This is a genomic window from Bradyrhizobium sp., from assembly GCF_035652035.1.
Classification (GTDB): domain Bacteria; phylum Pseudomonadota; class Alphaproteobacteria; order Rhizobiales; family Xanthobacteraceae; genus Bradyrhizobium.
This window is the reverse complement of record NZ_DASREO010000093.1, coordinates 1-55,802: the sequence shown is the minus strand read 5'-3', so window position 1 is coordinate 55,802 and position 55,802 is coordinate 1. Positions and strand designations below refer to the sequence as shown.

Genomic DNA, 55,802 nt, shown 5'->3' with positions numbered 1-55,802 from the left:
CGCTCCTTTCAGCTGCGATCTCTTCGAAACCCTATGGACATAGCCAAAGCTGTGAGAGAGAACGCAGTCCTCATGCCAATTCGGGAAGTACAAAAGATGAAGTTCGATGACGTCATTCTCGGCCGGCGAAGCATTCGCGGTTACAAGCCCGATCCGGTCCCGCAGGAATTGATCCGGGAAATCCTGGCGCTGGCGATGCGCGCGCCGTCTTCGATGAATACCCAGCCCTGGAATTTCTATGTCATCACCGGCGCCCCGCTGGATCGCATTCGCCGGGGTAACACCGAGCGCAATCTGGCAGGCGTGCCGCACTCGCGCGAGTTTCGAATTGGCCAGCCATTCGAGGGGGTGCATCGCGAACGCCAGATCGGCGTCGCAAAGCAATTGTTCAGCGCCATGGAAATCGCGCGCGATGACAAGGAGCGTCGGCAGGACTGGGTCATGCGCGGCTTTCGTCAGTTTGATGCGCCCGTGTGTGTGATCGTCACCTATGATCGCGTGCTCGCGTCCAGCGACGATACCGCGTTCGACTGCGGCGCGGTGGCGACCGCGCTCGTTAACGCAGCATGGTCGCGGGGGCTTGGCGCCGTCATCAACAGCCAGGGGATCATGCAATCCCCCGTGGTGCGCGAGCATGCCGGGATCGCGGACGATCAGGTGATCATGAAAAGCATCGCGCTGGGCTGGCCGGACGAGAGCTTCCCGGCAAATGCCGTCATATCCGAGCGCAAGTCCGTCGACGACGCGACGACCTTTGTGGGATTCGACCGGTGAAGCCCGGCAGCAAAACCACGCAGCATTCGCCTCATCGCTTTGTGTTTCGACGCTCCGCTTCCTGTTCGATCAGTGACTGACCGGCTGCGATGCGCTCAGGGTCATCGAGGGCTCTGTCCAGTTTGAACACGCGCCGCAGAATCAGGATTGAAAATAGTCCGCCGCACACCAGCACGGCCGCGAGTTCGTAAGCACTCAGCCTGTCCGCCAAAAAGAGTAAACTGGAGGGGACACCCAAAGCGGCCGCGACAAGGCAATCGACCACCCGCGCACTGACGGCTTTCGAGGACACTTCTGGCTCCGCTTCCTGCATGATCCGCCACTCCCTCTTCTCAGATGCAGGCTACCACGGACGCGGCAAACGAATTCAACCTCTGCAAAAAGTGAACCGGGCGCGGCGGAGCGGTCGGCCGGTGCTTCCGCTCCATCACGCCCGCGGAAAAGCGCGAAGCCCGTCCTCGCGCTAGACCGACCGGCATTTGCCAATGCAGCGAGATGGTATGAAGTTTTGATGCCTGTTCGCCTGGCTGATTTTCCGCGTCGTTTGGCCCAATGGTTGTATTCGGTAAGCTGCACCTGCTAGGATTGAGAGCGGTTGCGGGAGGCACAATGACGATGAAGCGTACCATTCTTCTGGCGGTCTGGCTCGCGGTAGTCGTTTCAATGACTTCTGCTCGGGCACAAAGCGGGGACGTTCTAAGACCGGAGGATGGTTTGCCGGTCGACGAACACATCGCTCGAGAGCTGCAAGACCATCGAGGTGTGGTGATCGTTGACGCGATCCTCAGCACACCAAAGATCGGTGGGGGTGTCACGCGTTGTGTCTTTCCTGTAGTCACTCTCGGCCAAACTCTCGACAAGGACGCGCCGACAAAAACGATCAGGGCCAGCGTGATCGGAGGAGGAAAGCTAGCGGCGTTTGGCGGGATTACCTCACTTCCTCCAGGCGAGTACCTTTTGCTGAGCATAAGGTGCAACAATACAAATGAAGGGTATGGTGGCCCTCATGCCAAATTCCAGGTTCGCGCTGGGGAGATCGTCGACATCGGCGCGCTTCGGCTTGATCACGAAGGCGGCGGGCTCTTTTCGAACGCCGGAAAGATGCGCCGGTCGGTGGCAGACATAAGTCCCGAGGTCGTGGCTTTTCTGAAGGAACGTGCGCCCCGGGCCATGACCCACATGGTTAGACGTCCCATGACTATGCTGGGTCCGCCTGATTCCGTGACCCGCACTAGCGTTCGGCGGTGTAGTATCATCGGATGCCTTTGATAAGATCGCGATCCCCGGATCGGGTTTCGGCCGTGGGTCAGCGGCGCCGAGATTGCAACCAATCACGCATTTGGCCGCGCTCAATGTCTCGGCTGTCGCCCGCGGATACGGTCGAAGCCCTGCTTTATGGCGGCGAAGCGCTCATCGACCAAGGGCTCGAACTCGGTGTCGGTGAAAATGTACGGCCAGTCATTTTCAATGCCTTCTCGAACCAATTCGCCGACATAGAGCGGATCGATGCCGTTGGATACCCGCTCCTGAAATAGTTTGATGAGATCGGCGACCGGTCCTTCTGTCGGGAGTGGTCCAAGAGTGCTGACGAACCCCGGAGGGGCATTTCGGAGCGAGTTCGTGATTTGGGTGCGAACAAAACCCGGACACAGAACGGATACTCCGATCGCGCGCGGCGCGAGAGTGACGCGCAGTGCCTCGGAGAGCGCGACGACGCCATATTTGCTCACATTGTACGACGGAGCCACTCCCCCTGAAATCAGTCCGGCGATGGACGCGGTGGAGACGATCTGTCCTCCCTCGCCGTGCGCTTCGATGAGCGGGCCAAAAATCTCGATGCCCCAGATCACCGACATCAGATTGACGCCCAGAGCCCAATTCCAACCCGCGTCGGACCAGCGGCCGTAATAGCCGGCACCGCCAACCCCCGCATTGTTGACCAGAATATGCATCTTGCCGTATCGCGCGATGGTGGCGTCAGCAGCAAGCTGAAGCTCCGCCTTGACCGAGACGTCTGCTCTTACACCGTCAACATCGGCGTTCGTGAGTTTCAGGGTCGCCACCGCCTTGGCCAGCGTCTCATCCTCAATGTCGCATAACATGACCTTCACCCCGGCCTGCGACAGCGCAGTGGCGATGCCCAGTCCGATACCCGATGCGGCGCCTGTGACGAACGCGGTCTTTCCAGACAGGTCTTTCATAAACGTGTCCTTGCGCTTCTATTTGGCCGGAGCCGCTATTGTTTCATTCGGTCGGTTGCCTGGCAATGATGCTCTCCTTCTCAGTTGAACCACTGTTGGGGCAGAGGTCTCCCCAGCGGCAAACATAGGTCGCTTATGGGCCATTTTCAGACTTCGAGACGGCCGCCGGTGAAGTCCGTTGATCGCGCAACGCCTGAGATGCGATTGCTGCCATGATTGGAGCGAGGTGTTGCGCAGGATCAGATATTCTCGGAGCCAAAGCAGAGTTCGCGTCAGGAGAACTCGGCAGCTCCAACGGTCATTTCTGATTTTCCGAAATTGTGCTTGACCGCGGGGTAGAAGCAGCAATAGAAGCGAATCATCCCGCCTTGCTCAGAGGGGCGTTGGCCATCGTCACGAACGTTGGGCGGGATGCGATGGACGCGGAAGCGTCGCGAGACGAGCGACTCTGATGCGGACGGCAAAGTCGTGTGGTCCTGACATCTCGACGCTGATGTCAAGTTGGCGACAATGCTTGCGCATTGCGCTGGTGACGGCGGCAACAAAGCCCGATCGCCGGGGAGAGCGCGAAGGACACCGTTAAAACCATCGCGCAGGGAAGGCCGGATCGTTCCGGTGAACCTGTGGTGACTACGCTTGTGTGCTTTTTTATTTTGCACACAAGGCTGCGGGTGCATTGGGCATCCGGCTTTCCCTGCGCCCTCCATCTGGAGTGGCTCAATTCTGTGCAGAGCTCGGGCGAATTCGCGTCGCGAGAATAAGGTCGCGTGTTCACAACACGGTCGTCCCTGCGAAAGCAGGGACCCCCGCGTGAGCGTAGCTCATCGCGACGCCGTGTCGTGTGTATTGAAAGATGCGGTCCAACAGCTTCGGGCCACAATGAAGGCCTGCGGTTATGGGTCCCTGCGTGCGCAGGGACGACGATGAGGTGGCGGAGTGGCTGATCTTTGTGAACAACTCGGACGCGTTGTGTCGCGAGAAGGGTGAGTTTGCGGCTGACGCTGTTAACCATTCATGCATCACTGGGAACCTCTCCGACGTCGCCTGTTTGTCGCAAGCGCCTGTTATCGCGAGTCTTAATGAGCGGCGTTCGATTCGTGCCGTGTGCGCGGGGTGCGTCCATTCATCGAAGTGTCATCTGAATCTGTTAGGCGCGCGCATGGCAAGTGACCAGATGAGTGAAGAACAGCCGGAGCGGCGTTTTCGCACCCTGTTTATCTCCGACGTGCATCTCGGCGCACGGGGTTCACAGGCCGATAAACTCTTGGATTTTCTCCGTGTCCACGATGCCGATACGATCTATCTCGTCGGCGATATCGTCGACGGCTGGGCGCTGAAGTCGAGCTGGCACTGGCCGCAATCGCACAACGACTTCGTGCAGAAGATGCTGCGCAAGGCGCGCAAGGGCGCCAAGGTCATCTACGTTCCCGGCAATCACGACGAGTTTCTGCGCCGATATTACGGCACGCATTTCGGCGGCATCGATGTGGTCGAGAACGCGGTGCATGTCGGGGCCGATGGCAAGCGCTATCTCGTCATCCACGGCGATATCTTCGACCTCGTGGTGCAGAACGCGCGCTGGCTCGCCCATCTCGGCGACCGCGCCTACGATTTCGCGATCCAGATGAACCGGCTCGTGAACTTCTTCCGCCGCATGTTCGGCGTCGGCTATTGGTCGCTGTCGCAATGGGCCAAGCAGAAGGTCAAGAAAGCGGTGAACTATATCGGCGCGTTCGAGGATGCGCTGGTCGCCGAGGCGCGCCGCCACAACGCCGACGGCGTGATCTGCGGCCACATTCATTATGCGGTGATCCGTGACGAGCAGGGGATCCGCTACATGAACTGCGGCGACTGGGTCGAGAGCTGCACGGCGCTGGTCGAGCACGAAGACGGCCGCTTTGAAATCATCGCCTGGACCGATCTCGCGCCCCGGCAGCTTCCCGTTCCGTCCGTGGCGGCCCGCGCCGCGGCCTAGCCCGGCCCACCGGTCGAGACGCGCGCGCCTCTTTTTCTTGCATGACCGAACGCCGGCTGCACCCTTGCCGTCGCGGCGCGACAGGCGTTTAATCGCCCCATGAACGAACCGTTGTCCCACATGCCCGTCAGTTCCGCCGATGTCGACGCCGCGGCCAGCGTGATTGCGCCATTTGCCGTGCGCACGCCGCTGTTGTCGCCGGCTGTGCTCTGCGAAATTGTCGGCGCCAAGGTTTTTCTCAAGCCCGAGGTCCTGCAACGGACCGGCTCGTTCAAGTTCCGCGGCGCTTTCAACAAGTTGTCGTCGATTCCGCAAGACGCGCGCCAGGGCGGTGTGGTGGCGTTTTCCTCCGGCAATCACGCGCAGGGCGTGGCCGCGGCGGCAAAGATCCTCAACATGCCCGCCACCATCGTGATGCCGGTGGATTCCCCTCTGTCCAAGCGCGAGCGGACCAAATCCTACGGCGCCGAGGTGGTGCTTTACGATCGCGACCGCGAGGACCGCGAAGCGATCGCGCGCGAGATCGCAGGCAAGCGCGGCGCGACGCTGGTGCCTCCGTACGACGATCCCAAGGTGATCGCGGGGCAAGGCACCGTGGGACGGGAAATCTGCGAGGACCTCGCGAACCTCGGCATTGCGCCCGACATTGTGGTGGCGCCGGTTTCCGGCGGCGGCCTGATTGCGGGTGTTGCGACCGCCGTGAAGGCGCGCTTCCCGCAAGCGATGGTGATATCGGCCGAGCCCGAGAATTTCGACGATCACGCCCGCTCGCTTCGCGCGGGAAAACGCGAGCGGCACAAGGCCGCAGGCCGCAGCATTTGCGATTCGCTGATGGCGGCGATTCCCGGCGAACTCACCTTTGCCATCAACGGCAAATTGCTCGCCAAAGGCGTCACCGCGTCGGAAGCGGAAGTCGGCGCAGCGGTCGCCTTTGCCTACCGCGAACTCAAGCTCGTGGTCGAGCCCGGCGGCGCGGTTGGCCTTGCTGCACTTCTCGCCGGCCATATCGAGGCGCGCGGCAAGACTGTCGTGATCGTGTTGTCCGGCGGCAATGTGGATGCGGATTTGTACGCGCGGCTGATCGCCTAACGTTTTCCTTAATCGTCCTCAAAAGAGGATGGATCAGAAACAAAAACCGGGAGGAATTTCATGCATCGGCTGCTCGTGCTCTACAACGAACCCAAGGACCCCGCGCATTTCAAGAAGTACTATGTCGAGACGCATGTGCCGCTCGCGCACAAGCTGCCCGGCGCCAAGAACCCCCGTTATTCGTTCGACGTCAAACCGCTCGGGCCCGGCAAGGGGTATTTCTGCATCTTCGAGGCCGACTTCGACAGCGAAGCTGCGTTGATGAGCGCGCTGGGCTCGAACGAAGGCAAGGCGGTCGCGGGCGACGTGCCGAACTACGCCTCCGGCGGCGTCACCATGGTGCATTTCCCGGTGAAGTGAGCGAGCATAGCGTTTTCAAGCGAAGTGGGTACCGTTTCGCGTGAAGAAAACGCGTCAAAAATAAAGGGCCTTACGAAAAGAACGCGATCTTCTCGTTCTGGCTCATGCGGCGGATCGGGGCCAGCGGATCGGGCGCTGTGCTGCGCGGCCGCGGCACGATTCCGTTTGCAAGCAGGCTCGAACCGAGCGATGGCGCGGGCGCAGGTGGCGGCTCCGGTTCACTTTGAAGAGGCTCGGGTTCGGGCTGAAGCGGCGTGACGGCCGGCAATGCCGTAGCGACGACTGGCGCTTCAGCCGCATGGCCCGTGTCCGAAGCAAAGGTGACGTCGATCTCCCAGGACGGCACACTCACCGGCATCTTGTCGGCTTGTGGCGTGTCGGCCTGGTGCTCGCGGACTTGATCGCCGCGGACTTGGCTCGCTTGAACATGGCCCGCGCTGATTTGGTTCTCTCGAGTCTGGCTCTCCTGGATCTGCCGCTCGTAGACTTCGGCATCTTCGAGCTTCGGTTCGTAGGCCTCGTCCGTGTCGAACGCAGCCATTTCCATCGCCACCATGTCGAGCACGGCGTCGTCATTGGCGTCGAAGCCATCGTGCGATGTGCTCACCGCCTCGGCCACCGCCATCGCAGTCTCAACGGCGACAGCTGGATCGACGGCAGCTTTGCTCTCTACCTTGGCTTCGGTCTCGGCATCCGAGGCGACCGGCGACGCCTGCATCGCCGGCACGTTCGCGGCGGGCTCATCAACCCTGATCTCGACTTCAGCCTCAGCCGGTCGCGCTTCCGCCGCCGGTGCTCCGTTCATCGCTTCCGGCGGCTTCGCTTCCGGCGGCGGCGCTGCCACCGTGTCATCCGCATCAAAAGCTGCGATTTTCCCTTCGATCCGATCGAAAGCACCGCTCAAGGTGCTGGCGAGATCGGACGGGCTCAGCTTTCCGGCAGCTCCCTCGATGGCGGCGACTTGCTGGTCGATCAGGTCGCAAATCCGGCCGTCAGCGCCGATTTCGCGCAAGCGCCAGGCAATCTCCCGGATGACGCGCGCGCCCTTGCGCACCGGCGCCAGGTTTTGCTCGAGCGCCAGATCGCCGACGGCTGCCTGTGCGGCGCCTCGCGCCTCAGCCAACGCCGTGCGAAACGACGTCAAGGCTTCATCGAGCAGGGGATCGCGCACCGGCTTTTTTTGCGCCGCTGCCAGCGTGTCCTCGATCCGCGCCACGGCATCCAGCACCATTTTGGTGTCGGCGTTGCGGTTGCGCTTGGCATATTCGCCGAGGAACCAGCGCCCGCGCGAGGTCTCCATGAACGCCTCTTTGATGGCGTCATAGTCCTGCTCGCTCGGCTGGACCGGGCGCGCGGCGATCGGGGACAGGGCGAATATTTCGTCGGCCATGGCTAATTCATCCGCGCCAACGTTTGCGCGCGTATGACCCCGGAAAATGGGAACCGGCTTTCCGAAAAAATCATGTTCAGACAATAGTCCCGGGCACGATAGTGATTCGACTTAAACCATCGCTTTAACTCTAACGATCACCACGATATCGCGCGAATCGCAATTGAATTGATGCCGGCCGAATCACAAATCCCCATCGCATCGCAGAGCCTGTCGCGGCGCTTCGCGGTCCGCCTGGCGCTGTTCTATGCCGCGATCTTCGGACTGACCGGCTGCCAGCTGCCGTTCTTTCCGGTCTGGCTTAAGGCCGTCGGGATCGACGCGGCCTGGATCGGCATCATCTCGGCGGTCCCCGCGCTGACGCGGTTTACCGTCCTGCCTGTCGTGACGGGTCTTGCGGAGCGCCATGCCGCCGTGCGGGGCGCCATGATCGCGACCGCCTTCGCCACAACGCTCGGCTTTGCCGTGATCGGCACCCAGCACTTGCCGGTCGCGGTATTCGTCGCCTATGTGCTGACTTCCGCGGTCTGGACGCCGACCATTCCACTGACGGACGCCTATGCCTTGCGCGGCGTGGTGCAATTGGGTCTCGACTATGGACCGGTGCGATTATGGGGCTCGGCCGCCTTCATCATCGGCGCGCTTGGCTGCGGATGGCTTGCCGGCCTGATCGCGGCGGAGCATCTGATCTGGATCATCGTGGCGGCCGCCGCGCTCGGCGCCTTGATCGGTCTCGGCTTGCAGCCATTGGACGCGCGCAAGACGAAAACGCCGACGGAACACGGTACAGCCGCGTCACTGCGTGGTCCCGCTTTTCTGGCGATCATCGTCACTGCTGCGCTGATTCAAGGCAGTCACTCCGTCTACTACGTGTTTGGCTCCATCACGTGGCAGCTCGCAGGGCTCGATAGCCTGACGATTGCGGTCCTCTGGGCGATCGGGGTTGTGGCCGAGATCGTGGTCTTTGCGTTGTCGCCGCGATTTGCGCTGCAACCATCGACGCTGGTGATGCTCGGTGGGTTGGGGGCGGTGGCGCGCTGGCTGATCACGGCGCAGGAGCCACCGGTCGCAATCCTTGCCGTTGTCCAGCTTGCGCATGGTCTGAGTTTCGGGCTGACGCAGGTCGGCACCATGGGGCTGATGGTGCGGCACGTGCCGCTGCCGGTCGTCACGCGCGCGCAAGGTTATCTGGCGGCGTCGAGCGGCATTGTTTCTTCAGGCGCCTCGATCGTCTCGGGTCTGATCTACACCCGTTACGGCCTCGGCGCCTATTATGCGATGGCCGCGATGGCGCTCGCAGGCGCGCTCATCATGTGGGCCGCGCGTCGCTCGCTTCAGGCTCACCCCCAGAGCGCAGGCTCGGGTGGATAAATCAGACTGCCGTCGTAGCGCAGGCCGCCGTCGCGGTCTCGCGCCAGCAAAAGCGGGCCGTCGAGATCGACAAAGCGGGCCTGCTGCGCAATCAGCATCGCGGGCGCCATCGCAAGTGACGTCGCCACCATGCAGCCGATCATGATGTCAAACCCTTGCACGGTTGCCGCATCCGCCATCGCGAGCGCCTCCGTCAGTCCGCCGGTCTTGTCGAGCTTGATATTGACGGCGTCGTAGCGTCCGCGAAGGCCGGACAAGGAAGCACGATCGTGCACGCTTTCGTCGGCGCAGACCGCAATCGGCCGCTTGATCCGCGACAACGCCGCATCCTTGCCCGCCGGCAAGGGTTGTTCGACCAGCGTGACGCCGGCTGCCGCGCAAGCCGCGAGATTTTGCTCGAGATTGGCTTCGGTCCAGGCCTCGTTGGCGTCGACGATCAGTTCGGAGTCGGGCGCGGCCTTGCGAACGGCTGCAATCCTCATATCATCGCCGTCGCCGCCGAGCTTGATCTTGAGCAGCGGTCGGTGCGCGGCTTTCGCGGTCGCCGCGGCCATCGCCTCCGGCGTTCCCAGTGAAATCGTAAAGGCGGTGACGCGAGGAAGGGGAACAGCACGACCCATCAGGTCCCAGATACGCTGGCCATGTTGTTTGGCCTCGAAGTCGAGCAGGGCGCAATCGAGCGCATTGCGGGCGGCCGATGCCGGCATCGCGGATTGCAAGGCCTGCCGATCAAGGCCGCGGGCGATGGCATTCGTCATGCCAAGAATGGCCGCAAGCGTCGCTTCCGGCGTCTCGCCGTAGCGAGGATAGGGTACGCATTCGCCGCGGCCAGTGACTTCGCCGTGGCGGATTTCTGCGACCACCACCACCGCTTCGGTCTTGGCGCCGCGGCTGATCGTGAAGTTGCCTTCGATCGGCCAACGCTCGATTCTCGCCTCAAGCGTTGGCACTTTCTCGGAAGTCATTTTAATATCTAGCCGTTTTTCTGAACCGCCGGGCCGCATTGTGTTACACAAGTTTACCAAATCGCGCCCGAATTTCCCTCTTCAAGTGATATCTGAACACCAGCGCCGCCTATTTGAAGTTCCTGCAGACAAGCGGCTAAATCGGTTCAGGAACTTCAAATAGATAAGCGGCACTGGCATCAACAAGTTTGCTAGTGCCCATGCCTTTCCGAAGTTCGTGAAAGGTGGATGCTGAGACGGGGCACGAACTTCGGAAAGTGGGCACTAGGAGGAGCTGGAACCGTGAACGGCGACCCGACATTGGAGCGTATCGCAAAGGGAGGCGGGCTCGCGCTGTGCGCGGCCGGTCCCTGGACCGCGCGCTTTGCCTCCGAGCTCGAGCAGATGGTTGCCGATGCCGAACGGCTGAAGGGAAAGGCGGCGAACGTCTTCATCGATGTCTCGCAGATCTCCAAGCTCGACACCTTCGGCGCCTGGTTGATCGAGCGGCTGCGCCGCAGTCTGACCCAGGGCGGCATCGAGGCCAAGATCGCGGGCCTGTCCGCGGACTATTCCACGCTCGTCGAGGAGGTCCGCCGCGTAAAAGCCTTTCCGGCGGCCGACGTCACCAACGTGACCATCACCGGGATGCTGGATCAGGTCGGTCGCACCATGGCCGGCGCCGGCGGCACGCTTCTCAGCCTCATTGACATGCTGGGCGCGGTGCTGGCCGCAAGCTGGCACGTCTTCACCCATCCTAGATCCTTCCGCCTGACCTCGACCATCCATCACATGGAGCAGGTGTGCTGGCGCGCGGTGCCGATCGTCGTTCTCATCACCTTCCTGATCGGCTGCATCATCTCCCAGCAAGGTATCTTCCACTTCCGCAGGTTCGGCGCCGACATCTTCGTGGTCGACATGCTGGGCGTCTTGGTATTGCGCGAGATCGGCGTGCTCTTGGTCGCGATCATGGTCGCGGGACGCTCGGGCAGCGCCTACACCGCCGAACTCGGCTCGATGAAGATGCGTGAGGAAATCGACGCGCTGCGCACCATGGGTTTCGACCCGATCGAGGTTCTGATCCTGCCGCGGATGCTGGCGCTGGTGCTGGCGCTGCCGATCCTGGCGTTTCTTGGCGCGATTGCCGCCCTTTACGGCGGCGGGCTCGTCGCCTGGCTCTATGGCGGGGTTGATCCGGAAGCGTTTTTGCTCAGGCTGCGCGACGCGATCTCGATCGATCACTTCACGGTCGGCCTGATCAAGGCGCCGGTCATGGCGGCGGTGATCGGCATCGTCGCCTGTGTCGAGGGATTGGCCGTGCAGGGCAGCGCAGAGTCTCTTGGACAGCACACGACGTCGTCGGTCGTGAAAGGCATCTTCTTTGTGATCGTGATGGACGGCGTGTTCGCGATCTTCTTTGCCTCGATCGGGATGTGACGATGACGATCGAGGTGCAGAGCAAGGTTCAGAGCCAGGGTCCCGCGCAGGGTTCGAGCCAGGTGACGATCGCGAAACAGGACGCGATCATCCGCGTGCGCGATATCTCCGTGCAGTTCGGCAAGACCAAGGTGCTCGACGGGCTCGACCTCGACGTCAAGCGCGGCGAGATCCTGGGCTTTGTCGGGCCTTCCGGCGCCGGCAAATCCGTGCTGACGCGCACCATCATTGGCCTCGTGCCGAAAGTCTCCGGACGCATCGAGGTGTTCGGGGTCGATCTCGATGCCGCCAGCAATTCGGAGCGCCGCGCGGTCGAGCGGCGCTGGGGCATCCTGTTTCAGCAGGGCGCGCTGTTTTCCTCGCTGACCGTGCGTCAGAATATCCAGTTCCCGGTGCGCGAATATCTCGACGTCACCCAGCGCCTGCTCGACGAGATCACCATCGCCAAGCTCGGCATGGTCGGATTGCGCCCCGAGGTTGCCGATCGTTTCCCGTCGGAGCTGTCCGGCGGCATGATCAAGCGTGTGGCGCTGGCCCGCGCGCTGGCGCTCGATCCGGAGCTGGTCTTTCTGGACGAGCCGACCTCGGGCCTCGATCCGATCGGCGCCGGCGACTTCGACGAGCTGGTCAGAACCCTCCAGCGGACTTTGGGCCTGACCGTTTTCATGGTAACTCACGATCTCGACAGCCTTTATACGGCGTGCGACCGGATTGCCGTTTTAGGGAACGGTAAGATCATTGCCGCAGGATCGATGGCCGACATGCAGGCCTCGCAGCACCCCTGGCTCCGGGCCTACTTCCACGGCAAACGCGCCCGCGCGGTCATGGGTTAGTTCTTCGGGATAGTTCGCGAACGCATTTTTGCCTCTTCTTGTGGTTTTCAAGCTCGTTTGGTCGGTTTCGGAGTTTAGGTAATGGAGACGCGGGCGAATTACGTGCTGATCGGATCGTTCACGCTTGCCGTGATCGCCGCCGCATTCGGATTCGTGCTGTGGTTCCAGAGCCTGCACACCACCAAGCTGCGCAGCCCGATGAACGTGATTTTCGAGGGGCCCGCCGCGGGCTTGCGCAACGGCGGCAGCGTCAATTTCAACGGTATCAGGGTAGGCGAGGTCATCTCGGTGAAGCTCGACAATCCGCGCCGGGTGGTTGCGCGCGTCATGATCGAAAACAACGCGCCGATCCGCAAGGACACCATCGTCGGGCTTGAGTTTCAGGGACTGACCGGCGTCGCCGCCATTTCGCTGAAGGGCGGCGACGAGAATGCCCCGCCCGTTCCGCTTGGCGATGACGGCATACCCGTCCTGACCGCCGACCCCAACGCGCTCCAGGATGTGACGGAAGCGATCCGCGGCACGCTTCAGAACATCAACCGGGTGGTCGCTGACAATCAGCTGGCGGTGAAGAATTCGCTGCATAACCTCGAGACCTTCACCGCGTCGCTGTCGCGCAACGCCCAAAAGATCGACGACGTCATGGCCAAGGTCGACGGCGTCATGGGCAAGGCCGACAGTCTGATGCTTGGGCTCAATCACCTGGCCGGCGGCAAGGATGGCGGCGAACTGTTCCTGACTGTGCAATCGATCCGTGAACTGGCTGAGGATTTCGACAAACGATCCGGCGCCCTGATGGCGGATGGCCGCCGCACGCTCGCCGATATCAGTCGCGCCGTGAACAATCTCGACCGCAATCCGACGCGGCTGTTGTTCGGCGCGAGCAGTTCGACCTCGCCCGCCGCCGCCTCGGCCTCGACGCCCACGCCGCCACCGCCGCGCAGAGCCCAATAGCGATCCAGTTGGCATGTCGAGCCCCGATACTCGACCGCCTATGTCCCATGAAGCCGTCCACGAACTTAAGTCGCGCGATGGTGCCGAGGCGCTGAAGGCTCTCGCCATCGCCGCCAAATCCAGCGATCAATTCTTGCGGCGCACGGCGGTGGAAGTTATTGGGCACCACCCGCGAGGGCGCGAATTGCAAGCCATCATCCTCGTTGCTTTGGCTGATACATCAGGGTATGTGGTGCGTACGGCTTGCGATGTTGTCGCGCGATGGAAGTTGGTCGAGGCACATGACCGCGTTCAGGCCCTTTTGGGAGATCCTTCTGCAACCACTCGAGAGAGTGCGCTTCGCGCGTTGAGCTCTATTTGGGTCAACCAAGATTTCCCGCTCGTATTTGGCATCTACAATGACGACCCCGAAATCGTTGTTCGACGAGAGGCGGCTAGCGTCTTGCGATACCGAGCCACTGCAGCGAACTGGCAGCTGCTTTTTGATACTTTTCGTTTAGATGAACTTGCTCGACATCGGTCGCGGGCCTGTGAGCTGGCCGAGGCCTTTTCAGGCGCCGAAATCCTACCGGTGTTATCCGACCTTGCTGAGGACGTTGACGGTCACGTTCGAAAGGCAGCCTCACGCGCGGTTCAAACGATTTCAAAAAAGGCATGACATAGCGATGTGCCAAAGCGAAAACGGAGGCCGATAGGCCTCCGTTTTTTCATTCGCTATTCGCTACTCGCCGCTCACCCCAGCCGTCCCGCGGCATGCGCGAGCAGGGTGTAGACGAGGCCCGTCTCCGAGGTGAGGTGGTTGCGCAGGGCCTGCGGCCCGCGATCCTCGCGTGCGACCTCGTCGAGCAGCCGTTCGAACTCGGCGATATAACGATCGACCGTCTGCTTGAAGTTGCGGTCGCTGCGATATTTGCGCGCGACTTCATCAAAGGCTTTCTGGCCGGCGGGCGTATAAAGCCGCTTCGAAAACGCCTTGCTCTCGCCGCGCTGATAGCGATCCCACATTTCGGCGGCGAGGTTGCGGTCCATCAGTCGGCCGATGTCGAGCGACAGCGATTCCAGCGGATTGCCGCCAGTCCCGCTTTGGTTCGCGCCACGGCCGCGCGGAGGAGCGGGCGGCGGTGCGCCGGCGCTGCCGTCGGTACGGCTGAGCAGATCGGAAAGCCATCCGTCGCGTCCCTGATCCGAGCCCGCAGGCGCGACCGGCGGCGCCTCGGTGCGGCGCGCGGGAGGCCCGCCGAGATCGGGCGGCGGCAGGTTCGATGCGCTGCCGCGCGGGGCCTGGCGCGGTGGCGGCGGCGGTTCGGCACGACCGCCTACGGCGGCGGCCAGCGCCGGCTCTTCTTCGCGGTAGGTGCTGGCGCGGTTGTTCGACACGACGTCGAGACCGCGGCCGTGATGGGCCACGATGCGGTTGAGTTCCGCCAGCGCCTCGATCTGGTCGACGATCACCTTGCGCATCTGCGCGGTGGAGTCGGCGGCCTCCTGCGGCATTTCCAGCACGCCGCGGCGAAGCTCGTTGCGGGTCGCTTCCAGCTCGCGCTGCATTTCGCCGGCCATCTGCTTCATGCTGGCGACCATGTTGGCGAACTTCTCGGCGGACTGCTTGAACATCGCATCCGCTTCTTCAGTGCTCTGGTGATAGATCTCGGCCATTGCATTCGCGGTCTGGCGGCGTTCTTCCTCGGCCGCGACGCGGACGGCTTCGAACTGCCGGCTGATCGCGGCAGAGCCCTGGCCTGCGGTTTCCGCCACCACGCGCGCAATGTCGCGGGCGCGCTCTTCGGCCGCGGCCAGCGATTCGTCGAGCAGGCCTGTGAAACGCGACAGCCGCTGATCGAGATCGGTGGTGCGCAGGTCGACGGTGGTGACGAGCGACTCGAGCGCGGATTTGCGCTCGGAGAGCGAGGCCGAGGTCGAGCGGTTGCTCTGTTCGACGACGGCCGCCGCCTCGAGTAGCGACTTGCCGTGGCTCTCGAACTGGCCGGAGAGCGAGTTCAGATCCTCGAGCGCCTTCGCGGTCTTGGAATTGAACACGCTGAGCTGGTCTTCCAGCGTCTGCGTGGCCGCGCCGTTGCGCGTCGTGACGTCGTTCATGGCCGAGACGAAATCGGCCACGCGGGTGACGAGCGCGCGCTCCAGCGAGTTGAGGTTGTCGTGGGCGCCGGTCAAGACTTCCTGGAGCAGGATGTTGCCTTCGCGCAGCCGCTCGAACAAGGCGACGGTGTCGGTGCGCAGGATCTTGCTGGTCTCCTGCATTTCGGTGACGGCGGCAATCGACACCTGGCGCGACTGGTCGATCGCGTTGCGCGAGGACATTTCCAGGTCCTTGAGCGACTTGTTGACCGAAGAGGTGGCGAGTTCGCCGGCCGAGGTGATGTTGCGCGATACCTCGCTGCTGTTGCTGAGCATGGCTTGCGAGAAGCCTTGCGCGCGGGTCTCGATCGATCGCAAGGCTTCGCCCGTGACGCGGTCGACTTCCGCGGTGAGCTGGCTGGTCTTGGCGCCGATGGCTTCGACCAGCGAGCCGCGCTTGGCGTCGATGGCCTGCGACAGGCGCTCGGTCTGCTGCTGCACATAGGTGACGATTTCGTCGGTCTTGCCGGTCATGGCCGAGCCGAACGAGCCGCTGGCGGCAAGCACTGAACGCTCGACGTCTGCCGAGGTCGACTTGACCTTTGCGCTGGCCTCGTTGGCGGCCGCCATCAGGGCTTGCTGCGAGGTTTGCGCCGTCGCCGTGATCCGGTCGGTGGTGTTGGTCGTGACCGTCGAGAGCGCGCGTTCGAGATCGTTCGAGATCGCGCGAATCTGGCTTGCGGCATCCGCAGAGGTCGCGGTGAGAGAGCTTTGCGCCTCGCGCGCGCTGCCCAGGATGGAGGCGGCCGTGTCGGCGCCGACCGCGGTCAGCGAGCGCTGGACGTCGGTGGCGAGCGTCTTGACGTGATCGGCGGCTTCGGTCGAAGCGCCGACGAGGGTCGTCTGCGCTTCGCGTGCGCCGGCGAGAATGGAGGCGGCGGTCGCGTTGCCGGCGGCCGAGAGTGAACGTTCGATGTCGGCGGCGAGCGACTTGACGTGGTCGGCGGCCTCGGAGGAGGCGCTGACCAGCGAGGTCTGGACTTCGCGCGCGCCGGCGAGAATGGAGGCGGCCGTGGCGCTGCCGGCGGCCGCCAGCGTGCGCTCGACGTCGACGGACAGCGACTTGACCTGGTTGGCTGCGTCAGCCGATGCGGCCACCAGCGTGGTCTGGGCCTCGCGGGCGCCGGTGACGATCGCGTTCGCGGTCGACGAGCTTGCGGCCGACAGCGAGCGCTCGATATCGGATGCCAGCGACTTGACCTGATTGGCGGCGTCGGAGGAGGCCGACACCAGCGTGGTCTGCGCGTCGCGGGCGCTGGTCACGATCGAATTGGCGGCGCTGCCGCCGACCGCGGTCAGCGCGCGTTCGACTTCCGAGGAAGTCAGCTTCAGTTGCGCGCCGACCTCCGAGGAGACGCCGAGCAGCGACTGCTGCGCGGCGCGGGCGCCGGTCTGGATGGTCTCGCTGGTGTTGACGACGAGGTTGGTGAGCGAGCGTTCCGCATCCTCGACATGGGACTTGATGCCGCTCGACAACTCTTCGGCGCGCGTCATCAGCGCTTCAGAGGCCTGGCGTCCGCTGCTTTCGATGCGGCCGGCGACCGCCTCGATACGGGAGTCGAGCAGCTCCTCGAACTGCGACACGCGCGTGTCGATGTCGGTCGCGACCGCGCCGATCCTGGTCTCGATTCCCTGGTGAATATCCTGGAAGCGCGCCGCGATGGTTTCGGTCAGCTGCGTCGCCCGTCCGTCGATGGCATCCGTTGCGCTGGCAATGCGCTGGTCGACCGCAGCCACCGCCTGCGCGGTGCCGTCGGAGAGCTGTGCGGTGAGGGTGCCAAGCCGTGCGTCGATGGTCGAGGTGACCGACTGGGCGCGGCTGTCGAAGGTCTGCTCGAGCGATTGCAGGCGGGTGTCGAGCGAGGTATCGAGATGGGAGACGCGATCCTTGAACGTCGTCTCGAACTGCTGCAGGCGCTGATCGAGGGAAGCGGTGATTTCGCCGCCGTTCGAGGTCAGGCGGGTGTCGAAGTTTTCGACATAGCCCTTGAGCGTGTCCGAAATGTCCTGGGTGCGCTGGCCCATCTTCTCGACGATCTCGCCGCCGAAGGTCTTCACGGTGCGGTCGAATTCGGAGATGTGGCGGGTGATCAGCGCGCCGAGCGTCCCAGAGTCGCGGGCGAATTTCTCCGCCAGCTCGCCGCCCTGGTTCTTCACCAGTTCGTCGAAGGCGCTCATCTGCAGAGCGAGCGCGTCGTGCGCGCTTTCGGTCTGTCCGATCACCTTGGCGACCAGTGCATTTGCGGTGACGTCGAGCGCGTCGCTGGCCTTTTCGCCGGAGGTGAGAATCTTCGAGGCGAGGCGATTGCCGGATTCGTCGATCTTGTTGACGAGGTCGCCCGAGCGCAGCTCGAGTTCGAGCAGCAGCGAGTCGGATGAGTTCTTCAGGGAGTCGTGCACCTGCTCGGTGCGGTCGGAAATGCCGTCGACGATGGTGGCGGAGCGCTGCTCGAACTCGCCCGTGATGCGGTCGAGCCGCTCGTTGAGCATGTCGTGGACGCGGTCGGCGAGTTCGACGAACTCGTCATGGACGTGACCGGTCTTGAAATTGAGACTGGTGGTCAGGCGCTCCGAGGCGTCGAGCACTGCGCGCGTGGTCTCCGCGCTCGCTTCCTCGAGCCGGTCGAGCAGGTCGCCGCCGCGCTCGCCGAGCGCCAGGATCATGTTGTCGCCGGCATTGGCCAGCGCGCTCGTGATGTGCGCGCCGCGCTCTTCAAGGGCGCCGGTGATGCTCTTGGCAACCTCGTCAACGCGGGAGGCGATCGCGTCGGAAATCAGCGCGATGTCGTGACGGAGATCGATCTGCACGCCGGAAATGGCGCTGCGCACCTGCTCGGCCTGGCCGACCAGGTTGTCGCGCTGATGGGCGATGTCCTGGAGCAAAGCGCGAATTCGCACCTCGTTGTCGCTATAGGCGCGCTCGAGAGCTGCGACTTCGTTGGCGACCAGCGTTTCGAGTTCGCCTGCACGCGCGATTGCGCGCTCAACGCCATCGCCCATCGCCGCGACTTCGCGGCGGATTGCCTGTCCAACCGTCACCATGGAATCGCTGGCCGCGGTTTCGGGATCGGAGAAGCGGACTGCGACCTGCGCCATCGATTGCGCGATCATCTGCAGTTCCTTGCCGCGCGAAGACAACAGCGCCATGTAGAAAAACATCAGAATTGGCGCGACAAAAAGCGCCAGCAACCCGGCAAGCGTCAGCGTCGCGCCCGAGCCCTGTATCGACGGCCAGAATCCGATGGTCAGAATGGCGGCGCCAATGAACCAGACGGCACTGGCAAGGATCGCAAGCGTGAAGGCGCTGCGTGCAGGACGGCCTTTCTGGATCGCCTGCAAAAGCTGGCCAATGGTCTCGCGATCGTCATTGGCGGCGCGCCGCGTCACGCGCGTTTCTTCAACGGCGTTGAAAGTGGTAGTCCGGTCATTGATCGGGCGCGCGTCGAACGAAGGCTCGTCAAACGAAGGCGGCGTGGCGCTCATCTCCGGCGCCGCATCGCTGCGCGCCGAGCCCCGGATGTCACTGGCCGAACCGTCGATGTTGAGGGCTTCCTGAATGGCAGAAAGCGCGACTTCTGTCGGGTCTTTGACCTTTTTGGGGGTGTTCGCCATGTTGAGTCCGAGCCCTCATCTTACTTTTTACGCAATCCGGGAGAGTGCTGCGAAAGCCCCCGCAAGCCCCACCGGGTGTCATGTTCGAATGCCACGCCAAAGCCGGCCTAGAATGAGGCCAGTCCGCTCGCCCATGTCCGAGCGACCATCCTATTGGCTGGCCGTCACGAAAGAAATGGTGCGATTAATACAATCTTAATCATCGTTAATAGCGTTGCGCCGTAAGGCCTTACAAACCTTCGAAATTCCCTGGCCGAAGGTTAATTGCGGCGGGACTTCGCTGAAAACAAGGCGAAGGTGCGGCGCAAATGGGGAGGCTCAACCGCTGTCCACAGCCTCCGAACCTTCCGTTAACCAGTTCCATGATTGGCTCGCCGTGAGTCGCACTTCTCCGAATGCAGGAGCGCGCGAAAGTCGGACTTGCTCATGTCGCTTCATCTGGATCGGATTGAATGGATGCCATCGCCACCGCTCGTTCCCGATGACGGTCCGATCGATATCGCTCACCTCAGACGGATGACGCTTGGCGACGCCAAGCTCGAGCGGGAAGTGCTGAGCATGTTTTCGGCGCAGGCCTCAAAGCTTGCCGAAGCCTTGGCGGCGATGCCGCCCGATGCGCCACAACTGGCGCATACGCTCAAGGGATCGGCGCGGGCGATCGGTGCCTTCGCGGTTGCCGATGCGGCTAGCCATCTCGAGACACTGATCGGGCGGGGCAGCCCTACGGCCGATGCCTTGAACGAGCTTGATGAGGCCATCGCAGACGCCTGCGACGCGATCGACGCCTTTTTGAGTTAGGCGCGACGAAACGGCAGTTTATTGCCGCAAAATGCTGAATTCGCTCCACTAGCGCTCACCGGATCGACCCGTTATAGGTCTGCCGGACACATTTTTCCGGCAGTACGAGCGAACATGGCCAAGATCCACTTTGTCGACCATTCCGGCGAAACCCGCACCATCGAGGTCGAAAACGGCGCCACCGTCATGGAAGCGGCGATCCGCAATGCGATCCCGGGCATCGAGGCGGAATGCGGCGGCGCCTGCGCCTGCGCAACCTGCCACGTCTATGTCGACGAAGCCTGGCGCGAGAAAGTGGGACCTCCTTCGCCGATGGAAGAGGACATGCTCGACTTCGGCTTCGACGTGCGGCCGAACTCGCGCCTGTCCTGCCAGATCAAGGTCTCCGATGAACTCGATGGCCTCGTCGTGTCGACGCCCGAGCGGCAGGCCTGAGGTCTCCCGAAATTGGCCGTGTCCTAATATGGCCGTTGCCCTGTTTCAGAAGCTTCCGTTGCGGTTGCTGTTATCAGCCCTCATCGCAGCTGTGCTCCTCGGCGAAGCTGGTCTTGCCCGGGCCGACGACACTCAACCCAAGTCTGACGTCAAGTCTGACCGGCCGAAATATTCGGATTCCGGTAGGGTCGAGGGCTTGTTTGTCGGCGATAAAGCGAAGTGCGAAGCATTATGCAGGCGCGCATACCGGCCCGGCTACGAGCTTTCCAACGACATTTGTATCGCAACCTGCGTGCACTACCCGAACTAGCGATAAGGCGGCCAGATCGCTCAGTGTGAAGGCAAAACGCCGCGGCGCAGCCACGGCTGAAATTTCGCGATGATCTCTTGGGTCAGCGGCGTCGGCTTGCGCGTGGTCTGATCGATCAACACCGTCACCGCTTGCGCCGATGCGATGCAGCGGCCATTCGAAAACACCACCTGATCGAAAGTAACGGAGGTGCGACCGAATTTCGCAACCCCAAGTCCCATCTCGATCGTGTTCGGCCAGTGCAGCTCGGCGCGGAAATGGGTGTCGAGCCGCACCATGATCCAGGTCAGCCCCTCCGGCAGCCGCCAGTAGCTCTGATCCTTCATCAGCGTGACGCGGCCGGTCTCGAAATAGGTCGCATAGACCGCGTTGTTGACGTGGCCATTGGGATCGAGATCGGCAAAGCGGACGTTGTCCGTCAGGCGGTAGGGAAAATCTTCCAGTTGCGGCGTCGTATCGGATCGGGCAGGGGCGTTCACGGGCAAAAGTCTCCGAAATCGGCGCCCCTTACAGCGTAGTTATCGAACGTCGGCAAGGGGTTGTCGCGCCTTCCGCAACCCGTATTATGGCTTTCCTCTCCTCACGGTGTTGGCTAGACAGGCGTTAGCCTGCACACCCGTTCAACGGAAAAGAAGCGACATGAGCGAAGCGATCAAGACCGACGTGCTGATCATTGGCGCAGGCCCTTGCGGGCTGTTTTCCGTTTTCGAGCTCGGCCTCTTGGACATGAAGGCCCATCTCGTCGACATCCTCGACAAGGTCGGCGGCCAATGCGCCGAGCTCTATCCTGAGAAGCCGATCTACGACATTCCCGGTATTCCCTTCGTTACCGGTCAGGGCCTCACCGACGCGCTGATGGAACAGATCAAGCCGTTCAACCCGACGTTTCATCTGGGCGAGATGGTCGAGAAGATCGAGAAGATCGGCGATCCCGCGTTTCGTGTCACGACCGACGCCGGCAAGGTGTTCGAATGCAAGGTGGTGGCGATTTCGGCCGGCGGCGGCTCGTTCCAGCCGAAGCGCCCGCCGGTGCCCGGCATCGAGGCCTATGAGGGCACCTCGGTCCACTACGCCGTGCGCAAGATGGAGCAGTTCCGCGACAAGGACATCCTGATCGTCGGCGGCGGCGATTCCGCGCTCGACTGGACGCTCAACCTGCACCCCATTGCGAAGAGCGTCACGCTTTTGCATCGTCGCGACGACTTCCGCGCCGCGCCCCACAGTGTCGAGCAGATGCGTGCGCTGGTTTCGGCCGGCAAGCTCGCCCTGAAGATCGGTCAGGTGACTGCGCTGGAGGGAGAGGGCGGCAAGCTCACCGGTGCGCACGTCAAGGGCAACGATAACGCGATGTCGAAGGTCGCGTGCAATACCATGCTGCCGTTCTTCGGCCTCACGATGAAGCTCGGACCGGTGGCGAACTGGGGCATTGAGCTCGAAAACAATCTTGTTCCGGTCGAGACATCGGCGTTCGAGACCAGTGTTCCCGGAATCTTTGCCATCGGCGACATCAATACCTATCCCGGCAAGCTCAAGCTCATCCTCTGCGGCTTCCACGAGGGGGCGCTGATGGCCCAGAAGGCCCACCGTTACGTCTATCCGGACAAGCGCCTCGTGTTCCAGTACACGACTTCGTCCTCGAGCCTGCAAAAGAAACTCGGCGTCAGCTGAAGCGGGACGCCGGTTCGAAAAATTGCGGACACATTGCAGCGCTTTATTGTCGCAGACGTAGCGTTCAGTATTTGTTGCCTCACTGGTTGCCACCGGCAATTGGTCGTAATCTTGCCCCATCATTCGAATTGAAGCGAAAGCGGTGATGACGATGTGGAACAGGAAAGCAAAAATGCAGCGGCGGCTTGCGATGATCGCGGGCGGGCTTGCGATCGCGTTCGCGGCCTCTGTTCCGGGATATGCCGCTGAGCCGACCGCGGCCGGCCTCTGGCAAAAGGTCGAGGACGGCAAGCCGGTGGTCTGGGTTCTGATGGTCGATCACCATGACGGCACCTTCGAAGGCGCGATCGCCAAGACGTTTCCAAAACCCGGCACGCCTGCGCATTTGACCTGCTCGCAATGCACGGACGATCGCAAGGACGCGCCGGTGCTTGGCATTTCCTTCATCCGCGACATGAAGCGCAACGGCCTTGAATATGAAGGCGGCAACATCCTGGATCCCCGCGACGGGCAGGTCTGGCACGCCAAGATGACGCTGAGCGCGGACGGACAGCAGCTCACGCTGCGCGGCTACGTGCTCACGCCGCTACTCGGCAAGGACGAGTACTGGGAGCGTTTGCCGGATTCCGAGATGGCTTCGCTGGACCCTTCGGTGATCGCCAAATATCTGCCTGGTCAGACAGCCGCGGCCAAGAAGCCGACGGGCAAGAAAGCCGCTTCACCGAAACAGTAGATTGAGGAGCTCCTACCGGCGGGAGCCGGCGCGGGAGCGCTGCGGGAAGGGCAGAGTCGTCGCCTTGACCTCGACGACCTCGGCCGTGTCGGTGTCGATCGCGTTACAGGCCTCGGTCTGCTTGCGGCGAAGTTGCCACGGCTGCACCACGTTGAGCCAAAGCTCGCGCGTTCCCATGATCGAGATCGCAATCCCGAAGGGGATCATGAAGTAGAGGATGCGGAACACCACCAGCGTCGCCAGCAGCTGCTCCTTGCCGAACTGCGGCAGCGCCACCAGCATGGCGGCATCGAACACGCCGATCGAGCCGGGCGCGTGGCTGGCAAAGCCGAGCAGCGTGGCCAGGATGAACACGACGGCCAACGACATGAAATCGATGTGCGGCTGCGCCGGCATCAACAGATACATCGCCATCGCGCAGAAACCGAGGTCGACCACGCCGATCAGGATTTGCACCAGTGTCAGCGGCGCCGAAGGCAGCCGCACCATCCAGCCGTTCTGCCCGAGCTCGCGGCGTTCCTCGCCGAGGATGAGCCAGACAAGGTAGGATACGATCGCCCCGATCACGCCGAAGGCGATCAGGCGGTTGATCACCGCCGGCAACTGATCCATGGCGGAGGCCGCCGACGGATGCCAGGCCATGCCGATGCCGAGCACGAAGGTGTTACCGAGCCAGAAGGTCAGGCCGGACAGAAAGCAGATTTTTGCGACGTCGATGGCGGAAAGGCCATAATCCGAATAGATGCGGAAACGGATCGCACCACCGGTGAAAACCGTGGCGCCGATATTGTGGCCGATCGAATAGCTGGTGAAGCTCGACAGCGCTGCAATGCGGTAAGGCACATGCTTCTTGCCGATCGTGCGCAAGGCGAAGAAATCATAGAAAGTCAGGGTGCAGAAGGCGCACATCACGCACAGCGCGGCCAGGGCGATGTGGTGCGGCGGGATGTCGGTCAACGCCACCAGCATGACGCCGGTGTCGATGCCCTTCAGAGTGCGGATCAGCGTCGTGATCGCAAAGGCGATGATGACGAGGCTGGCGGCAATCCCGACCCGTTTCCAGCCAATCCGCTCCTTAAAGCCATGCCGCAGCACGGCCAACAACCGAACCATTCGTCCTCCCGGCAGGGCCGCAACGGCGTTGCCAGCCTGTTCAAGCAATCGCAGACATTTAGGCCCGACCGCCCTGGATAGGAGTCCCATAAGGCAAAAACCGTCGTTTGTGCAGTACTTGACAAGCGACCGACTGTCGCGCATCCGGCCGCCCCGCCAGACCCTTAGGTAGGCTGCGGTATTCCCGGAATCGAGCCGCAGTCGGCTTTTTCAATGTCCGCAATGTGCCGTTGTTCCCCCGATGTCCGCATTTCGCCGGGAGGAACATCGGCTGGATGCTCCGGTTAGCGCGATATCGTCAATCGAACATATCGGCGGAGCCAGCGGGCGCGACGCGCGATGGTGTTCCACCACAAAAACAAGGGAATGTAGCGATGGGACTCTTCACCCGTGACATCAAGACCATGAACGATCTGTTCGTGCATCAATTGCAGGACATCTATTATGCCGAGAAACAACTCGTGAAGGCGCTGCCGAAAATGGCGGACAAAGCGACGGACAAGCAGCTCAAGGAAGGTTTTTTGACCCACCTCGATGAAACCAAGACCCATGTGCAGCGCCTCGAGGAAGTGTTCCGGATGCATGGCGCCGAGGTCGAAGCGGTCGATTGCCCGGCGATCGACGGCATCATCGAGGAAGCCGAGGAGACCGCAGGTGAGGTCGCCGACAAATCGGTTCTTGATGCGGCCCTGATCAACGCAGGTCAGGCGGCCGAGCACTATGAGATTGCGCGCTATGGCAGCCTGATCGCCTGGGCGAGACAGCTCGGTCGCAACGATTGTGCGAGCATCCTCCAGAAAACCCTGGATGAAGAAAAGGCCACCGACAAGAAGCTGACTTCGCTTGCCGAGAGCAAGATCAACTTGCGCGCAGCAAGCTGATCGAACCACTCGCCACGCTAGAACGACGAAACGGAACAGGCGCCGCGCCGGTCGTCGCGGCGTTTGTCGTTTCGCAGTGCGAATAAAAGGGAACCGGCAAAATCAGCCTAAAGAGCCGTTCATTGCTGCGGATTTTCAGCAAACTCCATCTCGCGATCGACCGCGGATCGTGTAGATATGATAACAAACATCGGGGGCGGTTCGAATTTGAACAAGGAAATTGATAGCGTCGCCGTGGGCCTGATGGTGGAACAGGCGGCGGCACTGCCGCTTCCGATCGGGGCCAGCGGACGCCGGATCAATTGGCGATATGTCGCGGCCATCGTCACCTATCACCTGCTTGCGCTTCTTGCATTCGTGCCATGGTTCTACAGCAAGGCCGGCGTCGTGCTCGCGGTTGTTTGCGTTTATGTCTACGGCGCCTGCGGCATGAACCTTTGCTACCACCGTCTGCTCACGCATCGCAGCTTCAAATGCCCGCTCTGGCTCGAGCACGCCTTCGCGCTGCTCGCAGTCTGGTGCGTGGAGGACACGCCGGCGCGTTGGGTCGCGACCCATCGCATGCATCACCATCGCTCCGACGAGCAGTCCGATCCGCACAGCCCACTGGTCAATTTTTTCTGGTCACACATGGGGTGGCTGTTTCTGGAGAACACCGATCTTTGCCGCCAGGTCGCCTATGAGCGCTACGCGCGTGACATCCTGCGCGATCCCTTCTATCGTTTCATCGAGCGCTACGTGGTGTGGGTCACCATTGCGCAGCCGGTGCTGTTCTTCACCGCCGGCTTTCTGGTCGCACTCGCGCTTGGCGATGCTCCGATGGAGGCCATGCAGTTCGCGGCCAGCGTCCTGGTATGGGGCGTCGTGGTGCGCACCGTCATCGTCTGGCACATCACATGGAGCGTGAATTCGCTGGCCCATGTGTCCGGCTACCAGAACTACGATACCGGCGACCACAGCCGGAACTGCTTGCTGGTGGCGATCCTGGCGAGCGGTGAGGGGTGGCACAACAACCATCATTCGGAGCCGGGTTGTGCCTGCAATCAGCGGCATTGGTGGGAGATCGATCTGACCTACCTGTTGCTGCGCCTGTTCGTAGTGGTGGGGCTGGCCTGGGACGTGCAGATGCCGACGCGCCGTCCCGAGATGTGATGCGAACAGTTCCCAGCGGGGACCTGTCGCCTGCGGACGATCACACTTCGGCATTGATCGAAATTTAGAGGCGAAACGAGCGGCTATCTATGGCGTTGGGGCAGACAGCACCGACGGAGATAGTTCATGCGAGCAACAGCGATCAAACGACAGCCGTTTCCGGTGAGCCCCGAAAAGCCGGATGGCAAAAATTCCGCAGCCGCGCGCGTTCCGGAACAACAACCTGAACGCGGCTGGTCGGCGTCGCTGACGCTGTTTGCGATGAGTCTCGGCTACGGCGTCGTTCAACTCGACATCACCATCGTCAACACGGCGCTCGATCGCATCGGAACGTCGCTCGGCGGCGGGGTGTCGGAACTGCAGTGGGTCGTCAACGCCTACACCATAGCCTTCGCGGCCTTCATTCTGACCGCCGGCGCGCTCGGCGATCGCATCGGCGCCAAGCGTGTCTTCATAGCGGGCTTTGCCATCTTCACCACGGCCTCGCTTGCCTGTGCGCTCGCGCCGAATTCCGTCGCGCTGGTCGTGGCACGCGCGGTGCAAGGATTGGGCGCAGCCGTGCTCGTTCCCAACTCGCTGGCGCTGCTCAATCATGCCTACCAGGACCAGCGGGCGCGCGGACGCGCGGTCGGAATCTGGGCAGCCGGCGCCAGCGTTGCGCTCACCGCAGGTCCCCTTGCAGGCGGCGCTCTGATCGCGTTGGTCGGCTGGCGGTCGATCTTTCTGGTCAATCTGCCGATCGGGCTCGCCGGGCTTTGGCTGACTTGGCGTTACGCCACGGAGACCACGCGCAACCGGAATCGCGAGGTCGACTTGCCGGGACAGATTCTCGCGATCGCGGCGCTCGGCTGTCTCGCCGGCACCATTATCGAGGGCGGCGCGGTCGGCGTGCGCAACGCCTGGGTGATTGCAGGCTTTGCAAGCTCCGTGCTGCTGGCCGCAGCCTTCATCGCGCAGGAAAGCCGCTCGTCGCATCCGATGCTGCCGTTACAGCTGTTTGCGCACCGCCTGTTCGCGCTGACGTCCTTCTTCGGTCTGTTGGTCAACATTGCCTTCTACGGACTGATCTTCGTGCTCAGCCTGTACTTCCAGCGCATCAACGGCCTGTCGCCGCTGCAAACGGGTCTCGCCTTCGTGCCGATGATGGGCGTAGTGCTGCCGGCCAATCTCGTCGCCGCGCGCATCTCCGAGCGCATCGGCGAGCCTGCGGCGATCGCCAGCGGCGCGGTCCTCGCCGCGCTCGGATGTGGGATGCTGCTCGGAATCGAACCTGGTACGGCCTACGTCAAGATGCTGGCGCAGCTTCTCGCCATTGGCGGCGGGCTCGGCCTGCTGGTGCCGCCGCTCACCGCGACACTGCTCGGTAGCGTCGAGAAATCACGCTCGGGGATCGCGGCCGGCGTTCTCAACGCGACGCGGCAGACCGGAAGCGTGCTCGGAGTCGCGCTGTTCGGCGCGCTGATCGGCCAGGTGGATGCCTTCATGCGCGGTGCGCATCAGGCGCTGGCCATCTCCGTGGTGCTGCTCGTGATCGCGGGCGCGGTGATCTGGCTCGGCGCGTCAAGGCGTGACTGACGTCAAGCCGTCTTCACGCCTTGCGCAGCGCGAAGTGCGCGCCGCAGAACGCCATCACGGCGCCAAGGCCGAGTGCGGCGAGACCGCCGAGAACACCGGCCGCCGTGGACTTGGGCGCCGACGCAGCCTGGCCGGCGCCCACCAGCACGAGCACGCCAACGGCAATCAGGAAATGCTGCATACGCTGCGGCAATTGTCCTGATGCCGCGCTATGCATCAGCGAAGCCGTGAAATAGCCGCCGGAAAACCCGACGGTTGCAATCAGCCACCATGCAAGCGCCGCACCCGCCGACATGAAATTACTGGCGTCGGATCGCCACAATCCGCCGAGGTCGAGCCCGAACCGCGCGCCAAGCATGTGCACGGCGAGCGCGAGCAGCACGCCGGAAATCGCGGCGGCTGCGAGGATCAGGCGGCTGGGAAAGGGAGTCGTCTCGGGCATGTCCTGATGGTCCGGTTCTCACATTTGCGGCCAGGCGAGTCGCGAATGTCAAATCCACTCCACGAGTTGTAGGATAGGGTGAGCGATCGGCGCAAGCGGCGGCCGGAAACTCTTTCGAAGGAACCCGTCATGGCGTTCGGACTTCTCGCGATGATTTCAGCGGCGGTCTTCACCGGGGCGGCGTTTTACGTGAACTTCGCCGAGCAGCACGCGCGGCTGACGCTCGACGATCGCGCGCTGCTCGCCGAATGGAAGCCGGCCTATCAGCGCGGCGCGACGATGCAGGCGCCGCTCGCGGTGATCGGTTTCGTGCTCGGCATGCTGGCGTGGTGGCAGACCGGGCTTGCCGGCTTTCTGATCGGCGCGCTCGCAATCATTGCGCCATGGCCGTGGACGCTTGTTATCATCAAGCCGGTCAACGACGCCCTTTTGGCGACCGACCTCGACAAGGCCGGTCCCCAGTCCCGCGCCCTCATTGTCAGATGGGGCGCCATCCATGCGGCACGAACGGCGATGGGCGCGCTTGCAACAGCGGCATTTTTCTGGGCATGCGTCTCGTATTAAGTATTGGCGTCAACCAGAGAGTCGCAGCCTATCGCCCATGCCGACGGATTTGCCTGAACAACCCGGTCAAGGCTACGCCTACAAGGCCTCGCTGATAGGCTCGGCCCATCAGTTCGAACTGACGGAGCGGGGGTTGTCGTGGCGCATCGGCCGTCGCAGCGGCCTTTGGGACTATGCCGACATCGCGAGCGTCCGCCTGTCGTATCGTCCGGTATCAATGCAGGCACGGCGATTCCGCGCCGATCTCAGAAAGAATGACGGCGGATGGCTCGCCATCCTCTCGACCAGCTGGCAGACGGCGGCGCTGATGGCGCCGCAGGACAAGGATTATCGTGCTTTCATCATCGAACTGCATCGGCGGATGGCGAAGGCGGGAAGCCGTGCCGTTCTGAGCGGCGGTCTTCACCCGCGCGTCTATATGGCGGCGATTGCTTGCGTGGCGCTGCTCGCGATTGCGATGGCAGGGCTGCTGTTGCAGTCGATCGCGACGGGGCAATGGGCGGGCGCGCTCTTCCTGATCGGCTTTGCCGCTCTGTTCGCGTGGCAGGTCGGCGGCTTCATCGCGCGCAACCGGCCTCTGAATTACACCTTCGACGATTTGCCGAAAGCGCTGTTGCCTTAAGTTCCGCAATCTATTCCGTCGACTCGAAATCCTCTTCCTTGCCTTTGAGGATTTCTGTCAACGTCTGCAACGCCGCATCGAGCTGTTCGATCGGCGGCGCCGCCAGTGCCAGTCGTATGGCATTGGGCGCATGGCCGGGCGCGGCCGCGAATGTAGTCGAAGGTGTCAGCGCGATGTCGCGCCGCGCGGCGGCTGCGACGAATGTCTGCGATCGCCAATGCGGCGGCAGCGTCAGCCACAGATGATAAGCCTTGCTGTTGGCCTGAATCTGGAAGCCGGCGAGATGCGCGGTTGCCACCTTCTGGCGCTGCTGCGCATCGATCCGCTTCAGCCTCGTCAGCTCAGTGACGGTGCCATCGCGCATCAGCTGCTGGGTGGCCGCAAATGCAAAGCCCAACGCGGGCCATCCGCCCGCGCGCACCGACGCCATGATCGGTTCGCGCAAAGCGCGCGGCGCCACGATCATCCCGAGCGACAGTCCGGGGGACACGATCTTCGACAAGCTCTCGAATACGACGCAGCGATCCGGTGCGAGGCTTGCGAGCGGCGGCTCGTCGTCCAGGAATCCGTAGACCATATCTTCAATGATGAGGAGGTCGAGCTTCTCGACGACGCGCAACACGTCGGTGCGCCGCGCCGGCGGCATCGTCATGCCCAGCGGATTCTGGGCGACGGGCTGCAGATAGACCGCCGACAAATGCGCATCGCGATGCGCCTTTTGTATAGCGTCGGGACGCACGCCGTTCTCGTCCATCGCCAACGGCACCAGTGTGATGCCGAGTCGCGCGGCGATGCCCTTGATGAACGGATAGGTGAAGGCTTCGACGCCGCATCGCCCGCCCGGCGGAACGATAGCTGCAAGCACGGCCGCAACGCACTGCCTGCCATTGGCTGTGAAGATCAACTGATCCGCAGCTGGCGCCCAATGTCGGCTGCGCTGCGAGAGATAGTCCGCCGCGATGCTCCGCGCCGTCGGCGTTCCGCCGCTGGTGACTTGCCTCAGCGCCGTCTCAAGCGCCTCCGGCCGGTTCAGCGACTGCAGGCTCTTTGCAATGAGCGCGGACTGCACTGGCAGCACAGGATAACTGATCTCGAGGTCAATCCGCGCGCGTACCGGTTCGCTGGACACCGTGGGGCGAGGCTCTCCCGATATGAACGTGCCGCGTCCGACTTCGCCGACCGCAAGGCCGCGGCGTAACAGCTCGGCGTAGACGCGGCTCGCTGTCGAGACGGCGATCTTGCGCTCGTAGGCGAAAGTCCGCTGCGGCGGCAGACGGCTTCCGGGCTTGAGCGCGCCTGAGGCGATTTCGGCGGCGACAGCGTCGGCGAGCTTCAGATACTCGAACTTTGACATTATTGCTCCGAGAGCAATGTTTCACTTGCTCCGAGACATTTACGAGATCATTTAAGGGCCATCAAGCCCCGTGATGCACCGAGGACGGCGATAGCAGTCCGAGGTGGCGAAGGGTGAGAAGCGCTGATGTCGCCGCTTCGCGCCACGGCACTGCTTTGCCGCGCAGGCCAATGACGAGGAGAACCGCCGTGACACTTTCCTGCACCCGCTCCAGCCCGACAGGTGAATGGGGCAGGCGGCTCTCCGCTTGCATGAGCCGCGTGCTGACCTTTTGGGCGCGGCGCGAAACCATCAAGGTGCTGCGCGAACTCGACGATCATCAGCTTCGCGACATCGGATTGCCGCGCCATCAGATCGAATCCGTGATCAAGCACCACCGGGACTCGGGCGCTTCATCGTTCGGTTAGATCGCGCACGAGGCGGCTGCGCTTCGCGCGAGCGGCATCGATTCGGAGAGAGAAAATGAGCGTCATGTCTTCCGAAAGGAGCGTTCCTGCCTCAGTTCCATGGAGGCGGGGCCTCGTCAATTGGGCGATGCGCACCATCATGCAATGGAGGAGCGGGCAAATGATCCAGATGCTTCGCTCACTCGACGACCGTCAGCTCCACGATATGGGACTTTCGCGCGATCAAATCGAAGCTGCCGTGCACGCTCGCTACGAATCGGATGTCGCGCGGTTTCGCTGAGCAAGCGCGATTATGATCAAAGTCGACTCAGTGCCGCACCACCAGCACCGAGCATTTGGCGTAGCGCACGACGTGACCGGCGTTGGAGCCGAGAAAATAGGTGCGCATCGCGGGGCGGTGCGAGGTCATCACGATCAGGTCGGCTTTGACGGCGGCAGCTTCTTCGAGGATCTCGTGATAGATGCCGCCCTGGCGCACGGTGGTTGAAATGCGGTTGGCGTCGATGCCGGATTCCTGCGCGACGATGGCGAGCGCCTCTTCCGAGGTCTGCCGCTGCTGAACGTCGAAATCGGCCGGCACGTATTCGGCGAGCATCACTGGGGTCATCGGCAGGACATTGAGCAGCCGCACCTTTCCGTTCCAGGTCTGCGAGAGCGTTGCTGCGGTCGCAAGCGCGGGCCGTGCCAGATCGGTGTCGGCGAGATCAAGCGGCACGAGAATGGAACTGAACATCTGCGCCTCCCCTGTGACCTCGAACCTGCCCCCGGACGAGACACCGAGGGCATGCTCGGTTCGGAACCAGCCTAGTGTGCCGTTCAGAAGTCCGCATCATTGTTGCCGCGGGTACCTTCATGCGGACTTCTGAACCAAAGCCACACTAGATCAATAAATTAGCTAGTGTCCTTTCGATTCCGAAGTTCGAAACGTGACTCCGAAAATTGCTACGAACTTCGGAATCGGGACACTAGCATAATTCGAATCGGGCCTTCAGACGAAGCGAGACTTCCGGATGAGTGACCGCATCGCACAAGCGAACGGAGCCGGATCTCACTCGCCCTAGTGTGGCGGTTCAGAAGTCCGCGCCATTGTTGCCGCAGGTACGTCATGCGGATTTCTGAACCAAAGCCACACTAGATCAATAGGTTTGCTCGTGTCCTTTCGATTCCGAAGTTCGAAACGTGGCTTCCGAAAATGCTACGAACTTCGGAATCGGGATACTAGGTCTGCTTGATCAGCTTGGGGCTGATGAAAACTTCGAGGCGGCCGCGCCGCAGGCCGATATTCGTCCAGTCGTCGACGTCGAAATCGATGATGGCAAGTCCCGCCGTCGGCAGATTATCGGCCAAGGCGTCGCGCCCGGCGGGATCGCCGCTTCCCGCAAGCGCGAACGCCAGCTCATGCATTCCCGGATTGTGACCGACGAGCATCAGGCGCTTCGGATCGCTGACGGAAGCGTTGCGGATGGTCTCGAGCAGTTTGGCAACGTCGGCGCCGTAAAGTTCCGGCGTCAGCTCGACCTCGGGCGCCGGCGCCAACTCTTTCATGGCTTCCCAGGCGATTTCCCAGGTCTGAAGCGCTCGGATCGCATGTGAGACCATAACGTGGCTGGGAAAAGGCGGATGGCGACCGATCCAGGCGCCGATCTCTGCGGCATCGCGATGGCCGCGCTGGTCGAGCCGGCGGTCCTCGTCGCGGCCGCTGGGCGCATCGGTTTCGGTCTTGGCGTGCCGAAGCAGCATTAGGCGGCGCATCACGGTTTCCGATTCGACTGGGACAATCCGGATTAAATACAGAGTAGAACTTGGGAGAAGACAAGGTGACAACACCCTTGTCGATCCCGTAAAAAACGGCATGAACGATATTTTGTCCGGGGACGGTGACGGGATCGATGGCAGCCGCGCGCGGCTGACTTTCGATGTCGATGCAGACATTTGCGTGGTTGGCGGAGGGCTCGCCGGCCTGACGGTCGCGCTGGAGGCGGCGCGGCTCGGCGCCAGCGTCGTCGTGCTGGAAGGCCGCCACATCGGCTGGGGCGCCTCGGGCGGGCTGCTCGGCACTGTGATGCCGGGCTACAATCTTGCGCTGAAGGATTTGGTTGCACGCATTGGCCTTGAGGATGCCAGGGAGCTCTGGGACCTGTCGAAAGAAGGCGCCGAATATGTTCGCGCGCAGGCAACCGAAGAGCTGATGCCGGGGATCTCGGCGAGCGATGGCGTGCTCGAAGTTTCCAATGTCGACGTCGGCGATCGTCTGATCAGCGAATTGCAAATGTTGAACGAAGATTTCGCGACCGAAGTCGAGGGATGGCAGGTCGATCAGGTTCGCGCGCAGCTGAAGACCGGCCGCTACTTTCACGGCGTCTATTTCCCGAAAGCGTTTCAGATCGACGGCCGCAAGTACATCCATGGCCTCGCGGCGCTCGCCAAGCGCGCCGGCGCCCGCATTTTCGAGGACACGCCGGTGGTCGGCATCGATGCATCCGGCATCCGCAAGCGCATCGTCACGCCGTCGGCGAGATTGCGCGCCTCGCACATCGTTCTTGCCGGCAATGTTCATCTCGGTGCGCCATCGCGGCGTCTGTCGGAGACGTTGCTGCCGGTCTGGCGCTATGCCGGAATCACCGAGCCGCTTGGCGAGCGCGTAAAGGAGGCGATCGCGTTCAAGGGATCGGTGATCGATACCGATGGCGTCGATCAGTTTCGCCTCGTCGATGGCGATCGCTTGATGTGGGCGAGCCCCGAAACCACCTGGGACGCGCGCCCTCAGCGATTTGCGTCGGCCATATCGCGCCGCATCCAGACGATTTTCCCGCAGCTTGGCCGCGTCCATGTCTCCGACGTGTGGGGCGGCGCCATCGGGCAGACCGTGCACGGCATGCCGCAGATCGGCCAATTGCGCAAAGGCCTTTGGGTCGCGAGCGGTTTTGGCCGGCAGGGAATGAGTGCGTCCGCAATGGCGGGACAGTTGATCACCCGCAGCATTCTCTGGGGCGACGAACGCTGGCGACTGTTTTCGCCGTTCGAACTGGTATGGGCCGGCGGCGCAACGGGACGGGTCGCAGGGCATCTGATCGGCCTGTGGTCGCGCGGCAGTTCGGCGGCCGCCGGCGCGCTCGCCCGCTACCGCGAACGATTGCGCGAACAGGAACGCATTCGCGAGGCGAAGCTGGCAGAAGCCAACCGTTTGGCGGGCACAAGGCCGCCGCGGCCGCGCAAGCCCCCGGGTCAATCCACTCCGAGCCAGTCCAATCCGGGCCAGGCCAGCCCAAGGCCGCGCAACCGTCCGCCTGCCGAACGGCCGGAATCAGTCGGTGCCGGCCCGGGCGAGGAGGGCTCGTGAGGGCGCATCTCGCGGGAACGTGAGAAATTCTCGGCTGAGCCGGTGTAACTTTCTCCTGGTCGGGCCGTATCTTGGGCAAACCAGCTGCCACGGAGATTTCAAATGATCGATCGCCGTATCCTGCTTGCGACCACCGCCGGTCTGTTCGGCTTTGCTGCGCTCCGCTGGCTGCGCGGTGAACCCGCACACGCCGCGGAAAAGTTCGAGATCGAAAAGTCCGACGCGGAATGGCGCGCCCAGCTCACGCCGCAGCAATATGAAATCCTGCGCAAGGAAGGCACCGAGCGGCCCTGGACCAGCCCGCTGCTCAACGAGCACCGCAAGGGCACCTTCGCATGCGCCGGTTGCGACCTGCCGCTGTTTGCCTCCGAAACGAAATTCGAGAGCGGCACCGGTTGGCCGAGCTTCTATCAGCCGCTGGAAAATGCCGTCGGCAAGCGGGAAGACCGCACTTTCGGTATCAGGCGCACCGAAGTCCATTGCCGCCGCTGCGGCGGCCATCTCGGCCACGTCTTCGACGACGGTCCAAAGCCGACCGGTCTGCGCTACTGCATGGACGGTTACGCGCTCACCTTCCACCCGGCAACGCCCACTCCGAGCTAGTGTCCCGATTCCGAAGTTCGTAGCCTTTTGCGGCCCCACTTTAACGAAGTTCGGAATCGAAAGGACACTAGCCAACTATAAATTCAGTGTGGCTTTGGTTCAGAAGCCCGCATAGAGAAGTTGCCCAGAGAGCGATGCGGACTTCTGAACCGCCACACTGCGCTCGTTCGCATTTTACGGAACTTTGCTCCCGGCAATTGTTGCCCGCCCGGCAAATCCGCCCCGGTCTTTCTGGCCGGGGCTTTTTGTTTAAGTGACTGAAATTGCTCGAATGTCGCCTTTGGCACGGCGCTTGCGATGTCTCCTTCGACGATGGCTCTGCGTGGGCAAACCGCCCGCGTGGCCCAAGGGATCGAATGTGGAGACAAAGTTATGGGTATCTTCGACGCGCTTAACACGTCAGTGGGCGGCCTTCAGGCTCAGTCCTTCGCGTTGCAGAATATATCGGGCAACATCGCGAACGCCTCCACCGTCGGTTACAAGGGCATCAATACCTCTTTCGAGGACCTGATCCCGGAATCGCTGACGGTCGACAAGCAGGTCGCTGGCGGCGTCACGGCGCACGCGCAACAGACCATCACCACCCAAGGCACCGTCTCGAATTCGACGGTCGCGACCAACATCGCCATCAACGGCGACGGCTTCTTCAATGTGCAGAAGCCGACGGGCGTCACCGACAACGTTCCCACATTCAACGGCATCACCGACTACACGCGGGCCGGCGATTTTCAGGTCAACGCCAACGGCTTCCTCGTCAATAGCGCCGGCTATTACCTGATGGGCGTGTCGGTCGATCCGAAAACAGGCAACCCGCTGGGCAACGTGCCGACCGTTCTGCAATTCAACAACAACTTCGTTCCGGCGCAGGCGACGACCACCATTCAATATGCCGCCAACTTGCCGACCGTCCCGGTGACGACCGCGAGTCCGAACGCGACGCCCAAGACAATTACGGCGGCTGGCGGTCTCAACCAGGTCGACTTCGGCGCCAACAATCCGGTTGTGGCGGGGACGCCGGCGCAGCCCTTTACCAACGCGTCCGTGACAGGAAACGCAGCGGTCAACAACAGCTCGCCCGCGACAGCGATCACGTCAGGCACGCTGTTGAGTAATCTCAGCACTCCGGTGACCAGTGGCGACACCATCACCGTCGACGGCGCGGTCATCAATTTTACGAACGGCTCGGTAGTGACCCCTCCGACGGAGACGGGCGGAACTCTGACGGGCGGGGTCGACATCGCGACCGCTGCCATTTCTGATGCCTCGGCGCTCAACTTCAATGTTAACGGCACGGCGGTCACCCTGGCCGCCGGCACCGGTACTGGCCCGGGGGCAACGTTCTCGGCCACCGATATCAAGAATGCGATCAACGGTACCGCCGGCATTAATGTCACCGCAAGTGTCAACGCGGGTGGCGACATCGTTCTGACTCAAAACACTCCCTCGACCACCGCGATCACCGTCGGGGGCGCCAACGCGACGACGGTTTTTGGTAGCAGTCCCGCCACCGCAGCGCCATCGATCTCGCTCAATCCCGGCAACACGATTGGAGACCTTCTCAAGGCCGTCGACTTGGCCACCGCCAACACTGGCGCCGGCTCGACTCCGAGCAGCGTCTCGAGTGGTCAAGTGACCCTGAATTCGGGCATCAATAATGACCTCAAAGTCACCGGCGACACTGGCGGCACCTTCGCAGCGCTCGGCTTCACCACCGGAGGTCTTCCAGCTGCGACGCGGACCGGCGGCGGCCAGGCGGGCACCGGCTTTGTGATCGGTTCCGACGTCACCACCTTCGATAATGAAAGCATCAGCGGCGGTGCCATCACGGTCTACAACTCCGCCGGCACGCCGGTAAACGTTCAGCTCCGTTGGGCCATGACCGATAGCTCGACTCTCGGTGTCGGGCATTCGAACACCTGGAACCTGTTCTATCAGAGCGACCCCAGCGCCACTGGCAGCGCGGTGGCCTGGACCAACGTCGGCCAGAACTTCACCTTCAACGCCAACGGCAATCTGGTCAGTCCGGCAGGCGGCTCGGTCACGATCCCGAACCTCACCGTTGCGGGTCAAAACGTCGGCAACATCAACTTCAACTTCGCCTCGGGCGCGCTGACGCAATTTGCTTCCTCGGGCGGCAATGCGACCGTTGGCCAGATCACGCAGAACGGTTTTGCCGCCGGTCAGCTCCAGTCGGTTGCGATCAACAACTCTGGCCTCGTCGTCGGCACGTTCTCCAACGGGCAGAATATCGACCTCGCCGAGATCACGCTGTCGCACTTCAACGGCACGAACTATCTGCAAGCGCTCGACGGCGAAGCCTATGCGGCGACCGAACAGTCGGGGCCTGCGATTCTGGGGGCGTCGGGATCGATCTCGGGTTCGTCGCTGGAAGGCTCCAATACCGATATCGCCGACGAGTTCACGAAGCTGATCGTGACCCAGCAGGCCTATTCGGCCAACACAAAGGTGATCACCACGGCCAACGACATGGTTCAGAGTTTGCTGAACGTGCTGCGTTGATCGGCGCTGACCAGAAAGTCTGGCGTAATCTAATTCGAGGCGGGTAAAGATGGGTTTGAGTTCTGCCCTTGCCACTGCGATGAGCGGCCTGCGTGCCAACCAGGCCGCGCTCGCGATCACGTCGGGTAACATCGCCAACGCGCAGACGCCGGGCTATGTCACCGAGACGGCCAATCAGAGCGAACTGGCGACCGGCACCGGCGGCTCGACCGTCCAGGTCAACGGCGTCACCCGCGAACTCGACACGTTTATCCAGAGCCAGCTGCGTACCGAGACCGGCGGATCGGGCTTTGCCGATCAGATGTCGAACATCCTCGGGCAACTGCAAACCGTCTACGGCACACCGGGAGGCACCGGCACGCTGGAAACGGCGTTCAACAGTTTCACGACCGCATTACAGGGATTGTCGACCAATCCCGGCGGCCTGTCGGCGCAGACCACGGCGCTGGGCGCCGCCCAGACGCTGGCGCAGCAGCTCAACGCGACTTCGCAGGGTATTCAGACGCTGCGCTCGAATGTCGAGCAGGATATCGGAACGTCAGTCAGCCAGGCCAACGCGGACCTGAGCCACATCGCTTTGCTCAACAGCAAGTTGCAGGGACTGCAGCCGAACGATCCTTCGGCCGCGACATTGGAAGATCAGCGCGATAGCGCCATCAACGATCTGGCGAGTCTGGTCGACGTCAAGGTGACCACCGACAATGCCAACCAGGTCAGCGTCCTCACCACCACCGGCGTACAGCTCATCAGCGGCAGCCAGGCCTCGCAATTCGCGTTCTCATCGGCTGGGACGCTGAGCCCGAGCTCGCTCTACAACGCCGATCCGACCAAGAATGGCGTCGGCTCGCTGACGGTCAGGCTGCCGAACGGCGCCAGTATCGATGCGATCGCCAACAATGTGATCAGCTCGGGGCGGATCGCGGCCGACATCCAGTTACGCGACACGACCCTGGTGCAGGCGCAGAATCAGGTCGACCAGCTCGCCGCGTCGATGTCGAGTTCGCTGTCCGATCTGACGACGCAGGGCACCGCGGTTTCTTCGGGCCCGCTGTCCGGGTTTACCCTCGACCTGTCTAGTCTGCAGGCCGGCAACTCGATCAACCTGACCTACACGAACGCTCTCGGCCAGCAGCAGCAGGTAAAAGTCGTCGCGGTGACCGATCCGAGCGCGCTGCCGCTGGCGAGCCCGACGGGCACCAGCCCCCAGGTGATTGGCGTCAATATCACCGGTGGCGCCAGCTCGGTGGCATCGCAGTTGAACGGGGCGCTCGGCGCGAACCATCTGCAATTCTCCAATCCGTCGGGCAACACTCTGCAAATCGTGGCAAGTTCCGCCGACAACGTGACCGTCAACTCAGCCTCCACGACGACCACCGTGACGTCGCTGACCAGCGGCAACCCCCAGCTGGCTGTGTTTACCGACGCCGGTTCGGCTTATACCGGCGCCATCACCGGCAGCGGTTCGGAATTGACGGGATATGCGGGCCGTATCCAGGTCAATCCGGCCTTGCTCGCCAATCCGTCAGCCTTGACCGTCTACAACACCAATCCGCAAACGCCGGCCGGCGACAACACCCGCTCCAATTTCCTGTTTTCGCAACTGACTTCGGCCACATCGACCTTCTTGCCGCAATCGGGTCTTGGCTCGAAGACGGCGCCGTTCAACGGCACGATCGGAAATTACCTGCAGCAGTTCCTGAGTCTGCAGGCCAATGCGGCTTCCTCGGCGACGAACTTGCAGCAGGGCCAGGCCGTCGTCGTCAGTACGTTACAGCAAAAATTCAATTCGACGTCCCAGGTCAGCATCGACAACGAGATGTCGAATTTGATTGCGCTACAAAATTCCTACTCGGCCAATGCGCATTGCATGTCGGTTGTTCAGTCGATGATGGCTACCCTGATGCAGATCCAGCTGTAAGGCGGTCAAAATGAGTATCAACAGTATCGGTTTTAGCGGCTCGCTGTTCGGCCAGGCGGTGCTGAACCTCAACAATCAGCTCACCAACCTGTCGACAGAGCTTGCGACTGGAAAGAAATCGACGACCTATTCCGGCATGGGCCTCAATGAGGGCTTCGCGGTCGCAGCGCGCTCGCAGCTTTCGAACATCGCCGCCTTTGGTACGACCATCACCAACGTGAACACGATCATCGACGCCGCCAACACCGCGCTGCAGTCGCTGACCGCCACTGCCAAAACGGTGCAGAGCGATGCGGCCACCACCGAGGGCACCGTCAACGCTGACGGACAGACCGTCGCCCAGGAAAATGCGCTAAGCCAGCTGACCTCCATGGTGGGCATCCTCAACACCCAGGTCGGCAACCGCTACATCTTTTCCGGCAGCGCGATCAACACGCCGGCGGCTGCTTCCACCGACGACATCCTTAACGGCAACGGCACCCAGGCCGGCCTCAAGCAGGTCATCGCCGAGCGCGCGCAAGCCGACGGCACGACGGGACTTGGTCGCCTTTCGATCTCCTCGACGACTGTGACGGGAACGGCACCCACCAGCACGGGCTCGTTCTCGGTCTCCGAGGGGGCCGCCGGCTCGCCGTTCGGCCTGAAGCTCGGCTCGGTGTCGTCGAAACTGACCGGCGCCACGGTGACGGGTCCGTCCGGTTCGCCCGCCAGCGTGTCATTCAGCCTTCCGGCCAATCCCAATCCTGGCGATACGGTCACGCTCAACTTCAATCTCCCCGACGGTACGACCTCGTCGGTGACCTTGACGGCGACAAGCCAGAATCCGCCACCAACGGGCAGTTTCTTGATTGCCACGACGTCGACCGGTGCGGCAGACCCAGGCACGACGGCCCAGAATTTGAACGCAGCGCTGAATTCGGCGATCGGAACGCTGGCGAACACAACGCTGGTTGCGGCTTCCGCCGTGGCCGCGGGCAATGACTTCTTCGATCCGTCGAGCAGCGCCACCGGCGCGGTCGCCAACGACCAGCAGGCGACGCCGCAGCCGATTACAAGCGCGACCTTGCTCTCGGGCGCGGCCGGAACGGCCTCGCTCTCGACCGGCTTTGCGAACGGCGATGCGATCACGGTCAACGGCACGGCCATCACGTTTTCGACTTCATCGCCCACGTCGTTGACGGGGCCGACCTACAATATCAACCCGACTACCGGCACGGTCGGCAACCTGCTCTCGGCGATCGACTCGATCACCGGCACCACCACGCCATCCTCGATCGACGGCGGTGCCGTCACGATCAATACCCCGAGCGCTGCCAGTTTCTCGATCTCGGCCTCGTCGACCGATCCAAACGCGCAAGCAGCACTCGCGGCGCTCGGCTTCTCCTCGGGTGCGGGCACAGCCACGACGAATGCGTCAGGCACGACCATCACCGCGGTTCAGCCGCCGCTGCGAGTCCCATCGCCAGCGAGCACCGCGACCAAGCTCGTCAACGGCTCGGCCGACACGGTCGCCTGGTACACCGGCAACAACTCATCGAATCCGCGCGCGTCGTCGACTGCATTGATCGATTCGGATATTTCGGTTCAATACGGCATGCAGGCCAACGAGCAGGCGATCCGCCAGCAGCTCGAAGGCGTCGCGGTATTTGCCGCGGTAACGGAGTCGCCGACCGCGAGCAATTCGGCCGCGGTGGCGGCGGCGTTGAGTTCGCGCACCGCGGCCAACCTGACATCCCAGACCGGACAGCAACAGATCTCGGACATTCAAACCGATCTTGCCAACGCACAGACCACGATGCAGGCGGCAAGCGCGCGGCAAACCCAGACCCAGACCCAGCTGCAGAATATGGTCGACTCGACGGAGACGGTGTCGACGGAGCAGGTGGCGAGCGAGATTCTGGCGCTTCAGAACACCCTGAGCGCTTCCTACCAGACCACCTCCATCCTCTCCAAGCTGACGCTGACCAACTTCCTGCCGCCGGGTGGCTAGAAGGGGACGGCCTGAAGGCGCTGTGGTCGCGCGCCATAAAGCTTTCGTTAACCATAGCTGTTTACTTCTCTTAATGCGCGTTAACGCCGCGTTAGCGGCCGGCGGTGCTCTCTTGTTGGACCGCCAGCGCTGAGCTGGGCGAGGGTTGGCGATGCTGCACGGTAGCGTTCGATTCCAAATGGCGGATACGGCCGGCGTTGCGTCCCGCTCACGATCGGCGTCTGCGATGGCCGAACTGTTCGCGCCGCTTGACCTGCTGCTGGCCGCCGGTGGCGACTCGCGGCTGGCGATCAATCCGGCAAGCGGTCTCAACGAATACGGTTGTCAGCCATCGCCTTGCCCGGAAACGCTGAGCTTTTCCTCGAGCACCGCGACCTCGATTTCGGAGCGCGCCTTTGACCGGGCGCAAGCCGCGCGCGAAGGCCTGATGCGATCGGCGATCGATGTCGGGATCGACGCCGCCTTCGACGAGCGTATCGAGGAGCTGCGCGACGAGCTGCGGTTCTTCCTTGGTCTGACGCCAGCGATCGCCGACGTCGTTTTCTCGCCTTCGGGCACGGATTCGCAGTTGCAGGCGTTGTTTCTTGCCCGTGCGCTGCTCGGCCCGGAACTCGTCACCGTGGTCGTTGCTTCCGACCAGACCGGCAGCGGCACCGTCAATACGGCGCGCGGCTGCCATTTCAGCGCCGCGACCGCGAACGGCAGCCAGGTTCAAAAGGGCGAGCCGATCGCCGGGCTGGCGCAAGCCGTAACAAGCGTCGCGCTGCCGCTGTTCGGTGAGACCGGCCAGGCCCGCTGCCACACCGCAAGCGACCTCATGGTGATCGATGCGGTCGAGCGCGCCGTTGCACGAGGCGGCAAGGTGCTGCTGCAGGTGATGGATGCTTCGAAATTCGGCTGGCGCGCGCCAAGCGACGAGTGTCTCGATACGATCACGGCGCGCTGGCCCGATGACGTCCAGATCGTCGTCGATGCCTGCCAGATGCGGCTTGGCCGCGCGCGGCTGAAGCGATACCTCGAGCGCGGCTATCTCGTGATCGTCACCGGATCGAAGTTTTTCACCGGGCCTCCCTTCAGCGGCGCCGTGCTGGTGCCAGGCAGCCTGGCCCATCGTCTCGACGGAACGAGCGCCATTCCGCCCGGCCTGCTTGAATATTCCAGCCGCAGCGACTGGCCGCAAAACTGGCCGAGCCTGCGCTCGCGATTTCCGGTCCGGACGAATTTCGGCCAATGGTTGCGCTGGGAAGCGGCGATCGAGGAAATCGGCGCCTACTATCGCGTGCCGGACCAGTTTCGCCAAACGGCGCTCGCGACCTTCGGCCGCGCGGTTGAAGATCTGATCGCGGCCTCGCCTTCGCTCGATCTCTTGCCATGGCAAGAGCGGCCGCGCGATGACGCCGATGAAGAGCTGGCGCAGCGAACGATCTTTTCCTTCGTGGTCCGGCAAGGCGGCCGCATGCGATCGCTGGAACAGTGCCGCGCGCTCTATCGGCGCCTTGCGGGCAACTCAGGCCGCTCAACGCCTGGCGCGCAACCGTGCCTGATCGGCCAGCCGGTTGCGCTCGGCCGCGATCCGCAGCCAGCGGCGGCGCTTCGGATCAGCGCCAGCGCGCGCCTCGTCTCGCAGGCGTGGTCGCCGAATATCGATGTGGCCCATCGCAACCTGCAGCGCATCATCGACGACGCAGGCGCTGCGATCAAAAATCTCGAAGCCCTGCTTGCGGGCGCGGACGACATCAAACCAGTGGAAGTCACCCAAGGATCGTAAGATGGATCGTAACAGTACCGCGGCTGAACTCGGGCGTTATCCGAGCGCCGACCGGATTGGCTTTGCGCGGCTGACAAAAATGGCGTTTGACGGCGCGGATCTTCGCCCGCTGCGCGACCAGTTGCTCGAACAATTGAACAGCGGGACGGCAGGCGCCGGCGAGGGACTGGACCTGTCGCTGATTGCGCAGCTGCTGGGCGACAAACAGGCCGGCATGGCGATCCAGTCGGAAGTGCTTTCCTTTCATCAGCTGTATCGGTCGCCCTGTTCGTCGCAGCAGCCGAAACTGCGGGTGCTGGCGCTCGCGGCTGCGATCGACATGGGCGGCAACACGCCGATCGAATTTTTGCTGGAAAATTCCGCAATCGAACTCCAGACACTTTATGTCGTTGCCGGCGTCGATCTGCCGTCGCCGCTTCCCGAACATGACGTGGCCATTGTGATCGCGTCCGATTCGCAGGAATGCGTCGAGGCGCTCGCAAAGATCGATCGGCTTGCGGCGTCCTGGCCACGGCCGCTGCTCAATCCGCCACGGTTTGTCCGCAACCTCGATCGCGACAAGCTGCACGCTCTTCTGCGCGGCGTCGATGGGCTCGAAATTCCCGCGACATTCGGCGCAACGCGTGCAGAGCTGCAACGGGTCGCGGAAGCGCAATCGGATATGTCTTCGCTGGCGGCCGGATTGAAATTTCCGATCATTGCGCGGCCGCGCGGTTCGCATGCCGGCGTCGGTCTCGTCAGGCTCGACGATGCCGCTGGCCTCGCGCGATATCTTGCCGAGCGAGGCGAGCAGGCGTTCTTCGTCGCCCGCTTTGTCGACTATGCGAACACGGATGGTCTTTATCGCAAGTACCGGATCGTGTTCATCGGCGGCAAACCCTATGCCTGCCACATGGCGATCGCCGACCGTTGGGATATCTGGTACCTCAACGCCGGAATGGCGTTCAGCGCGGACAAGCGGGCCGAGGAGGAGCGCTTCATGCGCGACTTCGACAGCGACTTTGCGCTTCGCCACGGCGGCGCGCTGGCCGCGGTCGCGCGCCGCGTCGGTCTCGATTATTTCACGATCGACTGTGCGGAAACCAGGAACGGCGATCTCCTGATCTTCGAGGCCGACAACACGGCGGTGGTCCACAACATGGATTCGCCCGAAGTGTTTCCCTACAAGCCGCCGCAGATGAAAAAGATTTTCGACGCGTTTGCCGCGATGCTCTCGTGCGCCGGCTTTGACCGGGAACGCGCCGCGTAAAGACGGTCAATGTCGGGCGCTAAGCGGCCTTCTTCGGGCCGGACTGCAACATCCGCAGGATGTCGGCCGCGGGAACTGGTCGGCTGAACAGGAAACCCTGCATTTCCGAACAGCCAAGCGCGCGCAGCGACTCCCGCTGCTCGGACGTCTCGACGCCCTCGGCCAACGTCATCATGTCGCGGGCGGCTGCGATGTTCACCACGGCCTGCACGATCGACGAGCCGCCTTGGGTAGCAAGGTCGTTGACGAAGCAGCGATCGATCTTGATCTTGTCGAAGGGGAAGCGCTGCAAATAGCTCAGCGACGAGTAGCCGGTGCCGAAATCGTCCAGCGCAATTCGTACGCCGAGCGCGCGAAGCTGATGCAGGACGGCAAGCGCCGCGTCATCGTCGCGAATAAGGACGGCTTCGGTGATTTCGAGCTCGAGCCGCCGCGGCGGAAGCCGTGAGGCTGCCAGGGCAGCTGCGATCTTCAGCGCCAGCGTGCCGCTCTTGAACTGAACCGGCGAGACGTTGACCGCTAGCTTGAAGTCTCCCGGCCATGTCATGGCGTCCTTGCAGGCGGTGTTCAGCACCCATTCGCCGAGTTCGTTGATCAAGCCGGTCTCTTCGGCGACCGGAATAAAGTCGGCCGGCGAAATCATGCCGCGGTCGGGATGCCGCCAGCGCACCAGCGCCTCGCAGCCGGTGATCTTGTTGTCCTCGAGGCTGACGCAGGGCTGGTAGTAGACCTCGAACGTGCCGTCGAGCAGGGCCTGGCGGATGTCCATCTCGAGCATGCGCCGCGCCTTGACGCGCGCGTCCATCGCCGGTTCGAAGAACCGCCAGGTACGCCGCCCGGCCGATTTGGCCGCATACATCGCAAGATCGGCATTCTTGAGAATCTGGTCGAGATCGGTGCCGTGCTTGGGCGCAACCGCGATGCCGACGCTGGCGTCTGTGGTGACGTGATGGCCGAAGCATTCGAAGGGCGTGCGAATGGCCTCGAAGACTCGCGTCACGAGGCCAATGATCTCGGCCTGGTTGCCGATCGCAGTCTGCATGATGGCGAATTCGTCGCCGCCAAGACGCGCGATGAATTCGTTCGGACCGGCCTGGCTGGAGAGGCTGGCGGCGACCGACTGCAGCAGTTCGTCGCCCGCCTGGTGGCCGAGCGTGTCGTTGACGCTCTTGAATTCGTCGACGTCGATATAGAGCACCGCGAGTTGCTGGTTCGGCGCGATCCGGCCGAGCTCTTCCTTCAGCCGCTCGTGGAACAGCGCGCGGTTCGGCAGGTCGGTCAGCGCATCGTAGTGGGCGAGATGCCTGATCTGCGCCTCCGTACGCCGGCGCTCGGTGATGTCCTCATGGGTTGCGACCCATCCGCCGCTCGCGACCGGCTTGTTGACGATCTGGATCGTTCGCCCGTCCGGCGTCTCGGTCTGGAAATGGCAGGTCTTTCCTTCCCTCAGGCCACGGGAGAGGGCGGCGCAGTATTCGTCGACGTCGCCGTTGAACGCTCCGGTCTCCTTGCGATGAGCGATAATATCGCGGAGAGCGATGCCGGGTTTGACGATCTCGGGCGATAGCCCGTACATCGCAAGATAGCTCTGGTTGCAGACGATTAGCCGCGACGTTGAATCGAACAGCAACAGACCCTGCGTCATATTGTTGATGGCGATGTCGAAGCGCAGGTTTTGCGCCTGCAACTCGGCCGAGCGCTTGGCGACGAGTCCTTCGAGGTTGCGACTGACGACGTCAACCTCCTCGATCATCAGCGACATCGAGCGGTCGGTGCGGCGACGGTCCCGATCGAATTCGTCATAGGCGTTGCTGACGAGTTCGGCGAGCGCGTCGATGTCGACGACGCCGGCTGCGTCGGTGGCCTTTGCGATCTGCTTGACGATCAGGCGGTGCATGGTCAGCCCCCCACCTCGGCGAACGATGTGACGGTCATCGTCTGATTGTGCAACTCGCAGATTCCGGATTTGGCGTGCGGTGAGATCTCGCCATAGGAATAGAAGCCAAGCCGCAGCGTTTCGTCGCCAAGCTCGAAGCCGGCGGCCTCCGTTTCATCGGAGACGTGTTGTCCCATCAGGAGGCGGCGGCCAATGCAGCTCACCAGGATCGAAAACTGGTGATCGTCCTTTGCGGACCTGAGCCCCGCGCGCGCCTGGCGCGCGGCATCGGCGGCGCCTTCGGCCAGCCGGTCGAAATTGCCGCGCATCAATTGCGCAGTCCATCCTTGCGGGACGTCGCCGGCAAATGTCATGGAACGCCTGTCGCGATCGACCGCGAGCACGGTCCGCACCACGGCGGAGTCGGGTTGTTCGGCGTCGTGAACCTGGATTGGAAACAACAGCGCCGAACCCGGCAGGCCTTTGGAATCCTCTGGTCCGAGATAGCGCTCGTAAAGGTCGAGAGCTGGTTCGCCGTCGAGTTCGAACAAAATATTGCCGGCCGATCGCGTCACCTGGCGGCGCGGCCCGAACAGGTCCCAGCCGCCGGCGCTGCCGTGCCCGATCCTGATGGCCTTGCCGTAGAAGCCGACGCCGACCACCAAACGCGGTTGCGGTGCGCAATCGCCGCCGACGAGTGTCTCGTTGAAGTCGGCGCCGTCGCCGGCCAATCCGCCGGTCAGCGGAACAGTCGAGCCGATTGCGGAAACGAGCCCATTGACGAGATCGCTGCCATTGACATTGAGGCCATCGGAAAGAAGGAACACGCCGGCGAGTTCATCGTCGCTCAATTCTCTTCCGATCGCCTCGCCGCAATCCCACGACGCGGATGCGCCGGAAATCTGGCGGCTGACCAGCCGCAGTCTCGTCGAGTCGAAGCGGATGGCAGCGGCGACGACATCCTCGTCGCTCACGTCGCTGTTGTTGATCTGTCCGCCGGTGCTGCAACCGAGGATGTGGGCTTTCGGAAACATCTTGCGGAGTTCGTGATAACGCGTGCCGCAGGCCAGCGCGTCGCGCGTGCCGAAATAGAAAACAAGCGCGACTTTCTCCGGCTGTTCGATCGCCGGATTCCAGCCTGCGTGCAGATTCCAGGTGATCTGCTGCGAGTGCATTTTATCTCCGCCGCGCTGTTTCGGTTGCGCGGCTATCCACTATGCGTTGGCCCCTGAAAACTTGGTTAGACCGACCGGCGGTCCTCACAGGTTGGCGATCATTCGAGGTCTATGCTTGACGCGTTGCTAACGGTGCCTGCAGATTTCGCCGATATCCGAGAAAGCCGGCGTTAAGGGTTCGGGAGGGGCAGCAAAATGGTCAGGCGGAGCCAACAGGACAACATGCTCATCGAATGGGACGTCGGCATCCCCATGGACGACGGCCTGGTGGTTCGGGCCGACGTGTTCCGGCCGGCGGCCGAGGGAAAATGGCCGGTGCTCCTGACCTACGGACCCTATGCGAAGGGACTGGCGTTTCAGAAGGGCTATCCGAGCGCGTGGGCGAACATGATATCAGGCCATCCCGACGTCGCGTCCGGATCGAGCAACAAATATCAGAACTGGGAGGTGGTCGACCCTGAGAAATGGGTACCGCATGGCTATGTTTGCGTGCGCGTCGATTCCCGCGGCACCGGCCGCTCACCGGGCACGATCGATCATTTCTCGCCGCGCGAGACACGCGATTTCTATCAATGCATCGAATGGGCCGGCGTGCAGCCGTGGTCGAGCGGCAATGTCGGTCTGAACGGCGTTTCGTATTACGGCATCAATCAATGGCATGTCGCCTCACTGCAGCCGCCGCATCTGAAAGCGATGTGCATCTGGGAGGGCGCCGCCGATTGGTACCGCGACATGACGCATCATGGCGGCATCCTCTCGACCTTCTGGGCAAATTGGTACGACATGCAAGTCAAGACCGTGCAATATGGCCTCGGCGAAAGAGGACCGCGCAGTGCGGTGACCGGTGCGCTGGTGTGCGGCGACGAGACCCTGTCCGACCAGGAGCTCGCGCGCAATCGCGCGAGCTTTGGCGACGAGATTCTCGCCCATCCTTTGGATGACGATTACCACAAGTCACGCTCTCCCGATTGGAGCAAGGTCACGGTGCCGTTTCTGTCGGCGGCCAATTGGGGCGGGCAGGGGCTGCATCCGCGCGGCAATTTCGAAGGGTTCGTCCGTGCGGCTTCACAGCAGAAGTGGCTCGAGTGCCACGGGCTCGAGCACTGGACTCATTTTTACACCGATTATGGCCGCGAGCTGCAGCGCCGCTTCTTCGACTTCCATCTCAAGGGCGAAGCGAATGGCTGGGACGAGCAGCCGAAGGTGCAGCTTCAGGTTCGTCACGTCGACAAGTTTGTCGAACGCCATGAGACCGGCTGGCCGCTGCCCTCGACGCGCTGGACCGAGTTCTATCTCGATCCGCGCAACCAGACGCTCTCGTTGCAGCCGCCGGCAGAAGAGGCCGAGATCAGTTTTGCGGCTGGCGGCGACGGGCTGACCTTCATGTCGGAGCCGCTTGCGGACGAAACCGAGATCACCGGGCCGCTGGCGACTCGCCTGCGCATCTCCTCGAGCACCGAGGATGCCGACATCTTCCTCGTCTTTCGTGTCTTCACGGCAGATCTGCGCGAGGTCACGTTTCTTGGCGCGATCGATCCGCACACGCCGGTGGCGCAGGGCTGGTTGCGCGCTTCGCACCGCAAGCTCGACGGAAAATTGTCAAAGCCGTATCGTCCCTATCACAGTCACGACGAAGTGCAGCCGCTACAGCCCGGAAAACCCGTCGACCTCGCCGTCGAACTGTGGCCGACATCGATCGTCGTCCCGAAGGGGTATCGCATCGCTTTAAGCGTGCGCGGCAAGGACTACGTCTGGCAAACCAGCACGGGCGCAAAACTTTCCAACTTCAAGAACGAGCTCTTGGGATGCGGGCCATTCCTGCATGACGATCCCCGCGACCGGCTGCAAAGACTGTTTGCAGGAACGACCACGTTGCATTTCGACCGGCGGGGCAGTTGCAGCCTGTTGCTGCCGATCATTCCGCCCCGCTAAGCCGCCGAACCGGTTTCGAAAATGATAGGATTCCCGAACGCGGCATGATTCGACCGCGGCACCCGCGCGCGATTTTCCCGATCCGGAGCTTCCCGTTTGTCGCACCAATTCAAGAGCGCATCGAGCGGGACCCCGAACCTGGCGCGCTTGCAGCGCCAGGCGCTGAGTGCGTTCGAGCAAGGTCATTTCGACAAGGCCGAGCGGCTATGCGCGGCGATCCTCGAATATCGCAACGACGATTTCGATGCGCTGAATCTCGCTGGCTTCGTCCGCCTGCAACGCGGCCGTCACCTTGAGGCGATCGGTTTTCTGACGAGGGCCGTGAAGGCCAACCCGCGTTCGTTCGATGCCGTGTCGAATCTCGGCCTTGCGTTTCACGGGGCCGGGCGCCTTGCGGAGGCCGTCGCGCAGTATCGGAACGCGCTGGCGCTGGCGCCGCGTCATCCTGAAATTCTCTATAATCTCGGCAACGCTTATCTTGCGCAGGATCGTATCGATGATGCGCTCACAAGCTATGACGAGGCGCTGGCGCAAAAACCTTCGCATACCGGCGCGTGGGTCAACCGCGGCAACACGCTGTTGCGATTTAATCGCCCGGCGGATGCGCTTGCGAGTTATGACAAGGCGCTTGCGACCATGCCTTCTCATCCGCAGATACTGACCAATCGCGGGCATGCGTTGCGCCGGCTCAACCGGCCGCAGGAGGCGCTGGCCGATTTCGCAGCGGCGCTTTCGAAAGCGCCTGAATTTCCCGAAGCCCATTTCGAGATGGCGCTGGCCCGCATGACGCTCGGCGATTTCGATGCCGGGTGGAAACAATACGAGTGGCGCTGGAAGACAGGTGCGTTTGCCGACAAGCGGCGCGCGTTCCGCCAGCCGCCGTGGCTGGGCGATGCGCCGCTTGCGGGCAAAACCATCTTGCTTCATGCCGAACAGGGCTTCGGCGACACCATCCAGTTCATCCGTTATGCGCCGTTGCTTGTTGAGCGCGGCGCGCGGGCGATCTGCGAAGTCCAGCCGGAGCTGGTTTCGCTGTTGTCGCAGTTCGAAGGCGTCGAGGTCATCGCCAAAGGCGGCAAGCTGCCGGCTTTCGACCTGCATTGCCCGCTATTGAGCTTGCCGCTCGCTTTCGGCACCAGGCTTGAGACGATCCCGGCCGCAACTCCTTATCTCGCGGCTCCCGCATCACGAATAGCGCATTGGCGCGACCGTCTCGGCCAACGTGCTCCACGCGCCGGTTTCGTCTGGTCCGGCTCGACAGCCCACAAGAACGACGCCAACCGTTCGATCCCGCTGGCGCGGCTCGCATCGTTCTTCGAAGAGCTGCCGCTGGCATGCGTCAGCCTGCAACGCGAGATGCGCGAGGCCGACCGTTTGGTCTTGCAGCGCTTGCCTGACCTCACCGATCTCGGGGCGGAACTTTCCGATTTCAGCGACACCGCTGCCGTCATTTCGCTGCTCGACGTCGTCGTCTCCGTCGACACGGCGGTTGCGCATTTGGCAGGCAGCCTGGGCAAGCAGGTCTTGATCCTGCTGCCGCATGCGGCGGATTTTCGCTGGCTGCGCGAACGGCACGACACGCCGTGGTATCCGACGGCCAAATTGTTGCGGCAGCCGTCCTTCGGCGACTGGGACAGCGTCATCGCCGGCCTTGCCGACGAAATCCAAGGCCATATCGGGGCAGGGAGCGCCCGTTAGGATTTCGTTAACCACGTCTGTTTACTGATTGGTGACGATTGCGGCCGGGACTCCCACGGAAGGCGGGGAGGAGCCGCGGGAGCCCCTGATGACCGAGCCGATTCACCTCGTCGTGGCCACGCCTTGCTTTGGTGGCCAGGTCTCCACCATCTATGTCAACTCGGTCTTCGCGTTGCAGAGCGCGGTGCGATCGCTGTCGAACCTGCGCCTCAAGGTCGAATTGCGCGACGGCGATGCGCTGATCACGCGGGCGCGCGCCAACCTGATGACGACCTTCCTCGACGATCCCACCGCGACGCATCTGTTATTTATCGATGCCGACATCGGCTTTACGCCCGATCAGGTGTTCCGCCTGATCGAATCCGGCGCCGACGTCGTCGCCGGCGTCTATCCGATCAAGCGCGTCAACTGGGAGAAAGCGCAACGCGCCATCGAGGGTCGGCGGCCGAATTTGCCGGCGGCATCGCTCGATTACGTGCTCGAGATCAACGATCCCGAGCATGTCGCTGTCGTCAATGGCTTCACCCGCGTGCGCTACGCGGGCACCGGCTTTCTGATGATCCGTCGCCACGTTTTCGAAAAGATGTGCGCGCATCCGGATTATGCACCGCTGCAATTTCATCGCGAACACTCGCACGACAGGCTTGCCGGAAGCCCGAACCGCTTTGCGTTGTTCGAATGCATGATCGATCCTTCGACCGGCACTTATCTCAGCGAGGATTTTGCCTTCTGCAAGCGCTGGACCGATATCGGCGGTGAAATCTGGGCCGATCTCCAGAGCCGCCTCGATCATGTCGGCCCGTCGGTGTACCGCGGAGAAGTCGCCTCGCAATTTGCAAGTCCGGCGCAGGCGAGCGATGCGGCCTGAGGCGGAGGCTGCATGTTCGAACCGAACCGGCAGCTCCCGGCCGCGTTGTGCTGAACGCATCGGCCTAGCGAGACTGACGCGCGCAGCCGAAGCCGGACACGATCTTCGCCCGCTGTGGCTGCGGCTGATCGCAAGACTGCTTGACGGCAGCATCGAAGCTGGCGAGGGGCTCGACCTGTCCGTGATTGCGCAACTGCTCGGCGACAAGGAAGCGGGGCTGGCGATCCAGCACGCAATTCTCTCCTCGCATCAGCTATTCCGCTCGCCCTGCGCGGCAAAACCGCCTCGCTTGCGGATTCTCGCGCTGGCCGCGGCCACCGACATCGGCAGCAACACGCCGATTGAATTCCTGCTGGAGCATAGCGGCATCGAGCTGACGACGCTGTATGTCATGCCGGACGTCGACTGGCCCGACTGGCTGCCTGATCATGACGTCGCGATGGTGATCGCTTCCGACTCCGATGATTGCCGCAGCGCGCTCGACAAGATCGCTCACGCCATGACGCACTGGCCGCGGCCGCTGCTCAATTCGCCACAGCTGATCGGTCGTCTCGATCGCGACAAGCTGTATGGTCTGCTCAACGGAGTGGAGGGACTTCAGATTCCGCCGACGGTCTGTGTTGCTCGCAAGCAGCTCGAGAAGCTCGCGCGATCAGAGCTCGCGCTCCCGGATTTGTGTTCCGGCATTTCCTTTCCCGTCATCGTTCGGCCGCGCGGTTCGCATGCCGGCAAAGGTCTCGCCAAGCTCGACAATGCAATCGCGGTCGAGCGCTATCTCGGCGAGCATCCGCAAGAACAGTTCTTCATTTCAGGCTTCGTGGATTATCAAGGCGACGACGGTTTGTTCCGCAAGTATCGCCTCGTCTTCGTCGATGGGCGCCCTTACGCGTGCCACGCTGCGATCGCGGATCGCTGGGACATCTGGTATATGAACGCACAGATGGCGGCGAGTGAGGACAAGCGGGCCGAGGAGGCGGCGTTCATGCAAACGTTCGACCATGCTTTCGCGCAGCGTCATCGCGCGGCGCTGTCAGGCCTTTCAAATCGCGTCAAGCTTGATTATTTCACGGTGGATTGCGCGGAAGCCAAAGACGGGTCGTTGTTGATTTTCGAGGCCGACAACACGGCGATCGTCCATGATATGGATTCGACCGACATCTTTCCGTACAAGGTGCCGCAAATGCGAAAAGTATTCGATGCCTTTGCCGCGATGTTGTTCCGCCGCGCGGGCCGCGCCAGTGAGGCGGCTGCATGAGCAGCGCGGCAAAGAAGCGATCTCAGGAGTTGGGACCGAGCGAAACACTCGATCCCGCGAACTGGGATGCGCTTCGGGCAGAAGCTCATCGCATGCTCGACGATACCATCGATTATATCGCCGACATTCGCGAGCAGCCGGTGTGGCGTCCGATTCCCGACGACGTGCGCGCGCGTTTTCGCGAGGGACTTCCGCGCGGGCCTTCGGAGCTCGGCGAGATCTACCGGCAATATTCGGAGCTCATCGCGCCCTATGCGACCGGCAATGTTCATCCGGCCTTCATGGGATGGGTGCATGGCGGTGGCAATGCGATCGGCATGCTGGCGGAGATGCTGGCGGCCGGACTCAATGCCAATCTCGGCGGCCGCGATCACATGCCGATCGAGGTCGAGCGTCAGATCACCGAATGGACGCGGACGATGCTCGGCTTTCCGCAAGGCGCGAGCGGCGTCTTCGTCACGGGAACGTCGATGGCGAACCTGATGGCGGTGTGGGTGGCGCGAACGGCAGCGCTGGGGAAAGAGGCGCGGCAGCACGGTCTCGGCGGTGAAGGCGCGTTGCTCACGGCCTACACATCGAAAGCAGCGCATGGTTGCATCTCGAAGGCGATGGATCTCGCCGGCTTCGGCACCGATGCATTGCGCTGCATGCCGGTCGACCGATCGCATCGTGTCGACGTGGAAGCGATGCGGATTCAGATCAGGCGCGATCGCGAAGCCGGCTTGCGGCCTTTCCTCGTGGTTGGCTCGGCTGGCACCGTCGATGTCGGAGCGATCGACGATCTCCCAGGCCTGAGCGCGCTGTGCCGCGAAGAGAAACTCTGGTTTCATGTCGACGGCGCCTATGGCGCACTCGGCATGCTCTCAGCCTCGATTGCGCCGCGCCTTGCCGGCCTGGAAGCGGCCGATTCCGTCGCGCTCGATTTCCATAAATGGGGACAGGTGCCCTATGACGCGGGCTTTCTGCTGGTTCGCGATCGACAGCGTCATCTCGATACGTTCGCCGCACCCGCAGTCTACCTGCGGCGCGAGACGCGAGGTCTCGCCGCGGGCTCGCCCTGGCCCTGCGATCTCTCACCCGACCTGTCGCGCGGATTCCGTGCGCTGAAGACGTGGTTCACGTTGAAGGCATTCGGCAGCGAAAAACTCGGCGCGATGATCGAGCGCACCTGTGCGCTTGCACGTTATCTGGAAGCGAAGGTTTTGGCGGAGCCGCGGCTGGAACTGCTGGCGGGCGCGCAGCTCAACATCGTCTGCTTCCGCTATCGCGCTGACGATGCCGACAGCGTCAATCGCGAGATCGTGGCGGATATCCAGGAATCCGGAATGGCTGCGCCGTCGACCACGACGCTGAATGGAAAGCTTGCGATCCGCGCGGCCATCGTCAATCACCGCACCGACGCGCGCGATCTCGATGCGCTTGTGTCGTCAGTGCTTGAATTCGGCGCGCGGCGTTCACCGGCCGCCAATTGATCTTCAGTCAGGCTTAAGCGATCGGCTCAGGCGGCTTGCTTCGCAGCCTGCTTGGCGCGGGCGTGGTCGAGAAGCTTCTTCTCGTAGGCCACGAGCTTCCGCGCTTCCTTCAGTGCCTGATACAGATCACCGTTGAGGATGTTGATGTTGATCCCCTCGATGATCGGCCACATGCTTGGCGCCGTGGTCACGAGATCGCGCAGCAGGTTGAAATAGGTGCCGTGATTGTCCCGCTTGTCCGGCGAAATGTACATCAGCTGCACAGCCAGATAGATCAGCTTGGCCGGTGTATCCGCGGTTTCCGGGGTCAGGATGTCCTTTTCCCGCAGGATCGGAATCTTGTCGCCGTCGATCAGAAGGCGGGCGCGCTGATCGGTATTGGTGATCACGCAGGAGCCGATGATGATCCGCTCGTGTGGTTTGAGTTCGACTTTTAGCGCCATGCCTGTTCTCCGCTGTCGCTTGTTATGGGACGGAATGTTTGGAAATTTGCATGATCAGACGCTCACAACGCGCCGTCGACGGACTCACATCAATCGCAGCCAGATCGGAGTCTTCCCGAGTCGCCCTTAACAATTCGTAAACGCCGCTGGCTGCCTCAGAATTCCCGAGCGATTCCAATGGGCTGGGATGGCCGCCGCTATGGTGAAAAATCCGTAATTGGCTTTGTTTTTCAGGTATTTAGCTCAATTTGAAAGATCGGATTCATGCTTTGTTAGAGGGGCCGCTTCCACGGTGCGCGGACACCTGATCCTGGATGGGTCAGGTCAGTTTTAGTTTCACACCAGAAAGGTATGAACATGTCCGGTATCGTTCTTTCGGCGTCAGTCCGCCAAAACCTCCTCTCCCTCCAGTCAACCGCTTCGTTGCTCGCAACGACCCAGAATGACCTCGCCACTGGCAACAAGGTCAACTCAGCCCTCGACAACCCCACCAACTTCTTCACGTCGCAGTCGCTGAACAACCGCGCTTCCGACATCGGCAACCTGCTCGACAGCATCGGCAACG

At 62.5% G+C, this 55,802-nt stretch carries 47 protein-coding genes and 2 pseudogenes; 35 read left to right on the top strand and 14 right to left on the bottom strand.

Features of this window, described 5'->3' with window-relative positions; translation table 11 throughout:
* Positions 1–96: 96 nt before the first annotated feature.
* Positions 97–774, top strand: a complete 678-nt coding sequence (locus tag VFB05_RS25335; RefSeq protein ID WP_325017476.1) for a nitroreductase — start codon at positions 97–99, stop codon at positions 772–774.
* 31 nt (positions 775–805) lie between these two features.
* Here VFB05_RS25335 and VFB05_RS25330 read toward each other — a convergent pair whose 3' ends face one another.
* Complete coding sequence (locus VFB05_RS25330) at positions 806–1,087, bottom strand: hypothetical protein (protein WP_325017474.1); 282 nt, start codon at positions 1,085–1,087, stop codon at positions 806–808.
* A gap of 296 nt (positions 1,088–1,383) precedes the next feature.
* Here VFB05_RS25330 and VFB05_RS25325 point away from each other — a divergent pair, with 296 nt between their 5' ends.
* Complete coding sequence (locus VFB05_RS25325) at positions 1,384–2,043, top strand: hypothetical protein (protein WP_325017472.1); 660 nt, start codon at positions 1,384–1,386, stop codon at positions 2,041–2,043.
* Between the two features lie 80 nt (positions 2,044–2,123).
* Here VFB05_RS25325 and VFB05_RS25320 read toward each other — a convergent pair whose 3' ends face one another.
* Complete coding sequence (locus VFB05_RS25320; RefSeq protein ID WP_325017470.1) at positions 2,124–2,975, bottom strand: SDR family NAD(P)-dependent oxidoreductase; 852 nt, start codon at positions 2,973–2,975, stop codon at positions 2,124–2,126.
* Between the two features lie 1,174 nt (positions 2,976–4,149).
* Between VFB05_RS25320 and VFB05_RS25315 the strand changes: the two genes are divergently transcribed.
* From VFB05_RS25315 to VFB05_RS25305, 3 genes are all read left to right on the top strand, one after another.
* Positions 4,150–4,950, top strand: coding sequence for a UDP-2,3-diacylglucosamine diphosphatase (locus VFB05_RS25315; RefSeq protein WP_414643320.1), 801 nt, complete (start codon positions 4,150–4,152; stop codon positions 4,948–4,950).
* A 120-nt stretch (positions 4,951–5,070) separates the two neighbouring features.
* The gene (locus VFB05_RS25310) at positions 5,071–6,039 is read left to right on the top strand and encodes a threonine/serine dehydratase (protein WP_414643319.1); all 969 of its coding nucleotides are present in this window, start codon (positions 5,071–5,073) and stop codon (positions 6,037–6,039) included.
* A 60-nt stretch (positions 6,040–6,099) separates the two neighbouring features.
* Positions 6,100–6,399: an EthD family reductase gene (locus tag VFB05_RS25305; RefSeq protein WP_325017464.1), complete on the top strand. Its 300-nt coding sequence runs from the start codon at positions 6,100–6,102 to the stop codon at positions 6,397–6,399.
* Between the two features lie 70 nt (positions 6,400–6,469).
* Here the strand turns inward: VFB05_RS25305 and VFB05_RS25300 are convergent, their stop codons facing one another.
* Positions 6,470–7,789, bottom strand: coding sequence for a hypothetical protein (locus tag VFB05_RS25300; RefSeq protein WP_325017462.1), 1,320 nt, complete (start codon positions 7,787–7,789; stop codon positions 6,470–6,472).
* A gap of 171 nt (positions 7,790–7,960) precedes the next feature.
* On the opposite strand from VFB05_RS25300, the gene VFB05_RS25295 reads away from it, so the two are divergent.
* A complete protein-coding gene (locus VFB05_RS25295; RefSeq protein ID WP_325017460.1) occupies positions 7,961–9,160 on the top strand; it encodes an MFS transporter in 1,200 nt (399 codons plus the stop codon).
* Here VFB05_RS25295 and dgcA read toward each other — a convergent pair.
* On the bottom strand, positions 9,130–10,125 hold the full coding sequence (gene dgcA, locus VFB05_RS25290; RefSeq protein WP_325017458.1) for an N-acetyl-D-Glu racemase DgcA: 996 nt from the start codon (positions 10,123–10,125) through the stop codon (positions 9,130–9,132). The two genes, VFB05_RS25295 and dgcA, sit on opposite strands and share 31 nt — an antisense overlap.
* A gap of 282 nt (positions 10,126–10,407) precedes the next feature.
* Between dgcA and VFB05_RS25285 the strand changes: the two genes are divergently transcribed.
* The 4 genes from VFB05_RS25285 (at position 10,408) to VFB05_RS25270 (ending at position 13,986) form a co-directional block, all read left to right on the top strand.
* On the top strand, positions 10,408–11,541 hold the full coding sequence (locus tag VFB05_RS25285; RefSeq protein WP_325017456.1) for an ABC transporter permease: 1,134 nt from the start codon (positions 10,408–10,410) through the stop codon (positions 11,539–11,541).
* A 2-nt stretch (positions 11,542–11,543) separates the two neighbouring features.
* Positions 11,544–12,374, top strand: coding sequence for an ABC transporter ATP-binding protein (locus VFB05_RS25280; RefSeq protein ID WP_414643318.1), 831 nt, complete (start codon positions 11,544–11,546; stop codon positions 12,372–12,374).
* 81 nt (positions 12,375–12,455) lie between these two features.
* Complete coding sequence (locus VFB05_RS25275; RefSeq protein ID WP_325017454.1) at positions 12,456–13,328, top strand: MlaD family protein; 873 nt, start codon at positions 12,456–12,458, stop codon at positions 13,326–13,328.
* Between the two features lie 40 nt (positions 13,329–13,368).
* A complete protein-coding gene (locus VFB05_RS25270; RefSeq protein WP_325017452.1) occupies positions 13,369–13,986 on the top strand; it encodes a HEAT repeat domain-containing protein in 618 nt (205 codons plus the stop codon).
* A 74-nt stretch (positions 13,987–14,060) separates the two neighbouring features.
* Here the strand turns inward: VFB05_RS25270 and VFB05_RS25265 are convergent, their stop codons facing one another.
* Positions 14,061–19,076 carry a hypothetical protein gene (locus VFB05_RS25265; RefSeq protein ID WP_325017451.1) on the bottom strand — a complete coding sequence of 1,672 codons (5,016 nt, stop codon included), beginning with the start codon at positions 19,074–19,076 and terminating at the stop codon, positions 14,061–14,063.
* A 426-nt stretch (positions 19,077–19,502) separates the two neighbouring features.
* Here VFB05_RS25265 and VFB05_RS25260 point away from each other — a divergent pair, with 426 nt between their 5' ends.
* The 3 genes from VFB05_RS25260 (at position 19,503) to VFB05_RS25250 (ending at position 20,619) form a co-directional block, all read left to right on the top strand.
* Complete coding sequence (locus VFB05_RS25260) at positions 19,503–19,874, top strand: Hpt domain-containing protein (protein WP_325017449.1); 372 nt, start codon at positions 19,503–19,505, stop codon at positions 19,872–19,874.
* A 114-nt stretch (positions 19,875–19,988) separates the two neighbouring features.
* Complete coding sequence (locus VFB05_RS25255; RefSeq protein ID WP_325017447.1) at positions 19,989–20,309, top strand: 2Fe-2S iron-sulfur cluster-binding protein; 321 nt, start codon at positions 19,989–19,991, stop codon at positions 20,307–20,309.
* 28 nt (positions 20,310–20,337) lie between these two features.
* Positions 20,338–20,619, top strand: coding sequence for a hypothetical protein (locus VFB05_RS25250; protein WP_325017445.1), 282 nt, complete (start codon positions 20,338–20,340; stop codon positions 20,617–20,619).
* Between the two features lie 20 nt (positions 20,620–20,639).
* On the opposite strand, the gene VFB05_RS25245 is transcribed toward VFB05_RS25250, so the two are convergent.
* Positions 20,640–21,098: a thioesterase family protein gene (locus tag VFB05_RS25245; RefSeq protein ID WP_325017443.1), complete on the bottom strand. Its 459-nt coding sequence runs from the start codon at positions 21,096–21,098 to the stop codon at positions 20,640–20,642.
* A 160-nt stretch (positions 21,099–21,258) separates the two neighbouring features.
* Here VFB05_RS25245 and VFB05_RS25240 point away from each other — a divergent pair, with 160 nt between their 5' ends.
* Entirely contained in the window at positions 21,259–22,287 is a 1,029-nt protein-coding gene (locus tag VFB05_RS25240; RefSeq protein ID WP_325017441.1) for an NAD(P)/FAD-dependent oxidoreductase, read from the top strand.
* A gap of 172 nt (positions 22,288–22,459) precedes the next feature.
* The gene (locus VFB05_RS25235) at positions 22,460–23,020 is read left to right on the top strand and encodes a DUF2147 domain-containing protein (protein WP_414643317.1); all 561 of its coding nucleotides are present in this window, start codon (positions 22,460–22,462) and stop codon (positions 23,018–23,020) included.
* 12 nt (positions 23,021–23,032) lie between these two features.
* Here VFB05_RS25235 and VFB05_RS25230 read toward each other — a convergent pair whose 3' ends face one another.
* Positions 23,033–24,133, bottom strand: a complete 1,101-nt coding sequence (locus tag VFB05_RS25230; RefSeq protein WP_325017439.1) for a YbhN family protein — start codon at positions 24,131–24,133, stop codon at positions 23,033–23,035.
* 374 nt (positions 24,134–24,507) lie between these two features.
* On the opposite strand from VFB05_RS25230, the gene VFB05_RS25225 reads away from it, so the two are divergent.
* The 3 genes from VFB05_RS25225 (at position 24,508) to VFB05_RS25215 (ending at position 27,741) form a co-directional block, all read left to right on the top strand.
* Complete coding sequence (locus VFB05_RS25225; RefSeq protein WP_325017438.1) at positions 24,508–25,014, top strand: ferritin-like domain-containing protein; 507 nt, start codon at positions 24,508–24,510, stop codon at positions 25,012–25,014.
* 207 nt (positions 25,015–25,221) lie between these two features.
* The gene (locus VFB05_RS25220; RefSeq protein WP_325017436.1) at positions 25,222–26,166 is read left to right on the top strand and encodes an acyl-CoA desaturase; all 945 of its coding nucleotides are present in this window, start codon (positions 25,222–25,224) and stop codon (positions 26,164–26,166) included.
* Between the two features lie 126 nt (positions 26,167–26,292).
* Positions 26,293–27,741 carry an MFS transporter gene (locus VFB05_RS25215; protein WP_325017434.1) on the top strand — a complete coding sequence of 483 codons (1,449 nt, stop codon included), beginning with the start codon at positions 26,293–26,295 and terminating at the stop codon, positions 27,739–27,741.
* A gap of 13 nt (positions 27,742–27,754) precedes the next feature.
* Here the strand turns inward: VFB05_RS25215 and VFB05_RS25210 are convergent, their stop codons facing one another.
* Positions 27,755–28,183 (bottom strand): hypothetical protein, encoded by a 429-nt coding sequence (locus tag VFB05_RS25210; protein WP_325017432.1) that lies wholly within the window; start codon positions 28,181–28,183, stop codon positions 27,755–27,757.
* 129 nt (positions 28,184–28,312) lie between these two features.
* On the opposite strand from VFB05_RS25210, the gene VFB05_RS25205 reads away from it, so the two are divergent.
* The gene (locus VFB05_RS25205; RefSeq protein ID WP_325017430.1) at positions 28,313–28,747 is read left to right on the top strand and encodes a DUF1772 domain-containing protein; all 435 of its coding nucleotides are present in this window, start codon (positions 28,313–28,315) and stop codon (positions 28,745–28,747) included.
* 37 nt (positions 28,748–28,784) lie between these two features.
* The gene (locus tag VFB05_RS25200; protein WP_325017427.1) at positions 28,785–29,369 is read left to right on the top strand and encodes a hypothetical protein; all 585 of its coding nucleotides are present in this window, start codon (positions 28,785–28,787) and stop codon (positions 29,367–29,369) included.
* A gap of 10 nt (positions 29,370–29,379) precedes the next feature.
* On the opposite strand, the gene VFB05_RS25195 is transcribed toward VFB05_RS25200, so the two are convergent.
* Positions 29,380–30,723: a PLP-dependent aminotransferase family protein gene (locus VFB05_RS25195; protein WP_325017425.1), complete on the bottom strand. Its 1,344-nt coding sequence runs from the start codon at positions 30,721–30,723 to the stop codon at positions 29,380–29,382.
* A gap of 188 nt (positions 30,724–30,911) precedes the next feature.
* Here VFB05_RS25195 and VFB05_RS25190 point away from each other — a divergent pair, with 188 nt between their 5' ends.
* Together VFB05_RS25190 and VFB05_RS25185 are read left to right on the top strand one after the other, a co-directional pair.
* On the top strand, positions 30,912–31,130 hold the full coding sequence (locus VFB05_RS25190; protein WP_325017423.1) for a DUF1127 domain-containing protein: 219 nt from the start codon (positions 30,912–30,914) through the stop codon (positions 31,128–31,130).
* A 160-nt stretch (positions 31,131–31,290) separates the two neighbouring features.
* Positions 31,291–31,410: a DUF1127 domain-containing protein gene (locus tag VFB05_RS25185; RefSeq protein ID WP_325017421.1), complete on the top strand. Its 120-nt coding sequence runs from the start codon at positions 31,291–31,293 to the stop codon at positions 31,408–31,410.
* Positions 31,411–31,437: 27 nt separating this feature from the next.
* On the opposite strand, the gene VFB05_RS25180 is transcribed toward VFB05_RS25185, so the two are convergent.
* Both VFB05_RS25180 and VFB05_RS25175 read right to left on the bottom strand, forming a co-directional pair.
* Positions 31,438–31,863, bottom strand: coding sequence for a universal stress protein (locus tag VFB05_RS25180; RefSeq protein ID WP_325017419.1), 426 nt, complete (start codon positions 31,861–31,863; stop codon positions 31,438–31,440).
* Between the two features lie 485 nt (positions 31,864–32,348).
* Positions 32,349–32,882 (bottom strand): histidine phosphatase family protein, encoded by a 534-nt coding sequence (locus VFB05_RS25175; protein ID WP_325017417.1) that lies wholly within the window; start codon positions 32,880–32,882, stop codon positions 32,349–32,351.
* A 100-nt stretch (positions 32,883–32,982) separates the two neighbouring features.
* Here VFB05_RS25175 and VFB05_RS25170 point away from each other — a divergent pair, with 100 nt between their 5' ends.
* The 7 genes from VFB05_RS25170 to VFB05_RS25140 all read left to right on the top strand — a co-directional run bounded on the left by VFB05_RS25170 (position 32,983) and on the right by VFB05_RS25140 (position 44,518).
* Positions 32,983–34,470: an FAD-binding oxidoreductase gene (locus VFB05_RS25170; RefSeq protein WP_325017415.1), complete on the top strand. Its 1,488-nt coding sequence runs from the start codon at positions 32,983–32,985 to the stop codon at positions 34,468–34,470.
* A 102-nt stretch (positions 34,471–34,572) separates the two neighbouring features.
* Positions 34,573–35,073, top strand: a complete 501-nt coding sequence (gene msrB, locus VFB05_RS25165; RefSeq protein WP_325017413.1) for a peptide-methionine (R)-S-oxide reductase MsrB — start codon at positions 34,573–34,575, stop codon at positions 35,071–35,073.
* 372 nt (positions 35,074–35,445) lie between these two features.
* Positions 35,446–37,593: a flagellar hook-basal body complex protein gene (locus VFB05_RS25160; protein ID WP_325017411.1), complete on the top strand. Its 2,148-nt coding sequence runs from the start codon at positions 35,446–35,448 to the stop codon at positions 37,591–37,593.
* Positions 37,594–37,642: 49 nt separating this feature from the next.
* On the top strand, positions 37,643–39,511 hold the full coding sequence (gene flgK, locus VFB05_RS25155; RefSeq protein ID WP_325017409.1) for a flagellar hook-associated protein FlgK: 1,869 nt from the start codon (positions 37,643–37,645) through the stop codon (positions 39,509–39,511).
* Between the two features lie 10 nt (positions 39,512–39,521).
* Positions 39,522–41,501, top strand: a complete 1,980-nt coding sequence (locus tag VFB05_RS25150; protein WP_325017406.1) for a flagellar protein — start codon at positions 39,522–39,524, stop codon at positions 41,499–41,501.
* Positions 41,502–41,727: 226 nt separating this feature from the next.
* Entirely contained in the window at positions 41,728–43,269 is a 1,542-nt protein-coding gene (locus VFB05_RS25145) for a hypothetical protein (protein WP_325017404.1), read from the top strand.
* A 1-nt stretch (position 43,270) separates the two neighbouring features.
* Positions 43,271–44,518 carry a hypothetical protein gene (locus VFB05_RS25140; protein ID WP_325017401.1) on the top strand — a complete coding sequence of 416 codons (1,248 nt, stop codon included), beginning with the start codon at positions 43,271–43,273 and terminating at the stop codon, positions 44,516–44,518.
* A 19-nt stretch (positions 44,519–44,537) separates the two neighbouring features.
* Here the strand turns inward: VFB05_RS25140 and VFB05_RS25135 are convergent.
* A pseudogene (locus tag VFB05_RS25135) lies at positions 44,538–46,205 on the bottom strand (putative bifunctional diguanylate cyclase/phosphodiesterase); the annotation flags it as partial.
* 212 nt (positions 46,206–46,417) lie between these two features.
* Positions 46,418–47,569 (bottom strand): FIST signal transduction protein, encoded by a 1,152-nt coding sequence (locus VFB05_RS25130; RefSeq protein WP_325017399.1) that lies wholly within the window; start codon positions 47,567–47,569, stop codon positions 46,418–46,420.
* Between the two features lie 195 nt (positions 47,570–47,764).
* On the opposite strand from VFB05_RS25130, the gene VFB05_RS25125 reads away from it, so the two are divergent.
* The 5 genes from VFB05_RS25125 to VFB05_RS25105 all read left to right on the top strand — a co-directional run bounded on the left by VFB05_RS25125 (position 47,765) and on the right by VFB05_RS25105 (position 54,794).
* Complete coding sequence (locus VFB05_RS25125; RefSeq protein WP_325017397.1) at positions 47,765–49,501, top strand: CocE/NonD family hydrolase; 1,737 nt, start codon at positions 47,765–47,767, stop codon at positions 49,499–49,501.
* Between the two features lie 96 nt (positions 49,502–49,597).
* A complete protein-coding gene (locus tag VFB05_RS25120; RefSeq protein WP_325017395.1) occupies positions 49,598–51,199 on the top strand; it encodes a tetratricopeptide repeat protein in 1,602 nt (533 codons plus the stop codon).
* A gap of 88 nt (positions 51,200–51,287) precedes the next feature.
* On the top strand, positions 51,288–52,067 hold the full coding sequence (locus VFB05_RS25115) for a hypothetical protein (RefSeq protein WP_325017393.1): 780 nt from the start codon (positions 51,288–51,290) through the stop codon (positions 52,065–52,067).
* Positions 52,057–53,322 carry a hypothetical protein gene (locus tag VFB05_RS25110; protein ID WP_325017391.1) on the top strand — a complete coding sequence of 422 codons (1,266 nt, stop codon included), beginning with the start codon at positions 52,057–52,059 and terminating at the stop codon, positions 53,320–53,322. Before VFB05_RS25115 ends, VFB05_RS25110 begins: the two co-directional genes overlap by 11 nt.
* Complete coding sequence (locus VFB05_RS25105; protein WP_325017389.1) at positions 53,319–54,794, top strand: aspartate aminotransferase family protein; 1,476 nt, start codon at positions 53,319–53,321, stop codon at positions 54,792–54,794. The genes VFB05_RS25110 and VFB05_RS25105 overlap by 4 nt, the downstream gene beginning before the upstream one ends.
* A gap of 26 nt (positions 54,795–54,820) precedes the next feature.
* Here VFB05_RS25105 and flbT read toward each other — a convergent pair whose 3' ends face one another.
* A complete protein-coding gene (gene flbT / locus VFB05_RS25100; RefSeq protein WP_325017387.1) occupies positions 54,821–55,237 on the bottom strand; it encodes a flagellar biosynthesis repressor FlbT in 417 nt (138 codons plus the stop codon).
* A gap of 357 nt (positions 55,238–55,594) precedes the next feature.
* Between flbT and VFB05_RS25095 the strand changes: the two are divergent.
* Positions 55,595–55,802 (top strand): annotated as a pseudogene (locus VFB05_RS25095) (flagellar protein); the annotation flags it as partial.

Bases quoted from the DNA above. Each gene is read 5' to 3' on its own strand.
- VFB05_RS25335 (WP_325017476.1), top strand. From the start codon at position 97: ATGAAGTTCGATGACGTCATTCTCGGCCGGCGAAGCATTCGCGGTTAC.
- VFB05_RS25330 (WP_325017474.1), bottom strand. From the start codon at position 1,087: ATGCAGGAAGCGGAGCCAGAAGTGTCCTCGAAAGCCGTCAGTGCGCGG.
- VFB05_RS25325 (WP_325017472.1), top strand. From the start codon at position 1,384: ATGACGATGAAGCGTACCATTCTTCTGGCGGTCTGGCTCGCGGTAGTC.
- VFB05_RS25320 (WP_325017470.1), bottom strand. From the start codon at position 2,975: ATGAAAGACCTGTCTGGAAAGACCGCGTTCGTCACAGGCGCCGCATCG.
- VFB05_RS25315 (WP_414643320.1), top strand. From the start codon at position 4,150: ATGAGTGAAGAACAGCCGGAGCGGCGTTTTCGCACCCTGTTTATCTCC.
- VFB05_RS25310 (WP_414643319.1), top strand. From the start codon at position 5,071: ATGCCCGTCAGTTCCGCCGATGTCGACGCCGCGGCCAGCGTGATTGCG.
- VFB05_RS25305 (WP_325017464.1), top strand. From the start codon at position 6,100: ATGCATCGGCTGCTCGTGCTCTACAACGAACCCAAGGACCCCGCGCAT.
- VFB05_RS25300 (WP_325017462.1), bottom strand. From the start codon at position 7,789: ATGGCCGACGAAATATTCGCCCTGTCCCCGATCGCCGCGCGCCCGGTC.
- VFB05_RS25295 (WP_325017460.1), top strand. From the start codon at position 7,961: ATGCCGGCCGAATCACAAATCCCCATCGCATCGCAGAGCCTGTCGCGG.
- dgcA (WP_325017458.1), bottom strand. From the start codon at position 10,125: ATGACTTCCGAGAAAGTGCCAACGCTTGAGGCGAGAATCGAGCGTTGG.
- VFB05_RS25280 (WP_414643318.1), top strand. From the start codon at position 11,544: ATGACGATCGAGGTGCAGAGCAAGGTTCAGAGCCAGGGTCCCGCGCAG.
- VFB05_RS25275 (WP_325017454.1), top strand. From the start codon at position 12,456: ATGGAGACGCGGGCGAATTACGTGCTGATCGGATCGTTCACGCTTGCC.
- VFB05_RS25270 (WP_325017452.1), top strand. From the start codon at position 13,369: ATGTCCCATGAAGCCGTCCACGAACTTAAGTCGCGCGATGGTGCCGAG.
- VFB05_RS25265 (WP_325017451.1), bottom strand. From the start codon at position 19,076: ATGGCGAACACCCCCAAAAAGGTCAAAGACCCGACAGAAGTCGCGCTT.
- VFB05_RS25260 (WP_325017449.1), top strand. From the start codon at position 19,503: ATGTCGCTTCATCTGGATCGGATTGAATGGATGCCATCGCCACCGCTC.
- VFB05_RS25255 (WP_325017447.1), top strand. From the start codon at position 19,989: ATGGCCAAGATCCACTTTGTCGACCATTCCGGCGAAACCCGCACCATC.
- VFB05_RS25250 (WP_325017445.1), top strand. From the start codon at position 20,338: ATGGCCGTTGCCCTGTTTCAGAAGCTTCCGTTGCGGTTGCTGTTATCA.
- VFB05_RS25240 (WP_325017441.1), top strand. From the start codon at position 21,259: ATGAGCGAAGCGATCAAGACCGACGTGCTGATCATTGGCGCAGGCCCT.
- VFB05_RS25235 (WP_414643317.1), top strand. From the start codon at position 22,460: ATGCAGCGGCGGCTTGCGATGATCGCGGGCGGGCTTGCGATCGCGTTC.
- VFB05_RS25230 (WP_325017439.1), bottom strand. From the start codon at position 24,133: ATGGTTCGGTTGTTGGCCGTGCTGCGGCATGGCTTTAAGGAGCGGATT.
- VFB05_RS25225 (WP_325017438.1), top strand. From the start codon at position 24,508: ATGGGACTCTTCACCCGTGACATCAAGACCATGAACGATCTGTTCGTG.
- VFB05_RS25215 (WP_325017434.1), top strand. From the start codon at position 26,293: ATGCGAGCAACAGCGATCAAACGACAGCCGTTTCCGGTGAGCCCCGAA.
- VFB05_RS25210 (WP_325017432.1), bottom strand. From the start codon at position 28,183: ATGCCCGAGACGACTCCCTTTCCCAGCCGCCTGATCCTCGCAGCCGCC.
- VFB05_RS25205 (WP_325017430.1), top strand. From the start codon at position 28,313: ATGGCGTTCGGACTTCTCGCGATGATTTCAGCGGCGGTCTTCACCGGG.
- VFB05_RS25200 (WP_325017427.1), top strand. From the start codon at position 28,785: ATGCCGACGGATTTGCCTGAACAACCCGGTCAAGGCTACGCCTACAAG.
- VFB05_RS25195 (WP_325017425.1), bottom strand. From the start codon at position 30,723: ATGTCAAAGTTCGAGTATCTGAAGCTCGCCGACGCTGTCGCCGCCGAA.
- VFB05_RS25185 (WP_325017421.1), top strand. From the start codon at position 31,291: ATGATCCAGATGCTTCGCTCACTCGACGACCGTCAGCTCCACGATATG.
- VFB05_RS25180 (WP_325017419.1), bottom strand. From the start codon at position 31,863: ATGTTCAGTTCCATTCTCGTGCCGCTTGATCTCGCCGACACCGATCTG.
- VFB05_RS25175 (WP_325017417.1), bottom strand. From the start codon at position 32,882: ATGCGCCGCCTAATGCTGCTTCGGCACGCCAAGACCGAAACCGATGCG.
- VFB05_RS25170 (WP_325017415.1), top strand. From the start codon at position 32,983: ATGAACGATATTTTGTCCGGGGACGGTGACGGGATCGATGGCAGCCGC.
- msrB (WP_325017413.1), top strand. From the start codon at position 34,573: ATGATCGATCGCCGTATCCTGCTTGCGACCACCGCCGGTCTGTTCGGC.
- VFB05_RS25160 (WP_325017411.1), top strand. From the start codon at position 35,446: ATGGGTATCTTCGACGCGCTTAACACGTCAGTGGGCGGCCTTCAGGCT.
- flgK (WP_325017409.1), top strand. From the start codon at position 37,643: ATGGGTTTGAGTTCTGCCCTTGCCACTGCGATGAGCGGCCTGCGTGCC.
- VFB05_RS25150 (WP_325017406.1), top strand. From the start codon at position 39,522: ATGAGTATCAACAGTATCGGTTTTAGCGGCTCGCTGTTCGGCCAGGCG.
- VFB05_RS25145 (WP_325017404.1), top strand. From the start codon at position 41,728: ATGGCCGAACTGTTCGCGCCGCTTGACCTGCTGCTGGCCGCCGGTGGC.
- VFB05_RS25140 (WP_325017401.1), top strand. From the start codon at position 43,271: ATGGATCGTAACAGTACCGCGGCTGAACTCGGGCGTTATCCGAGCGCC.
- VFB05_RS25130 (WP_325017399.1), bottom strand. From the start codon at position 47,569: ATGCACTCGCAGCAGATCACCTGGAATCTGCACGCAGGCTGGAATCCG.
- VFB05_RS25125 (WP_325017397.1), top strand. From the start codon at position 47,765: ATGGTCAGGCGGAGCCAACAGGACAACATGCTCATCGAATGGGACGTC.
- VFB05_RS25115 (WP_325017393.1), top strand. From the start codon at position 51,288: ATGACCGAGCCGATTCACCTCGTCGTGGCCACGCCTTGCTTTGGTGGC.
- VFB05_RS25110 (WP_325017391.1), top strand. From the start codon at position 52,057: ATGCGGCCTGAGGCGGAGGCTGCATGTTCGAACCGAACCGGCAGCTCC.
- VFB05_RS25105 (WP_325017389.1), top strand. From the start codon at position 53,319: ATGAGCAGCGCGGCAAAGAAGCGATCTCAGGAGTTGGGACCGAGCGAA.
- flbT (WP_325017387.1), bottom strand. From the start codon at position 55,237: ATGGCGCTAAAAGTCGAACTCAAACCACACGAGCGGATCATCATCGGC.